The organism is Pantoea cypripedii, from assembly GCF_002095535.1.
In the GTDB taxonomy this organism is placed as follows: Bacteria; Pseudomonadota; Gammaproteobacteria; order Enterobacterales; family Enterobacteriaceae; genus Pantoea; species Pantoea cypripedii.
Genome location: NZ_MLJI01000001.1, coordinates 2820847 through 2878517 on the forward strand (window position 1 = coordinate 2820847; position 57671 = coordinate 2878517).

Annotated in this window: 51 protein-coding genes and 1 pseudogene (2 of these 52 only partly in view); 28 read left to right on the plus strand and 24 right to left on the minus strand. The window is 53.9% G+C overall.

Annotation, left to right across the window (positions count from 1 at the left end):
- The 4 genes from chiP to HA50_RS13015 form a co-directional block, all read left to right on the plus strand.
- Positions 1 to 467: the end of a chitoporin ChiP gene (gene chiP / locus HA50_RS13000; RefSeq protein ID WP_084876031.1), read on the plus strand. It extends 931 nt beyond the left edge of the window; the window shows 467 of its 1398 coding nt (coding positions 932-1398); its start codon lies beyond the left edge, outside the window; it ends in the stop codon at positions 465 to 467.
- Between the two features lie 48 nt (positions 468 to 515).
- On the plus strand, positions 516 to 3179 hold the full coding sequence (locus tag HA50_RS13005; RefSeq protein ID WP_084876032.1) for a beta-N-acetylhexosaminidase: 2664 nt from the start codon (positions 516 to 518) through the stop codon (positions 3177 to 3179).
- Positions 3180 to 3516: 337 nt separating this feature from the next.
- Positions 3517 to 3720, plus strand: a complete 204-nt coding sequence (locus HA50_RS13010) for a hypothetical protein (RefSeq protein WP_084876033.1) — start codon at positions 3517 to 3519, stop codon at positions 3718 to 3720.
- An 86-nt stretch (positions 3721 to 3806) separates the two neighbouring features.
- On the plus strand, positions 3807 to 4766 hold the full coding sequence (locus tag HA50_RS13015) for an AEC family transporter (protein ID WP_084876034.1): 960 nt from the start codon (positions 3807 to 3809) through the stop codon (positions 4764 to 4766).
- A 61-nt stretch (positions 4767 to 4827) separates the two neighbouring features.
- Here HA50_RS13015 and ahpF read toward each other — a convergent pair whose 3' ends face one another.
- Positions 4828 to 6396: an alkyl hydroperoxide reductase subunit F gene (ahpF, locus tag HA50_RS13020; protein WP_084876035.1), complete on the minus strand. Its 1569-nt coding sequence runs from the start codon at positions 6394 to 6396 to the stop codon at positions 4828 to 4830.
- Positions 6397 to 6474: 78 nt separating this feature from the next.
- Positions 6475 to 7038 carry an alkyl hydroperoxide reductase subunit C gene (ahpC, locus tag HA50_RS13025; RefSeq protein ID WP_013509781.1) on the minus strand — a complete coding sequence of 188 codons (564 nt, stop codon included), beginning with the start codon at positions 7036 to 7038 and terminating at the stop codon, positions 6475 to 6477.
- 225 nt (positions 7039 to 7263) lie between these two features.
- On the opposite strand from ahpC, the gene HA50_RS13030 reads away from it, so the two are divergent.
- Positions 7264 to 7704 carry a GNAT family N-acetyltransferase gene (locus tag HA50_RS13030; protein ID WP_084876036.1) on the plus strand — a complete coding sequence of 147 codons (441 nt, stop codon included), beginning with the start codon at positions 7264 to 7266 and terminating at the stop codon, positions 7702 to 7704.
- 8 nt (positions 7705 to 7712) lie between these two features.
- Here the strand turns inward: HA50_RS13030 and apbC are convergent, their stop codons facing one another.
- The gene (apbC, locus tag HA50_RS13035) at positions 7713 to 8825 is read right to left on the minus strand and encodes an iron-sulfur cluster carrier protein ApbC (protein WP_084876037.1); all 1113 of its coding nucleotides are present in this window, start codon (positions 8823 to 8825) and stop codon (positions 7713 to 7715) included.
- 164 nt (positions 8826 to 8989) lie between these two features.
- Here apbC and metG point away from each other — a divergent pair, with 164 nt between their 5' ends.
- The 6 genes from metG (at position 8990) to sanA (ending at position 15974) form a co-directional block, all read left to right on the plus strand.
- Positions 8990 to 11023, plus strand: a complete 2034-nt coding sequence (gene metG / locus HA50_RS13040; protein WP_084876038.1) for a methionine--tRNA ligase — start codon at positions 8990 to 8992, stop codon at positions 11021 to 11023.
- A 145-nt stretch (positions 11024 to 11168) separates the two neighbouring features.
- Entirely contained in the window at positions 11169 to 11561 is a 393-nt protein-coding gene (locus tag HA50_RS13045) for a CidA/LrgA family protein (protein ID WP_084876039.1), read from the plus strand.
- Positions 11554 to 12246, plus strand: a complete 693-nt coding sequence (locus tag HA50_RS13050; protein WP_084876040.1) for a CidB/LrgB family autolysis modulator — start codon at positions 11554 to 11556, stop codon at positions 12244 to 12246. The genes HA50_RS13045 and HA50_RS13050 overlap by 8 nt, the downstream gene beginning before the upstream one ends.
- Positions 12247 to 12364: 118 nt before the next feature.
- Positions 12365 to 13264: a cytidine deaminase gene (gene cdd / locus HA50_RS13055; protein WP_084876041.1), complete on the plus strand. Its 900-nt coding sequence runs from the start codon at positions 12365 to 12367 to the stop codon at positions 13262 to 13264.
- Between the two features lie 157 nt (positions 13265 to 13421).
- On the plus strand, positions 13422 to 15119 hold the full coding sequence (locus tag HA50_RS13060) for an NAD-dependent malic enzyme (protein WP_084876042.1): 1698 nt from the start codon (positions 13422 to 13424) through the stop codon (positions 15117 to 15119).
- A gap of 135 nt (positions 15120 to 15254) precedes the next feature.
- Positions 15255 to 15974: an outer membrane permeability protein SanA gene (gene sanA, locus HA50_RS13065; RefSeq protein WP_084876043.1), complete on the plus strand. Its 720-nt coding sequence runs from the start codon at positions 15255 to 15257 to the stop codon at positions 15972 to 15974.
- Positions 15975 to 16049: 75 nt separating this feature from the next.
- Here sanA and mglC read toward each other — a convergent pair whose 3' ends face one another.
- The 7 genes from mglC to HA50_RS13105 form a co-directional block, all read right to left on the minus strand.
- The gene (mglC, locus tag HA50_RS13070) at positions 16050 to 17060 is read right to left on the minus strand and encodes a galactose/methyl galactoside ABC transporter permease MglC (protein WP_084876044.1); all 1011 of its coding nucleotides are present in this window, start codon (positions 17058 to 17060) and stop codon (positions 16050 to 16052) included.
- Between the two features lie 18 nt (positions 17061 to 17078).
- Entirely contained in the window at positions 17079 to 18599 is a 1521-nt protein-coding gene (gene mglA / locus HA50_RS13075) for a galactose/methyl galactoside ABC transporter ATP-binding protein MglA (RefSeq protein ID WP_084876045.1), read from the minus strand.
- Positions 18600 to 18669: 70 nt separating this feature from the next.
- A complete protein-coding gene (mglB, locus tag HA50_RS13080) occupies positions 18670 to 19665 on the minus strand; it encodes a galactose/glucose ABC transporter substrate-binding protein MglB (RefSeq protein WP_084876046.1) in 996 nt (331 codons plus the stop codon).
- A gap of 307 nt (positions 19666 to 19972) precedes the next feature.
- The gene (galS, locus tag HA50_RS13085; protein ID WP_084876047.1) at positions 19973 to 21013 is read right to left on the minus strand and encodes an HTH-type transcriptional regulator GalS; all 1041 of its coding nucleotides are present in this window, start codon (positions 21011 to 21013) and stop codon (positions 19973 to 19975) included.
- A gap of 146 nt (positions 21014 to 21159) precedes the next feature.
- Positions 21160 to 22314, minus strand: a complete 1155-nt coding sequence (yeiB, locus tag HA50_RS13095) for a DUF418 domain-containing protein YeiB (protein ID WP_084876049.1) — start codon at positions 22312 to 22314, stop codon at positions 21160 to 21162.
- Positions 22315 to 22367: 53 nt separating this feature from the next.
- Positions 22368 to 23033, minus strand: a complete 666-nt coding sequence (gene folE / locus HA50_RS13100; RefSeq protein WP_084876050.1) for a GTP cyclohydrolase I FolE — start codon at positions 23031 to 23033, stop codon at positions 22368 to 22370.
- Positions 23034 to 23157: 124 nt separating this feature from the next.
- Positions 23158 to 24288 carry a YbfB/YjiJ family MFS transporter gene (locus HA50_RS13105; RefSeq protein ID WP_084876051.1) on the minus strand — a complete coding sequence of 377 codons (1131 nt, stop codon included), beginning with the start codon at positions 24286 to 24288 and terminating at the stop codon, positions 23158 to 23160.
- Between the two features lie 102 nt (positions 24289 to 24390).
- On the opposite strand from HA50_RS13105, the gene ptrR reads away from it, so the two are divergent.
- The 3 genes from ptrR to fghA are packed head-to-tail and all read left to right on the plus strand — an operon-like array spanning position 24391 to position 27341.
- Positions 24391 to 25302 carry a putrescine utilization regulator PtrR gene (gene ptrR, locus HA50_RS13110; protein ID WP_084876052.1) on the plus strand — a complete coding sequence of 304 codons (912 nt, stop codon included), beginning with the start codon at positions 24391 to 24393 and terminating at the stop codon, positions 25300 to 25302.
- Between the two features lie 59 nt (positions 25303 to 25361).
- Complete coding sequence (locus tag HA50_RS13115; RefSeq protein WP_084876053.1) at positions 25362 to 26486, plus strand: S-(hydroxymethyl)glutathione dehydrogenase/class III alcohol dehydrogenase; 1125 nt, start codon at positions 25362 to 25364, stop codon at positions 26484 to 26486.
- A 12-nt stretch (positions 26487 to 26498) separates the two neighbouring features.
- Positions 26499 to 27341 carry an S-formylglutathione hydrolase gene (gene fghA / locus HA50_RS13120; protein WP_084876054.1) on the plus strand — a complete coding sequence of 281 codons (843 nt, stop codon included), beginning with the start codon at positions 26499 to 26501 and terminating at the stop codon, positions 27339 to 27341.
- A gap of 42 nt (positions 27342 to 27383) precedes the next feature.
- On the opposite strand, the gene HA50_RS13125 is transcribed toward fghA, so the two are convergent.
- From HA50_RS13125 to HA50_RS13155, 6 genes are all read right to left on the minus strand, one after another.
- Positions 27384 to 28007 carry a hypothetical protein gene (locus tag HA50_RS13125; RefSeq protein WP_084876055.1) on the minus strand — a complete coding sequence of 208 codons (624 nt, stop codon included), beginning with the start codon at positions 28005 to 28007 and terminating at the stop codon, positions 27384 to 27386.
- A gap of 120 nt (positions 28008 to 28127) precedes the next feature.
- Complete coding sequence (locus HA50_RS13130; RefSeq protein ID WP_084876056.1) at positions 28128 to 28916, minus strand: ABC transporter ATP-binding protein; 789 nt, start codon at positions 28914 to 28916, stop codon at positions 28128 to 28130.
- Positions 28916 to 29995, minus strand: a complete 1080-nt coding sequence (locus HA50_RS13135) for a FecCD family ABC transporter permease (RefSeq protein ID WP_084876057.1) — start codon at positions 29993 to 29995, stop codon at positions 28916 to 28918. Before HA50_RS13135 ends, HA50_RS13130 begins: the two co-directional genes overlap by 1 nt.
- A gap of 132 nt (positions 29996 to 30127) precedes the next feature.
- Complete coding sequence (locus HA50_RS13140) at positions 30128 to 31594, minus strand: amino acid permease (protein WP_084876058.1); 1467 nt, start codon at positions 31592 to 31594, stop codon at positions 30128 to 30130.
- Positions 31595 to 31723: 129 nt separating this feature from the next.
- Positions 31724 to 32590, minus strand: coding sequence for a DNA-binding transcriptional regulator YeiE (gene yieE / locus HA50_RS13145; protein ID WP_084876059.1), 867 nt, complete (start codon positions 32588 to 32590; stop codon positions 31724 to 31726).
- Positions 32591 to 32884: 294 nt separating this feature from the next.
- A complete protein-coding gene (locus HA50_RS13155; protein WP_084876061.1) occupies positions 32885 to 33292 on the minus strand; it encodes an S-adenosylmethionine decarboxylase family protein in 408 nt (135 codons plus the stop codon).
- A gap of 486 nt (positions 33293 to 33778) precedes the next feature.
- Here HA50_RS13155 and nfo point away from each other — a divergent pair, with 486 nt between their 5' ends.
- Positions 33779 to 34624, plus strand: coding sequence for a deoxyribonuclease IV (nfo, locus tag HA50_RS13160; protein WP_084876062.1), 846 nt, complete (start codon positions 33779 to 33781; stop codon positions 34622 to 34624).
- Positions 34625 to 34687: 63 nt separating this feature from the next.
- Here nfo and fruA read toward each other — a convergent pair whose 3' ends face one another.
- The 4 genes from fruA to HA50_RS13180 all read right to left on the minus strand — a co-directional run bounded on the left by fruA (position 34688) and on the right by HA50_RS13180 (position 38994).
- Entirely contained in the window at positions 34688 to 36379 is a 1692-nt protein-coding gene (fruA, locus tag HA50_RS13165; protein ID WP_084876063.1) for a PTS fructose transporter subunit IIBC, read from the minus strand.
- A 16-nt stretch (positions 36380 to 36395) separates the two neighbouring features.
- The gene (gene fruK, locus HA50_RS13170) at positions 36396 to 37334 is read right to left on the minus strand and encodes a 1-phosphofructokinase (RefSeq protein WP_084876064.1); all 939 of its coding nucleotides are present in this window, start codon (positions 37332 to 37334) and stop codon (positions 36396 to 36398) included.
- On the minus strand, positions 37331 to 38461 hold the full coding sequence (gene fruB, locus HA50_RS13175) for a fused PTS fructose transporter subunit IIA/HPr protein (protein ID WP_084876065.1): 1131 nt from the start codon (positions 38459 to 38461) through the stop codon (positions 37331 to 37333). The genes fruK and fruB overlap by 4 nt, the downstream gene beginning before the upstream one ends.
- A gap of 278 nt (positions 38462 to 38739) precedes the next feature.
- Positions 38740 to 38994 carry a YkgJ family cysteine cluster protein gene (locus tag HA50_RS13180; RefSeq protein ID WP_084878520.1) on the minus strand — a complete coding sequence of 85 codons (255 nt, stop codon included), beginning with the start codon at positions 38992 to 38994 and terminating at the stop codon, positions 38740 to 38742.
- A gap of 270 nt (positions 38995 to 39264) precedes the next feature.
- Here HA50_RS13180 and yeiP point away from each other — a divergent pair, with 270 nt between their 5' ends.
- From yeiP to yejF, 9 genes are all read left to right on the plus strand, one after another.
- Positions 39265 to 39837, plus strand: coding sequence for an elongation factor P-like protein YeiP (gene yeiP / locus HA50_RS13185; protein ID WP_084876066.1), 573 nt, complete (start codon positions 39265 to 39267; stop codon positions 39835 to 39837).
- Positions 39838 to 39946: 109 nt separating this feature from the next.
- On the plus strand, positions 39947 to 40921 hold the full coding sequence (locus tag HA50_RS13190) for a CobW family GTP-binding protein (protein WP_084878523.1): 975 nt from the start codon (positions 39947 to 39949) through the stop codon (positions 40919 to 40921).
- Positions 40922 to 40963: 42 nt separating this feature from the next.
- The gene (locus HA50_RS13195; protein ID WP_084876067.1) at positions 40964 to 41671 is read left to right on the plus strand and encodes a phosphatase PAP2 family protein; all 708 of its coding nucleotides are present in this window, start codon (positions 40964 to 40966) and stop codon (positions 41669 to 41671) included.
- A 515-nt stretch (positions 41672 to 42186) separates the two neighbouring features.
- The gene (gene mepS / locus HA50_RS13200; RefSeq protein WP_084876068.1) at positions 42187 to 42762 is read left to right on the plus strand and encodes a bifunctional murein DD-endopeptidase/murein LD-carboxypeptidase; all 576 of its coding nucleotides are present in this window, start codon (positions 42187 to 42189) and stop codon (positions 42760 to 42762) included.
- A 298-nt stretch (positions 42763 to 43060) separates the two neighbouring features.
- A complete protein-coding gene (locus HA50_RS13205) occupies positions 43061 to 44632 on the plus strand; it encodes a cyclic di-GMP phosphodiesterase (protein WP_084876069.1) in 1572 nt (523 codons plus the stop codon).
- A 65-nt stretch (positions 44633 to 44697) separates the two neighbouring features.
- Positions 44698 to 46506: an extracellular solute-binding protein gene (locus HA50_RS13210; protein ID WP_084876070.1), complete on the plus strand. Its 1809-nt coding sequence runs from the start codon at positions 44698 to 44700 to the stop codon at positions 46504 to 46506.
- Between the two features lie 10 nt (positions 46507 to 46516).
- The gene (locus HA50_RS13215; protein ID WP_084876071.1) at positions 46517 to 47611 is read left to right on the plus strand and encodes a microcin C ABC transporter permease YejB; all 1095 of its coding nucleotides are present in this window, start codon (positions 46517 to 46519) and stop codon (positions 47609 to 47611) included.
- Positions 47611 to 48633 carry an ABC transporter permease gene (locus HA50_RS13220; protein ID WP_084876072.1) on the plus strand — a complete coding sequence of 341 codons (1023 nt, stop codon included), beginning with the start codon at positions 47611 to 47613 and terminating at the stop codon, positions 48631 to 48633. Before HA50_RS13215 ends, HA50_RS13220 begins: the two co-directional genes overlap by 1 nt.
- Positions 48634 to 50223 carry a microcin C ABC transporter ATP-binding protein YejF gene (gene yejF / locus HA50_RS13225; protein ID WP_084876073.1) on the plus strand — a complete coding sequence of 530 codons (1590 nt, stop codon included), beginning with the start codon at positions 48634 to 48636 and terminating at the stop codon, positions 50221 to 50223.
- Here yejF and HA50_RS13230 read toward each other — a convergent pair.
- The 3 genes from HA50_RS13230 to rsuA all read right to left on the minus strand — a co-directional run bounded on the left by HA50_RS13230 (position 50220) and on the right by rsuA (position 52824).
- The gene (locus HA50_RS13230) at positions 50220 to 50546 is read right to left on the minus strand and encodes a YejG family protein (protein WP_084876074.1); all 327 of its coding nucleotides are present in this window, start codon (positions 50544 to 50546) and stop codon (positions 50220 to 50222) included. The two genes, yejF and HA50_RS13230, sit on opposite strands and share 4 nt — an antisense overlap.
- Before the next feature lie 346 nt (positions 50547 to 50892).
- Positions 50893 to 52089, minus strand: a complete 1197-nt coding sequence (locus tag HA50_RS13235) for a Bcr/CflA family multidrug efflux MFS transporter (protein WP_084878525.1) — start codon at positions 52087 to 52089, stop codon at positions 50893 to 50895.
- Positions 52090 to 52101: 12 nt separating this feature from the next.
- Entirely contained in the window at positions 52102 to 52824 is a 723-nt protein-coding gene (gene rsuA, locus HA50_RS13240) for a 16S rRNA pseudouridine(516) synthase RsuA (protein ID WP_084876075.1), read from the minus strand.
- Between the two features lie 168 nt (positions 52825 to 52992).
- Between rsuA and radD the strand changes: the two genes are divergently transcribed.
- Positions 52993 to 54747 carry a DNA repair helicase RadD gene (gene radD / locus HA50_RS13245; protein WP_084876076.1) on the plus strand — a complete coding sequence of 585 codons (1755 nt, stop codon included), beginning with the start codon at positions 52993 to 52995 and terminating at the stop codon, positions 54745 to 54747.
- 130 nt (positions 54748 to 54877) lie between these two features.
- Positions 54878 to 55162: a 50S ribosomal protein L25 gene (gene rplY / locus HA50_RS13250; protein ID WP_084876077.1), complete on the plus strand. Its 285-nt coding sequence runs from the start codon at positions 54878 to 54880 to the stop codon at positions 55160 to 55162.
- 58 nt (positions 55163 to 55220) lie between these two features.
- On the opposite strand, the gene yejK is transcribed toward rplY, so the two are convergent.
- A complete protein-coding gene (gene yejK / locus HA50_RS13255; RefSeq protein WP_084876078.1) occupies positions 55221 to 56225 on the minus strand; it encodes a nucleoid-associated protein YejK in 1005 nt (334 codons plus the stop codon).
- A 158-nt stretch (positions 56226 to 56383) separates the two neighbouring features.
- Between yejK and HA50_RS13260 the strand changes: the two genes are divergently transcribed.
- A complete protein-coding gene (locus HA50_RS13260) occupies positions 56384 to 56611 on the plus strand; it encodes a YejL family protein (protein ID WP_084876079.1) in 228 nt (75 codons plus the stop codon).
- Positions 56612 to 56633: 22 nt separating this feature from the next.
- A pseudogene (gene yejM, locus HA50_RS13265) lies at positions 56634 to 57671 on the plus strand (LPS biosynthesis-modulating metalloenzyme YejM) (it continues 718 nt past the right edge of the window).

Genomic DNA, 57671 nt, shown 5'->3' on the forward strand with positions numbered 1-57671 from the left:
GCCTCGAAGGAACCTGGGTCAAAGCCGAAGGTAATCAGGGCTTTTTCCTGCAACGTATGACGCCATCCTATGCCAGCTCGAATGGCCGCATGGATGTATGGTGGGATTCACGCTCTGACTGGAACGCCAACGGCGAGAAAGCGGTGTTTGCCGGCGTTATGGTTGATCTTGGCCACTGGCAATTACCCGGCTGGCAGGCGGGTGGATCTTATGCCTATGGCTGGGATGCAAAACCCTCCACGAATCCCATCTACAACCAGCAGCAACGCCTGACGGAATCCGCGTGGAGTCTTGACCTGGTTTATACCCTGCAGGAAACACGCGCCAAAGGCACCCAGTTCAAACTGCATTACACCCAGTATGACAACCACAGCAATCTGCCCAGCTACAGCGGTGGCTACGGCAACATCTTCCAGGACGAGAAAGACATCAAATTTATGGTCATCGCGCCCTTTACCCTCTTTTGACCCTGAGCTGGCTGGAGCCAGAATTCATCCGCGCATAAGGATAACAGCATGAAAAAATTGAAATTAAGCCTTCTGGCATTGAGCGTTATCGCGCTCGGTGCCTGCAAATCGGTACCACAAACCCAGCAAGAGGTGGTGGATCAAATCAGCCAGTTTGGCGTGCAATACCAGGTAACCGATAATCAGGCCGCCAGCCACGGCGTGGATTGCGCCCAACTCGGCGCTGACTGGGCTTCCTGCAATCGCGCCACCATCAGGCTGACCAACCATGGCCCGGCCATCACCAGTAAAAACTGGGCGATTTATATGAGCAACGTGCATGAGACCCTGCGCGTCGATAGCGACCAGTTTAAGATGACCCATGTCGTCGGCGACTTAACCCGCCTGGAACCCACAGACAAATTCACCGGCTTTGCCGCGGGTGCCACTGTCGAGATCCCTATCGTTAACGAATACTGGCAGCTGTTTATCACCGATGTGATGCCGCGCTGGTACGTCACCGCAGAAGGGGCATCGCCAAAAATTATCAGCAGCACCGACACGGAAAATTTAACTGACTTCGTCCAGGCCTTTGGCGACCAGTGGAAGCGTGTGGCTGATGATAAGAATGTGCTGATGCAACCCAACAGCCGTTTCGCCAAAAATGCCGATATCAAATTGCTACCGGCAGCCACCCTGCGTGGGCAAATTACTCCGACGCCACGTTCGGTCCACATCCATGCAGCTGATGTCGATCTGAGCAAGGGCGTGGTATTGCATCTCAATGCTCTGCCAGCGGACCAGGCTAATGCCGTGCAGCAGCGTTTTGCCCTGCTGGGGATCCCGCCAGATCCACAGGGCTATGGCATCGCAACCCACATTGACTCTCGCCGGTTCCACGGCGCAGAAGCGGTATCTGGCGCTTACCAGCTACGCATTACCCCTCGTGGCACCGATATCGTGGGTTATGATGCGGCTGGCGCGTACTACGGCCTGATGTCGCTGCTCTCGCTGGTACCCGCCGAGGGCAAACCGGTTATTGCCACGCTGGAAGCACAGGATGCGCCGCGTTTTGCCTATCGCGGGGCTTTCCTTGATGTGGCACGTAACTTCCACAGCAAACAGGCAGTATTGCGGATGCTGGACCAGATGGCCGCATGGAAGATGAACAAATTCCACTTCCATCTCAGCGACGATGAAGGCTGGCGCATCGAAATCCCCGGTCTGCCGGAACTGACCAATGTCGGGAGCAAGCGCTGTCACGACCTGAGCGAACAACAATGCCTGGTGCCACAGTTGGGTTCCGGCCCGTTTAGCGATAATCATGGCAGTGGGTATTTCAGCCGCGCTGATTACATTGAAATCCTGAAGTATGCTAAAGCACGCAATATTGAAGTGATTCCGGAAATCGATATGCCTGCCCACGCCCGTGCCGCCGTCATCTCGATGGAAGCTCGCTATAACCGACTGATGGCAGCAGGCAAACCGCGCGCGGCGAGCGAATTCCGCCTGGTTGATCCGACGGACACCTCCAATACCACGTCGGTACAGCTGTATGATCGTACCAGCTATCTCAATCCCTGCCTCGACTCCTCACAACGTTTTGTTGACAAAGTGATAGGTGAAATTCAACGCATGCACCGCGAAGCCGGTCAGCCGCTGACGACCTGGCACTTTGGTGGTGACGAAGCGAAAAATATTCGTCTTGGCGCAGGTTACACCGATATAAAAAATCCTGAGGCAGGCAAAGGTATTCTCGATCAAAGCCAACAAGACAAGCCCTGGGCTAAATCACAGGTCTGCCAGGCATTGGTGAAATCCGGCAAAGTGCAGGACCTGGAACATTTGCCAAGCCACTTTGCGCTGGAAGTCAGCCAGTTGGTGAAAGCGCATGGTATTCCGGTGATGCAGGCGTGGCAGGATGGTTTGAAAGATGCCACCAACGCCCATGCGTTCGCCACCTCACGCACCCGCGTTAACTTCTGGGACACCTTGTACTGGGGCGGTTTCGACAGCGCCAATGACTGGACACAAAAAGATTACGATGTGGTGATCTCCAATCCAGATTACGTCTACATGGACTTTCCCTATGAGGTCAACCCGCTGGAACGCGGCTATTACTGGGGGACACGTTTTAGTGATGAGCGCAAAATGTTCAGCTTCGCACCGGATAACCTGCCGCAAAATGCTGAGACCTCAGTCGATCGCGATGGCAATCCTTTCGCCACAACGTCGGACAAGCCGTGGGGTGGCGCATATGGCCTCTCTGCCCAGCTGTGGAGCGAAACCGTGCGCACCGATCAGCAGATGGAATATATGATTTTCCCGCGTCTGTTAGCGGTTGCTGAACGTGGCTGGCATCGCGCCAGTTGGGAGCTGGATTATCAGCAGGGCCGCAGCTTTAAAGGCGGTGAAACCCACCATGTCAACCAGGCACAGCTCACTGGCGACTGGCAGCGTTTTGCCAATCTGCTGGGCCAGCGCGAACTGGGCAAACTGGATAAAGCCGGTATCCATTACCGTCTCCCTGTCCCTGGCGCGCGCATCAATGCTGGCAGGCTGGAAATGAACATCGCCCTGCCGGGTCTGCCGCTGCAATACAGCCTGGATAATGGCAACAGCTGGATTGACTATCACCCACAGGCACAGCCGACCATTGCCACAGGCGATAAGGTGATGGTGCGTAGCCTGAGTCTGGATGGAAAAAGAGTGAGCCGCAGCGAAAGCCTGTAATCGAATAAATTGCGCTGGATCATTTCAGACCACTGACGCACTCAATCGTCATAACTGATTCAGCGCAAATAACATCCCGGATGTTGAATGGCAAAAAAGGAGGTGGCGCAACAAATAACTCAAAATAGTTATTAGCGTTAATATAATAAGACCGGGTAAATCAAATTATATTGCGCGCAGGCTGAGTCCCCTGCGCGCTTTTTTATTTGAAATTAATAAATAAATTCAAAATGAGAGCAACATCACTGTTGCTTGATTAATATCAAACTATGAGCGGGTAAAAAACGGCCTAATTTCATTCCGGACCTGAAGAATATAATTAAATCCGGCAGACACAATGAAATTAAAATTACTCAGTTTTATTCCGCATGCACATAAATGGCGCAATATTCAGATCTCACGTAAAGGCGCAGTTTCCCCCTCTGGTCGTCACTACCATTCCACGCATGTCCAGGCACATTGCAAAGGATGCGGCGAGCGTATTCATCGGGTTTATTACCGTGATATCAGTGATGCGGAAGCACGCCGCTGGTTAGGATAATCAGACAGATATCAGCGGATTGTATGTTGCAGAGATGTTATGGCGTGGTAATCTGCCCCTATTAACCTCTTGCCCATATCACTGCGATGCCTGATCTATTAACCACATTGAGTCACCAGATTTACCTCTCAGCCCCATTATTTATTCTTATTTTTCTCGGTTATTGCCTGACGCGTTTTGGCAAATGGCCCGCCAGTATCAGTGAAGGGATGAACCGTTTTGTGTTCAATGTGGCCCTGCCCTGCATGCTGTTTGATGTGATGAGTGATTTCTACAAAAGCCCGCCGGTGGATTTTCGTCTGCTGCTGGCATTTTTTGGCAGCTGCTTGCTGGTGTTTATTGCCGGACGCGTGATCGCAGCAAAAGTGTTCCGGCTGGAAAGTATTGCTGGATCTGTGTTTGCGCTGGGCGGTATTTTTTCCAACAACGTGATGCTGGGCATTCCGATTGCCACCGTGTTGCTGGGTGAGCAGGCGCTGCCATCGGTGGCGCTGGTGCTGGTGTTTAATAGCCTGATCCTCTGGACCCTGCTGACAGTGTCGGTGGAGTGGTCAAAGCATGGCAGCTTCTCGGTGCAGGGGCTTGGCCGCACGCTGATTAGCGTACTGAAAAACCCGCTGATTATCGGCATCCTGAGTGGTACGGCCTGGAGTTTCCTGCAACGACCGCTGCCGCTGATTGCGGCACACCCCATTGATCTGCTCGGCTCCATTGCTGCACCGCTGTCGCTGGTGACGCTTGGCATGAGCCTGGCGCACTATCGGGTGCGTGATGGTCTGAAGGAGAGTTACAGCATCTGCCTGCTGAAGCTGATTGTGCAGCCGATGTGCATCTGGGCGATCGCCTGGCTGACCGATTTACCGGCGCTGGAAAGTAAAGTGGTGGTGTTGCTGGGATCGATGGCGGTGGGCGTCAATGTCTACCTGATGTCGCAAAAATTTCAGGTGCTGACCGGCCCGGCTGCGGCCAGTATGTTGTTTTCCACGCTGTTTGCGGCGGTAACCACCCCGGTATGGATGATGCTGATGACGCTGGCCGGGTACTGACGTGCAAAAAAAAGCCCTGCAACACAGGTTGCAGGGCGTTTGCGTGGCTATCGCAACAAAATTATTCAGCCAGGTTGGTGCGGATCAAGTAATCAAACGCACTCAGTGAGGCTTTGGCACCTTCACCGCTGGCAATGATGATCTGCTTGTACGGTACCGTGGTGCAGTCACCCGCCGCGAACACGCCTTTCAGGCTGGTTTCGCATTTCGCATCAATGATGATCTCACCCATGCGGTTGCGCTCAACAGCACCTTCCAGCCAGGTGGTATTTGGCAGCAGGCCGATCTGTACAAAGATGCCGCTCAGCGCGATTTCATGGCTATTCTGGTTGGTGCGATCGGTATAAACCAGGCCGGTCACTTTGCTGCCATCGCCTTTCACTTCTGTGGTCTGTGCGTTAAGGATCACATCCACGTTTTTCAGGCTACGCAATTTGTCCTGCAATACCTTGTCAGCACGCATTTCGCTGGCGAATTCCAGCAGGGTGACGTGCTCAACGATACCCGCCAGGTCGATGGCCGCTTCAACACCCGAGTTACCGCCACCGATAACTGCCGTGCGCTTACCTTTAAACAGCGGACCGTCACAGTGCGGGCAATAGGTGACGCCTTTGGTGCGATACTCTTCTTCACCCGGCACACCCATATTGCGCCAGCGAGCTCCGGTCGCCAGGATGATGCTGCGTGATTTCAGCACCGCGCCAGAAGCGGTTTCAATCGCATGCAGACCGCCCTCTTTGGCTGCCGGGATCAGTTTGATCGCGCTCTGGGTATCAATCACATCAACATCGTAATCATCAACGTGGGCACGCAGTGAGCCAGCCAGCTTCGCACCTTCGGTTTTCGGTACGGAGATGTAGTTTTCAATGTCCACGGTATCCAGTACCTGGCCACCAAAACGCTCACCCATCAGACCGGTACGAATACCTTTACGTGCCGAGTAAATCGCTGCAGCTGCACCCGCCGGGCCGCTACCGACGATCAGCACTTCGTATGCATCACGTTTATTCAGTTCTTCCGCCGCACGTTTGTCCGCGTTGGTGTCCACTTTACCGACGATTTCCGCCAGGCTCATACGGCCCTGACCAAACTCTTTGCCGTTCAGATAGACCGCCGGAACGCCCATCACGTTACGTTCGGTAATTTCGTTCTGGAACATGCCACCGTCAATCGCCGTATGGCTGACGTTTGGATTGAGGATGGCCATCAGGTTCAACGCCTGAACCACATCCGGACAGTTGTGGCATGACAGAGAATAATAAGTTTCGAAATGGAACTCGCCTTCAAGCTGAGCCACTTGCTCCAGCAGGCTTTGCGCTTCTTTCGAAGGGTGTCCACCGGTCTGCAACAGTGCCAGTACCAGTGAAGTAAATTCATGGCCCATTGGCGAACCGGCAAAACGCGGGCCGCTGTGGCTGCCAGGGTTGGTAATCAGAAATGAAGGCTTACGCACCGGACGATCATTCTCTTCGCGGAAGCTGACTTTGTCAGACAGAGTCGCGATATCAGCCAGCAGGGTCCGAATCTCTGCGGATTTGGCGCCATCATCCAGTGTGGCAATTAACTCAACCGGTTTCGTTAATTTCTCAAGGTAAGCCTTGAGTTGGGTTTTTAAGTTGGTGTCGAGCATAATGAGTTCCTGTTGCTGGTCGAAAAATCGGGTGCCGTAGCACCCGATTGGAGAAACATCGAAGGGCTGCGTGGTGGCTTAGATTTTGCCAACCAGGTCCAGTGATGGAGCCAGAGTCGCGTCGCCTTCCTGCCATTTAGCCGGGCAAACTTCACCTGGGTGAGAAGCAACGTACTGAGCCGCTTTCACTTTACGCAGCAGGTCAGAGGCGTCACGGCCAATGCCTTCAGCAGTGATTTCGATAGCCTGGATGATACCTTCCGGGTCAACGATGAAAGTACCACGATCGGCCAGGCCTTCAGCTTCACGCATGATTTCAAAGTTACGGGTCAGTGCACCAGTCGGGTCGCCGATCATCGCATATTTGATTTTAGCGATGGTTTCAGAAGAACCGTGCCAAGCTTTGTGGGTAAAGTGGGTGTCAGTAGAAACAGAGTAGATATCTACGCCCAGTTTCTGGAATTCTTCGTGATGATCAGCCACGTCGCCCAGTTCGGTAGGGCATACGAAGGTAAAGTCAGCTGGGTAGAAGAAGAAAACACTCCATTTACCCTCAACGTCTTTCTCGGTTACGTCGATAAATTCGCCGTTTTTGAATGCTGCGTTTTTGAACGGTTTAATTTTGGTATTAATGATAGACATCGGGTGACCTCCGTTAAAAGATGTGATGCAGGTTACATAATTTTCGGGCCAACATCTAATATGCAGCCGTTATCAATTAGATAAACAAAAGCTATCAAACGCGACAAGGCCCGATTGCTGCGGCCTGCCGCGGCATTCTACACAGAAACTACCCTGATTTAACGTGGTTTATCTTTTTGCGCCGGAACTGCTACTTTTGAGTGAACCGACTGCTGGAGTTCATCAGTGCATATTCGATTGTTTCAGGAAGCTGACCGACCTTTTCTGCGTACGCTGTTCCTTGCGGCGCGACGCACCAACTGGACCTGGCTCGACAGTGATGACTGGCAACTGGAGGATTTTGATCGGGTGATCATCGGTGAGACCGTGCTGGTGGCGGAGATTGACGGCCATCGCGTCGGGTTTGCCGGTGTGCTCGATAATGATAATTTCCTGCACAGCCTGTATGTCGCCCCCGATTTTCAGGGCCAGGGAGTGGGCAGTGCGCTACTGGATGCGGTACAGGCGCGGTTTACCAGCACCGGAGCGTTGAAATGCCTGTTGCTCAACCAACCTGCGCAAACCTTTTATCTCAAGCACGGCTGGCAAAAGGTGGCGCAGGGTGAAAGCGATCAGGGGAAATACCTGTTGATGCACTATCCGCTGACGGCGCGCGCCAGCGGATAATCAGTCGGTTAAACCGCGCGGAAGGCGATATCGTCGGGGATCACTTCCCCATGCCAGTAAAGCTGCGACGCCACGCGCCCGGCCAGCTCACGATACATCACGGTGAATTCACTGTCAGGCCGACGAATCACCGTTGGCTCACCATCATCCAGATCTTCGCGCAGATTAATATGCAGCGGCAGCTGTGCCAGCAGACGGGTGTTATAATCTTCCGCCAGTTTCTGCGCCCCACCGGTACCAAAGATCGGCTCATGATGACCACATTCGCTACAGATGTGGATGCTCATATTTTCCACCACACCCAGCACCGGTACGTTGACCTTCTCGAACATAACGATACCTTTACGCGCATCAATCAACGCGATGTCCTGCGGCGTCGTCACCACCAGCGCGCCGGTCACCGGGATATTTTGCGCCAGCGTCAGCTGGATATCACCGGTGCCGGGCGGCATATCCAGCACCAGATAATCCAGGTCCGGCCACATGGTTTCATTGAGTAGCTGCATCAGGGCCTTGCTGGCCATAGGGCCACGCCACACCATCGCGTTATCGTCAGTCACCAGATAACCAATGGAGTTGGTCGCCAGCCCGTGCGCCATAATCGGGGCCATATGGGTGCCATCCGGCGAAGTGGGACGCTGATTTTCCGTACCGAGCATGTTGGGAATCGACGGTCCATAGATGTCAGCGTCGAGAATCCCGACGCGCGCCCCTTCCGCCACCAGCGCCAGCGCCATATTCACCGCGGTACTGGATTTGCCCACGCCCCCTTTACCGGAACTGACTGCAATGATGTTTTTCACACCATTGACGCCAGGATGGTTTTTCACCCGCTTCAGGGTGGCGATATCGTGGCGCAACCGCCAGTCAATGGCACGCGCCTGCGTCAGACGCAGCAGCTCGCTGCTGGTTTGTGCTTTCAATTCTTCAAACGCACTGGCCCAGGCGAAGGGCATCACCAGTTCCAGATGCAGTTTGTCATCCAGCAACGCGACATGGCGCAAGGCTTTCAGTGTCGTAAGATTGTGCTTCAGTGTCGGATGTTCAAAGCCACTCAGCACGCCTATCACCACGGCGCGCAAGGCTTCGGGTGAATGTTGTTCCCGGGATTGTGAAGTCATCCCCGCTCCTTACTCTTTATTCTGACGCTGAATTTCAGCGGTGTGTTTTCAATAATATCAGATAGGGCATAAAGTGACGTGGCTGTCAGGTTGTGTTTACGCCAGAGAGTGCTTCGGTTACCATCTTAAGCCCGATTTTTCATTTACAGAAAGCTACGCAAACTATGACTCAAGTCGCTAAAAAAATTCTGGTAACGTGCGCGCTGCCTTACGCGAACGGTTCAATCCATCTCGGCCACATGCTCGAGCATATCCAGGCAGACATTTGGGTGCGTTACCAGCGAATGCGTGGCAATCAGGTTTACTTCATCTGCGCCGACGACGCGCACGGCACACCGATCATGCTGAAAGCGCAGCAACTCGGCATTGCGCCTGAGCAGATGATTGCTGAGATGAAGCAGGAGCACGAGACTGATTTCGCGGGCTTCGACATCAGCTATGACAACTACCACTCGACGCACGGCGACGAAAACCGCCAGCTGTCGGAGCTGATTTATGGCCGTCTGAAAGAGAACGGTTTCATTAAAAATCGCACCATTTCTCAGCTGTACGATCCGGAAAAAGGCATGTTCCTGCCCGATCGCTTCGTTAAAGGTACCTGCCCGAAATGTAAATCTCCGGATCAATATGGCGACAACTGTGAAGTCTGTGGTGCCACTTACAGCCCGACCGAGTTGATCGAACCGAAATCCGTGGTTTCTGGCGCGACGCCTGTAATGCGTGATTCCGAGCACTTCTTCTTCGATCTGCCTTCCTTCAGTGAAATGCTGCAGGCGTGGACGCGTTCTGGTGCGTTGCAGGAACAGGTGGCGAACAAGATGCAGGAGTGGTTCGAATCCGGCCTGCAACAGTGGGATATCTCACGTGATGCGCCCTACTTCGGCTTCGAAATTCCGGGTGCGCCGGGCAAATACTTCTACGTGTGGCTGGATGCGCCAATCGGCTACATGGGTTCGTTTAAAAACTTGTGTGACAAGCGCGGCAATATCGATTTCGACGAGTTCTGGAAGAAAGATTCCACCACCGAGCTGTATCACTTTATCGGTAAAGACATCGTCTATTTCCACAGCCTGTTCTGGCCAGCCATGCTGGAAGGTAGCCAGTTCCGTAAGCCGACCAATCTGTTTGTGCACGGTTATGTGACGGTTAATGGCGCGAAGATGTCGAAATCACGCGGCACCTTTATCAAAGCCAGCACCTGGTTGCAGCATCTGGATGCCGACAGCCTGCGTTATTACTACGCGGCGAAACTCTCTTCACGTATCGATGATATCGACCTGAACCTGGAAGATTTCGTGCAGCGCGTGAATGCGGACATCGTCAACAAAGTGGTCAACCTGGCGTCGCGTAACGCTGGCTTCCTGACCAAACGCTTTGACGGCAAACTGTCGTCCGAGCTGGCCGATCCGGCGCTGTATCAGACCTTTGTCGATGCCTCGGAGAAGATCGGTGAAGCCTGGGCCAGCCGTGAATACAACCGTGCCATCCGTGAAATCATGGCGCTGGCGGATCTCGCCAACCGTTATGTGGATGAACAGGCACCGTGGGTGGTGGCGAAACAGGAAGGCCGTGATGCCGACCTGCAAGCCATCTGCTCAATGGGTATCAACCTGTTCCGCGTACTGATGACCTGGCTGAAGCCGGTATTACCGTCCCTGAGCGCTCGCGCTGAAGCTTTCCTGCAAAGCGAACTGAGCTGGGATGCTATCCAGCAGCCGCTGCTGGATCATAGCGTTGCGCCGTTCAAAGCATTGTATGGCCGCATTGAGATGACCAAAGTGGACGCGCTGGTTGAGGCATCGAAAGAAGATGCTGCCGCCGCTAACAAGCCTGCGGCGACCGGCCCTCTGGCTGACGCACCGATTGGCGACGCCATCACCATCGATGATTTTGCCAAAGTCGATATGCGCGTGGCGCTGATCGAAAAAGCGGAGCTGGTGGAAGGCTCAGACAAGCTGCTGCGCCTGGAGCTGGATTTGGGCGGCGAGAAGCGCCAGATCTTCTCTGGCATTCGTGCGGCCTATCCGGATCCGTCAGTGCTGGTCGGCAAGATGACTATCATTGTCGCGAACCTGGCACCGCGTAAAATGCGCTTCGGGGTATCGGAAGGCATGGTGCTGTCAGCGGGTCCTGGCGGCAAAGACCTGTTTGTGCTGTCCGTGGATAGCGGTGCACAGCCTGGGATGCCGGTGAAATAAGCAACCGGGTCAACAAGAACCAGCGGCGCGATTTATCGCGCCGTTTTCAATGGTGCCCCAGCCGCGACATCCCACAATAACGTGACCGCTAGCACGCTAAGCGCTTAATGCGTATGATGAAGCCCTATGAAAACAGGAGCCTGTCATGCCCACCGTGCTGTCTGTAAGCTGGCGCTATTTGCGCGCCTTTGTCATCATTTACGCTGCTCTTTATGCCGGAATCGGCATTTCTACCCTGCTTCCTATTAACATTCCCGGTAGCATCATCGGCATGCTGCTGTTGTTTATGCTGCTGGCGCTGCAAATCCTGCCCGTGGACTGGGTCAAACCCGGCTGTCATTTGCTGATTCGCTATATGGCGCTGCTATTTGTGCCGATCAGCGTCGGAGTAATGAGTTATACCGATATCCTGACCGCGCAATTCGGTCCTATCGTGGTTTCCTGCCTGATCAGTACCTTCCTGGTGCTGGTGGTGGTTGGGCTGAGCGCCAAGCGGATGCAGCGCCCTGGCGTGCCAAAGGAGCCAGGAAATGAGTGATATCTGGTGGTCCCTGCCACTGACGCTGCTGGCCTATTTCCTCGCCCGTAAGTTTGCAGCAAAAATCAAAATTTCCATCGTTAACCCGTTACTGGTGGCGATGGCGATTGTCATCCCGATTTTGCTGCTGACGCACATGCCCTATGCCCGCTATTTTGCTGGCAGCGCGCTGCTCAATCAGCTACTGCAACCTGCCGTGGTGGCGCTGGCGCTGCCGCTGTATGAGCAGATGCATCAAATCCGCGCCCGCTGGAAAACCATTATCAGCGTCTGTTTTATTGGCAGCATCACGGCGATGATTTCCGGCACGGCCATCGCCTTATGGCTGGGTGCAACCCCTGAGATTGCCGCCACCATCATGCCGAAGTCGGTCACGACGCCGATTGCCATGGCGGTTTCGGCCTCAATGCACGGTATCCCGGCAATCAGCGCCATTTGTGTGCTGATTGCGGGTGTACTGGGTGCGGTATTCGGCCATATGCTGCTCAATCTGTTGCAGATAAAAAGCAAAGCATCACGCGGATTAGCGATTGGTAATGCCTCGCATGCGCTGGGCACCGCGCGCGCCGCAGAGATTGATTATCAGGAAGGGGCGTTCAGTTCTCTGGCGCTGGTGATTTGCGGCATTATTACCTCGCTACTGGCACCGTTTCTCTACCCGGTTCTCATGCACTGGTTCGGGTAAACTTGCGAGAGATCTCGCAAAGTTGAAACAAGCAAGACGGCTTACATTGTCAGAGCGATACAGATCACATATAACCCTTCAGGCGGCGCACCGCCGCTGACGTGTTAACGAGGCCATCATGCATCCAAGATTCACTTCCGCTTTCTCTGCCCTGCCGGTCAATCTGCAACAGGCGTTGCAACCCATTATGGATGCCGCCGATTTTCATGGTGTCCTGCAGGCCAATGAAGTGACGCAGTTACAGCAGGCTACCGCGCTGGAAGCTGATGCCCTCGCCCTCGCCTTGCTGCCACTGGCTGCGTCTTGTGCCGTCGCGCCGGTTTCAAATTTTAACGTCGGTGCCATTGCGCGTGGCAGCAGCGGCAACTGGTATTTCGGTGCCAATATGGAATTCCGCGGTGCACCTTTACAGCAGACGGTGCACGCGGAACAAAGCGCGATCACCCACGCCTGGCTGCGGGGTGAAACGCAGCTGGAGACTATCACCGTCAATTACACGCCGTGCGGTCACTGCCGCCAGTTTATGAACGAGCTGAACAGCGGCACCGCCATTCGCATCAGCCTGCCAGGCCGTGCTGTCAGCACGCTGGGCGATTATCTGCCGGATGCCTTCGGTCCGGCGGATTTGAATATTGCTGAACGGCTGCTGACCCCGGTCAATCATGGCTTTAGCTCGCAGGGAGATACCCTGCAACAGGCTGCCATTGAGGCTGCCAATCACAGCCATGCCCCCTACAGCCACAGCTACAGCGGAGTGGCACTGCGCAGCCGTAGCGGGCAGATTTTTACCGGGCGCTATGCGGAAAATGCCGCATTCAACCCCAGCCTGCCCCCACTACAGGCAGCCTTGATTCTGCTGAATATGCACAACGAAGCGCTGGATAGCGTGCAGCAGGCGGTGCTGGCGGAATGTCAGGGGGCCACGCTCAGCCAGCATGACGCCACCCGTGCCACCCTGGCGGCGCTGGGATGTGCTGATTTGACCGCTGTCACCTTGTCAGTTTGCACAGTTAAGTGATCCTTTTACCGCTTTTGTGACCTTTTATTAACAAAAGCTGTACATCTGTAGGAAATTTCATAGGATCTGGCGGCAGAAATCACTTCACAATAAGAAAGGCTGGCGTTACCTTTCCCGGCGACACGCCAGAAAACACTGCAACCGGAGCAAAAACTGCATGGAACTCGAGTACGAAAGTAAACGTCCGCTGTATATTCCTTATGCCGGTCCGATCCTGCTGGAATTTCCGCTGTTGAATAAAGGCAGCGCCTTCTCCCTCGAAGAACGTAATGAGTTCAATCTCAATGGCCTGCTACCCGAAGCAGTTGAAACCATTGAAGAACAGGCCGAACGTGCGTGGCGTCAATTCCAGGATTTCAAGAACAATAACGACAAGCACGTTTACCTGCGTAATATCCAGGACACCAACGAAACCCTGTTCTACCGTCTGCTGGACAATCATCTGGAAGAGATGATGCCGATTATCTATACCCCGACGGTCGGCGCCGCCTGTGAACACTTTTCTGAGATCTACCGTCGTGCGCGTGGCGTCTTTATTTCCTATAACAACCGCGATCGCATCGAAGACATGCTGCAAAACGCCACCAAACAGAACGTGAAGGTGATTGTGGTAACCGACGGTGAGCGCATCCTCGGTCTTGGCGACCTGGGTATCGGCGGTATGGGGATTCCGATCGGTAAACTGTCGCTGTATACCGCCTGTGGTGGTATCAGCCCGGCTTACACCCTGCCCGTGGTGCTGGATGTGGGTACTAACAACCAGCAACTGCTGAATGACCCGCTGTACATGGGCTGGCGCCATCCGCGTATCTCGGGTGAAGAGTACGAGGAATTCGTTAACGAATTTATCCAGGCGGTGAAACGTCGCTGGCCGCAAGTGCTGCTGCAATTTGAAGACTTCGCGCAGAAAAATGCCATGCCGTTGCTGGAACGCTATCGCGATGAAATCTGCTGTTTTAACGATGACATCCAGGGCACCGCGGCCGTGACCGTTGGTACGCTGATTGCCGCCAGCCGTGCTGCGGGCAGCCGCCTGTGCGAGCAAAAAGTGGTGTTCCTCGGTGCCGGTTCTGCCGGTTGCGGTATCGCCGAGCAGATTATCGCGCAGATGAAATCTGAAGGCCTGAGCGATGATGAAGCGCGTGCCCGCGTGTTGATGGTGGATCGCTTTGGTCTGCTGACCGATAAGCTGCCGAACCTGCTCGATTTCCAGAGCCGTCTGGTGCAGAAGAGCGACAACCTGAAAGCGTGGGATATCACCAGTGATTCCATTTCCCTGCTGGATGTGGTGCGCAACGCTAAACCGGACATCCTGATCGGTGTTTCAGGTCAGCCGGGCCTGTTCACAGAAGAGATCATCCGCGAGATGAACAAACACTGTAAACGCCCGATTGTGATGCCGCTGTCAAACCCCACCTCACGCGTGGAAGCCACCCCGGCAGATATTATTGCCTGGACCGACGGTGCCGCACTGGTGGCAACCGGTAGCCCGTTTGCACCGGTTAGCTGGAAAGGCAAAATCTATCCAATTGCCCAGTGCAACAACTCCTACATTTTCCCTGGCATCGGTTTGGGTGTGATCGCTTCTGGCGCGTCACGCGTGACCGATACCATGCTGATGACCGCCAGCCGTGCTTTAGCCGATTGTTCACCGCTGGTGAATGACGGCGAAGGCCCGGTGCTGCCGGAAATCAAGGATATCCAGGGCGTCTCCAAAGTGATCGCCATGGAAGTGGGTAAAGCCGCACAGCTGGCTGGTGTTGCCGTGGTCACCTCAGAAGATGTGCTGTCCAGAGCCATCAATAACAACTTCTGGCTACCGCAGTATCGTCACTACCGCCGTACCTCAATCTGATTGAGGTTAATTGCCGGGCAAATCCGCCCGGCAATGCGCAAAAAAACGCCAGCTGACTGGCGTTAACTTGCTTCCCGCAGAGGCCTCAAGTAGCCTTGAACCATTCCTTTTTCCGCCAACCGAGTGCCTGCGCGCATGATTAAACGCGTTTTCTTTGGTCTGCTTTTCATCATCTTACTGATGGTGGCGACCGCACTTGGCCTCGATCGCTGGATCAGCTGGAAAACCGCCCCCTTCATCTATGAAAATGTCGCCGCATTACCGCATCGCCAGGTGGGTGTGGTGTTAGGCACGGCCAAATATTATCGTACCGGCGTGATTAACCAGTATTACCTGTATCGCATTCAGGGTGCTCTCAACGCTTACAACAGCGGCAAGGTGAATTACCTGCTGCTGAGCGGCGACAATGCGCAGCAAAACTACAACGAACCGATGACGATGCGTCGCGATTTGATCAAAGCAGGTGTCGATCCGGCCGATATCGTGCTCGACTATGCCGGGTTCCGCACGCTGGATTCTATCGTTCGTACCCGCAAAGTTTTCGATACCAATGATTTCATCATCATCACTCAGCGATTCCACTGTGAACGCGCGTTATTTATCGCCCTGCATCTGGGGATTCAGGCGCAGTGCTATGCCGTGCCTTCACCAAAAAATATGCTGACGGTGCGTTTCCGCGAAGTGGGCGCACGCTTAGGCGCGTTGGCAGATTTGTACCTGATGAAACGCGAACCGCGTTTTCTCGGTCCGCTGGTGCCGATTCCGGCGGTGCATGAAGTGCCAGAGGATGCACAGAGTTACCCGGCGGTGACGCCAGAACAGTTGCTGGAGCTGGAACAGAAGCTAAAAAAATAAAAAGGTCGGGATAAATCCCGACCCTGTAAAACGGTAGGGTCACCATTGATGGTGACCCATGCACAGATACTAACGTTACTTTTTACGGGCGTATTTCAGCGAGTCCAGCGCCACCGCGAAGATGATGATGCCGCCCTTGATGATGTACTGCCAGTAAGGGTTCACGCCGATATAAGTCAAACCGTAGTTGATGACGGTGAAGATGATCACACCGGTCACCACACCTGCGACCGTACCCACACCACCGGCGAAGGAGACACCGCCGACCACGCAGGCCGCAATCGCATCCAGTTCATACATAAAGCCGAGGTTGTTGGTCGCACTGCCGATACGCCCCGCTTCCAGCATCCCACCGAAGGCATAGAACACCCCGGACAGCGCATATACCAGAATCAGGTTCAGCGGCACGTTAACACCGGAGACTTTCGCGGCTTCCGGATTACCCCCGATAGCAAAGATGTTTTTACCGAAGCGCGTTTTGTTCCACAGGATCCAGACGAAGATGATGGCGATAATCGCGTAGAAGGTGATGTACGACAGTTTGAAATCACCAAAGCGGAAGAAGCCCTGGGCAAATTTCGAGAAGCCGGCATCAAAACCCGCAATCGGCGATGCGCCGACGAAGTCGTAGTACAGCGAGTTAATACCGTAAACGATAATCATGGTGCCCAGGGTGGTGATAAATGGCGTCACTTTCAGGTAAGCAATGATCACGCCGTTCACCAGCCCGATGATGCCACCAATGATGCACACCGTCACAATCACCAGCGGAATCGGCACGGTATCCAGATGCGGGAAGACTTTGTTGGCGTTATCCATGGCCTGCAACAAGGTTGCCGCCACCACCGCCGCCAGACCCACCTGACGCCCCGCCGACAGGTCAGTACCCTGGGTGACAATCAACCCGGCCACGCCCAGCGCGATAATAATACGCACTGATGACTGGGTCAGAATATTACTCAGGTTCATTAAACTTAAAAATGTCGGATCCTGGAAAATAATAATAGCCAGCAGTACCAACAGGACAACATAAATGCCGCCCTCTTTTAACCAGGTTAGCGCATTCTTTTTAGTAGTCGCTTTCATGTTAAAGCCCTTGCTTCATTAAAGGTGTAATGACGCTAAACGCAGGATTTCATTCTGCGAGGTCGTTTTAGTATCAACAATGCCCGCTACCAGTCCATTACTCATCACCAGAATGCGATCGGTAATGCCTAACAGTTCTGGCATTTCAGAAGAGATAATGATGATGCCTTTTTCTTTCTTCGCCAGCTCTGCAATCAGCTGGTAAATCTCGAATTTTGCCCCGACGTCAATACCACGAGTCGGTTCATCCAGCATCAGAATTTCCGGCTGAGTTAATAACCAGCGGCCAATAATCACCTTTTGCTGGTTACCGCCAGAGAGCGATCCAATTTGCGTATGATGACCCGGCGTTTTCACCCGCATGGCATCAATCACCCATTGGGTGTCGCTTTTCATCCGTTTATTGTCCAGCAATCCCATATTGTTTTTATACTTTCTGATATTGGAAATAAGTGAGTTAAAACCAATATCGAGGTAAGCATAAATACCGGTGGAACGCCGTTCTTCCGTTACCAGCGCAAAGCCGTGATTAATGGCTTCATTAGCACTGTGGTTATTAATCGCTTTGCCATGCAGCTTAATGGTGCCACCTGATTTCTCGCGAATCCCAAACAGGGTCTCGACGATATCAGTACGCTTAGCACCCACCAGCCCGGCAATGCCAAGAATTTCACCTTTATGCAGATCAAACGAGATATCGCGAATCGACGGCTGACGCAGCGACGTCAGATTACGCACTTCCAGAATCACTTCACCCGGCACGTTAATTTTGTCCGGGAAGCGCTGGTTCAGTGAGCGGCCAACCATCATGGCGATGATCTTATCCATATCCAGCCCTTCCAGTGGCTGGGTGGCAATCCATTGTCCGTCGCGCAGGATGGTTATTTCATCACACAGCTGGAAAATTTCTTCCATCTTATGCGAGATATACACAATACCGCAGCCACGATCTTTCAATTTACGAATGATAGTGAAAAGGTGATTAACCTCTTTCTCCGTCAGCGACGACGTTGGCTCATCCATAATAACGATTTTGGCGTCATAGGAAAAAGCTTTGGCGATTTCAATCATCTGCATCTGCGAAACAGAAAGATTGGCCACTTTATCGCGCGGATCAATATCGATATCCAGTTCTTCAAAGATCGCTTTGGTATCACGATACATTTTGTCCTGATCGACAAAAACACCTTTGCGTGGATAACGGCCAAGCCACATGTTATCCATTACGCTGCGTTGCAGAACCAGGTTTAATTCCTGATGCACCATTGATACGCCATTTTCCAGCGCTTCTTTGGAGCTTTTGTAATCAATTTCTTCACCCTGAAACAGGATGCTCCCCGTATCCTTTTTATAAATCCCAAACAGACATTTTAATAATGTGGATTTGCCGGCACCGTTTTCACCCATTAATGCGTGAACGGAGTGAGGCCGCACTTTTAAATTCACATTATCTAAGGCTTTAACCCCTGGAAATGATTTCGAGACATTCGTCATCTCCAGCAGATATTCACGCTGTGTGGTCGGATTATCACTGGCCATAATTTACCTGGCTAAAAAAAGCGTTGGTCAGATGCAATAAGGCGCGGCGAAATGCCGCGCCCGGGACGGATTACTTCACAAACTGAGACAGATTTTCTTTATCTACCGGTACATAAGGAACGCGAACGATTTTATCAACCATCTTGAAGTTGGTACCTTCGGTCGCAGGCTTACCATCAGCCAGGTTTTTCGCCATATCCAGCGTCGCTTTCGCCTGGTTTTCCGCATCGTTCAACACGGTACCGGCCAGTGCGCCAGATTTGATCAGCGCCAGCGCCTCTGGCAGGGCATCCACACCGAATACCGGGATAGAGGTCATGTTGTGCGCTTTCAGCGCTTCAACTGCACCCATTGCCATGGCGTCGTTGTTGGCGATAACCACTTCGATTTTCTTGGCATTCGGGCCTGACAGCCAGGCGTCCATTTTGTCTTTCGCCTGTGCGGTATCCCACATCGCGGTATCCATCGCTAACTGCTGCGTTTTAATGCCGTCTTTGTTCAGGGTATCGATAACGTATTTAGTACGCGCTTCGGCATCCGGATGGCCCGGCTCGCCTTTCAGCAGCACGAACTGAATTTCGCCATCTTTGTTCAGATCCCATGCCGGGGTCGCTTTCCAGTGTTTCTCAATCAGTTTGCCCTGGATTACGCCAGACTCTTTGGAGTCAGTACCCACGTAGTAGGCTTTGTCATAGCTGGCCAGCACTTTGGCGTTCGGTTCTTTGTTGAAGAACACCACCGGCACATCATTGGCTTTCGCTTTATCAATCACCACTGCGGCCGCAGCCGGGTCTACCAGGTTGATCGCCAGCGCTTTCACGCCTTTAGCCATCAGCACGTCAATCTGATCGTTCTGTTTTGACTGGTCATTCTGCGAGTCATTCATCAGCAGCTGTACGCCACCAATTTTCTTCGCTTCACTCTCAATGTCCTTACGCACCATGGACATAAAGTTGTCGTCATATTTGTAAATGGTGACGCCAATGCGTGCATCTGCGGCGTGAGCAGTCGCACCAAACATCATGCTGGCAACCAGTGCTGTGAGCGTGAAAACCTTCTTATTCATGGTATCTCCGGTTTTTTTATGCAGGGTATTTCATCGCGCCATGCTGCTCTTTGGCAGACAGCGCAGTCGGTTGAAACTCTCTGGTGGGGCGGATGCAGCAAGCTCAAAGCCAAACCACCACCGTTTTCCTGACTTCCCTGTGCGTAACCGCTTCCTGAATAATGTTGTGAACCATTTCAATCGGCTGCTGAAACCATACCGGGGAAGGAAAACCCGGCGTTACATAATGTTTCAGTCCGGTAAGACGCTGCCATCATAGTGATCGGCATGTTAATTAACTGTGAATACAATCACAGATTGAAAACGGTTACACAGCCCCATCGCCTGAATTAGTGACAGACTCCACATTTTGCCGCTGGGCCACCGAATGGCGGCGAACCAGCGTCGGCATAAAGCAATGGGTAGCATGCGGATCCAGTTCCCCGGCGGCACCTTTCAGCGCCAGCTCGGTAGCCAGTTTCGCCATGGAAACAATGGGATAACGCACAGTCGTTAGCTGTGGATCGGTATAACGTGAGATGGGAATGTCATCAAAACCGATGACGGAGAAATGCTGTGGCACCTGAATGCCATTGTCTTTCAGCGCAGTGAGCGCGCCTGCGGCCATGCCATCGTTGTAGGAAAATACCGCGGTTAAATGTTGGTTACGTCCCAGCAACTCAACCATCGCCGCTTCGCCGCCCTGCATATCCGGTTCGGCCTGCGCGATCCAGCTTTCCGGTGGGCGGATCCCCTGCTCTGCCAGGGCCTGCAACCAGCCTTCACGTCGCTGGGCGACATCTTCAATCGGGTGGCTGGAGCTGAGAAAACCAATGCGTTGATGCCCCTGTTGTAACAGCATGCGCGTAGCAACCAGCGCACCGGTCACGTTATCGAGGCAGACGCAGCGGTGTTCAAAACCCGGAATAGTACGGTTTATCAGTACCATACCAGGAACCTGTTCGAGGAAATGCGCCAGTTCGGCGTCTGAAAGCGTTTTCGCGTGCACCACCAGCGCGTTGCAACGCTGGCGGATCAGCACCTCAATGGCATGGCGTTCTTTCTCTTCCAGATGCCAGGAGTTGCTGATCAACACGTGTTTTTGCATGCGCTGGGCCACGGTATCTACCGATTTCACCAGCGCACCAAAAAAGGGGTCAGAGACATCCATGACGACGACGCCAATGGTGTCACTGACCTGAGTGGCCAGTGCCTGAGCATTGGCATTAGGCCGGTAACCCAGCGTATCTACCGCCTGGAGTACGGCTTCGCGGGTATCCGCGGTAACGGCACTGCTGTTATTGAGCACACGCGAGACGGTGGCTACCGACACGCCGGCCTGACGGGCGACATCACGAATCGTTATCATGCAGCTGTTCCACAGAGGAGAAAATGCGCCTGGTGCGCGTAACGGCGCTATTCTGTCAGGGCCTCTGGGGATGCAGCGTGAATTACGTCACACGAATGAAAACGGTTACATACAATTCTGCAACCTTTGTGATGGCCGTCATTATCTTACCGGATCGCGTTACGCGATTTACCCGCCGCCAATGCCGTCAGTTTGCGCCATAACCACTCCATCGGCCCCTGGCGGAACCGGCGCAGCCACAGCACGGAAAACAGGATATTAACCAGCCAGATAGGTGGGACAAAAGCCAGCAATTGCAGGCGGTCATACTTCATAAACAGGCCGAAACGATAAAACAGCGTGGTGCAGATCAGCGTCTGCAGCAGGTAGTTACTTAACGCCATCCGTCCGACGCACTGAATGGCGAAACTGATACGCGTTGCGGCGATCTGTGGCCAAAAACCGAGACAAAGCGCGGCATAACCGAGGCTGAGAAACGGGCTGGCGACATCGCGCGGTACCTGCAAATAAAATCCGCTCCAGATGAAATCCCAGCCAAGATGCCATTGCCCGATGATGCCCGGAATGGCAATCAGCCAGCCCACGCTCAGTAATATCGCGGCTGCGCGGCGATAATGCTGCACGCTGAATTGCCCGCTTAACCAGCCGGTGCGCATCAGCGCAGCACCAATCAGCATCAGGCCCGCCAGCTGCCAGCCATATTGCGAGGCCAGTGCCATCAGGCTGGAAGAAAGATGATCGAGGCGGTTCTGTACCGCTTCCCAGCCACCTAACAGCTTCCAGTAGCGTTCATACTGGAGATCGGCTACCCCCGGCAACCAGGAACGGCTCGGTTGCGGCGAAGAAATCGTGCCAAACACCAGTAACACGCCGCACCCCACCAGATACAGCAGCGCGCCGGTTTGTAATAATGCGCGGTTCGAAGGCACTTCACGCAACATGCGCCAGATAACCAGCCCAATCAGGCCGTAATCCAGCAGGATATCCCCTTCCCAGAAAAACAGCGCATGGATCAAACCCAGCAGCACCAGCAACGATAAGCGCGCCGAAATCCAGCGGCTGCCGCGCGGAATCTGCATATGCAGCCCGGCACCAAACAGCAACGCGAATAGCGTCAGGAATTTGAGTTGTGCGAGGCCGTCCATCACCGCCCAGGTCCAGGCGTCAGACAGTGAGATATCACCCTGCCACGCCGGATTCAGGTATGCCGCAGCGGGCAAGCCGAAGCCAACGATGTTTAACAGCAAAATGCCGAGAATGGCGCAACCACGAATGAAATCCAGCGCGAGATAGCGTTGCATCGGGTGTCCTGAGGGAAAAATGAAAACGGGCGGCAAACGCCGCCCAAACAGTCTTAGTTATGACGTACCGCGCGCAGAAACTCCTGACGGGTATTCTGGCTGGATTTAAACAGGCCACCTAACGAGGTGGTGGTGGTGGCGCTGGTGGCATCTTTCACACCGCGCGCTTTGACACAGTAATGCACCGCATCAATCGACACCGCCACGTTATTGGTGCCAAGCAGCGTCTGTAACGCGATCAGCACCTGCTGGGTCAAACGCTCCTGCACCTGCGGACGCTGGGCAAAGAACTGCACGATACGGTTGATTTTCGACAGGCCAATCACTTTGTCTTTCGGAATGTAAGCCACCGTCGCTTTACCATCGATGATCACGAAGTGATGTTCGCAGGTGCTGGTCAGCGTGATATCACGTACCGTCACCATTTCATCAACCTTCATCTTGTTTTCGATAACGGTGATTTTGGGGAAATTGGCGTAGTCGAGACCTGAAAAAATTTCATCCACATACATCTTAGCGATGCGATGAGGGGTCTCCATCAGGCTGTCATCTTCCAGGTCAAGATTCAGCAGCTGCATGATTTCGGTCATGTGACCGGCGATCTGACGCTTGCGGGTTTCATCGTCCATTTCACGCACCGGGGCGCGTAACGGCGTTTCCAGGCCACGCGCCAGCAGCGCTTCATGAACCAGGGCGGCTTCCTGACTTAAGGTGCTCATCGTAATCTTCTCCGGCAGGTGATGCGCCCGCAGGTCGGTGCCTGCGGGGGAATTTCTGAGCGCGTATTGTGAAACACTCCGCGCCCTTAATCCAGCAATCAATCTGATTGGAGATGAAAGCTTTTCATGGAGCGCTACGACGCAACACCAGCGCGCCCGCCAGCAGTAAACCGGCTCCGGCAACCCATAAGGCCGGTTCCAGCTGATGCCACAGCAGAGAAGAGACCCACGACAGCAATGGCCCGCCGAGTTGTCCGACGGCATAGCCCGTGGTCAGCAGCCCGGCCAGATAACGCGTATGCTGCGGAGCCAGCTCACGGCCATATTGCAACGTCAGCTGTACCACGCACAGAAAACCACCACCGACCAGCACAGCCCCGATCATCAAACCATCCAGCCCCGGCAGCACGCTGGCGGCGATCACGCCCAGCGCCTGCGCCCACAACACCAGCGCCAACCGGACATGACTGCTGCCCCAGTGGCGGGTGATGATGCCAAGGAGGATGCCGATGACCGCCGCACCGCCAAACACCGGCCAGACAAACTGGGCGAAGGCGCTATGCGGGAAACGGGCTGCCGCCATTTGCGACAGAAAGGTTGCGGGTAGAATGTAACCAAACCCGGCCAGGCTGTAACTCAGTACCAATCGCTTGAGGTTACCATTCAACACCAGCGGCGCGGGGGCCTGATCGGGCCGATGCAGCTGGCCCTGGCGCGGCAGAAAACGGGCGATGGCCGCAATCAGCAGCAACGCCAGTAAACCATACGCGCCCCACGCCAGCGCGGCACTGGCTCCGGTGGCATGCAACAGCACTGCCAGCATCCCGCTGAGGAAGATCCCGGTGCCCGGTCCGGCAAACACCGCCGCTGACAATCCCGGGCGTCCATGATGCAGCAGTTGTTCATTACTCCATGCCGCCACCAGCACCATCGCCCAGCCGCTGGCACAACCGATAAGAAAACGAATCAGACCATGCAACCATGGGCCGGAGACACAGGCAGAGAGCAACGTCAGCAGCACCGCGCCCCATACTCCCAGCTGCAAGCGCCATTCGACGCGCGTGCGTGCCCGCATGGCATCAAAGGAACCACACAAATACCCCAGATAATTCAGTGCCGCCACCAGGCTGGCACTGGTCAGCGTCAACTGATGGTCCTGAATCATTAATGGGACCTGTGGCGTAAAAGCAAACCGCCCAATCCCCATCGCAACCACTAAACTTAAGAATGCACTGAGCGCGACGCGAAACGCCATAACTAACCCCTGATATTGTTTTATCACTTGCTTCAAGCATGCGCGATGTTTAAACTCACGAAAAGTGAATAATATTAACGAAGTTGTTTACGAGAAGAGAATATGGATCTGGTCCAACTACGCATGTTCTGTTCTGTGGCTGAAACCGGTTCTCTGGTTCGGGCGGCGGAACAGCTGCATCGGGTTCCCTCGAACCTCACCACCCGTCTGCGCCAGCTGGAAGAAGAGTTGGGCGTGGATCTGTTTATCCGCGAAAAGCAGCGTATCCGCCTGTCACCGATGGGTCATAACTTTCTCAACTACGCCCAGCGCATTCTGGCGTTGAGCGATGAAGCGCTGAGTATGGCACGCGCCGGTGAACCCGGTGGTAACTTTGCGCTCGGTTCAATGGAAAGCACCGCAGCCACGCGCCTGCCGGGCTTGCTGGCGGCATATCACCAGCGTTTTCCCTCGGTAGCGCTGTCGCTGATCACCGGCACCTCGGGCGAGATCATCGATAAAGTGCGCGAAGGCACGCTGGCGGCCGCGCTGGTTGATGGCCCGGTGACCCATGATGATCTCAACGGCTGCATCGCTTTTCGTGAAGAGATGGTGTTAATCACCAGCCTTGAACACAAGCCGATCATCAATGCGCGTGATACGCAGGGCGATACGTTGTTCGCCTTTCGTAACAGCTGCTCGTATCGCGTCAAACTGGAATCCTGGTATCGCGATAGCCAGACCGCGCCGGATAACGTGATGGAAATCCAGTCTTATCACGCCATGATGGCCTGCGTTGCAGGCGGTGCGGGTGTGGCGATGATCCCGGCATCGGTGCTGAACCAACTGCCCGGAAAAGTTCGGGTGCAGGAACATGCGCTACCCCCGGCGTATCGCGACACCGCAACCTGGCTGATGTGGCGTCGGGATGCGTTCACCCCCAATGTCGAAGCATTGAAGTATTTGATTATTGAATTATTTGATGACCGGCCGCTCAACGATGAGCTGATGCATCCGCTGCATGCGACCGAGTAAATTTAACCGTTATAAAGACCAACGGGCCGTTGGCCCGCATCTACAGAAAGAGGAATTGCATGAACATGATTAAAACCCGTGCCGCCGTTGCCTGGGCAGCTGGCGAACCACTGAAAATCGAAGAAGTGGATCTGATGCCACCACAGAAAGGCGAAGTGCTGGTACGCATCGTGGCGACCGGTGTATGCCATACCGATGCGTATACCCTGTCGGGTGCCGATCCGGAAGGCGTGTTCCCGGCGATTCTTGGTCATGAAGGTGGCGGCATCGTGGAAGCGGTGGGTGAAGGCGTAACCAGCGTGGAAGTCGGCGATCACGTGATCCCGTTATATACCCCGGAATGCGGCAAATGTAAGTTCTGTCTGTCAGGCAAAACCAACCTGTGTCAGGCGATCCGCGCCACCCAGGGTAAAGGGTTGATGCCGGATGGCACCACGCGTTTCTTCAAAGACGGCCAGCCGATTTTCCACTATATGGGCACCTCGACGTTCTCTGAATACACCGTGGTTCCGGAAATTTCACTGGCAAAAATCAGCAAAGAAGCCCCGCTGGAAGAAGTCTGCCTGCTGGGTTGTGGCGTCACCACCGGCATGGGCGCGGTGATGAACACCGCTAAAGTGAAAGAAGGCGATACCGTGGCGATTTTTGGTCTCGGTGGCATCGGCCTGTCGGCGATTATCGGCGCGAAAATGGCGAAGGCGGGTCGCATTATCGGTATCGACCTCAACACCAGTAAATTCGACCTGGCGCGCAAATTGGGCGCAACCGACCTGATTAATCCAAAAGATTATGACAAGCCGATTCAGGACGTGATCGTTGAGCTGACTGATGGCGGCGTGGATTACTCGTTTGAATGTATCGGTAACGTTAACGTGATGCGTTCCGCGCTGGAGTGCTGCCATAAGGGTTGGGGTGAGTCGGTGATTATTGGCGTCGCCGGTGCCGGTCAGGAAATCTCCACCCGTCCGTTCCAGCTGGTTACCGGTCGCGTGTGGCGTGGCTCTGCATTTGGCGGCGTAAAAGGCCGTTCACAGCTGCCGGGCATTGTGCAGGATTACCTCGACGGTAAATTCGCGCTCAATGATTTCATTACCCATACCATGCCGCTGGAAGATATCAACGAAGCGTTTGAGTTGATGCACGAAGGGAAATCTATCCGTTCCGTGGTGCATTTCAACAAATAACCAGGAGGCGTTATGGCATCCACTCTGGAATTGCTTGAAGAGCATCGCATGTTTGGCGGCTGGCAACAGCGCTGGCGGCATGCTTCATCGGTACTCAATTGCCCGATGACTTTCAGCATTTTTCTGCCACCGCCCAGGGACGACACACCACCGCCGGTGGTGTGGTTCTTCGCCGGGCTGACCTGCACCGACGAGAACTTCACCACCAAAGCGGGAGCACAACGTGTTGCCGCAGAACTGGGCCTGGTGCTGATTATGCCAGACACCAGCCCGCGAGGTGACGAGGTGGCGAACGACAGCGGCTACGATCTCGGTCAGGGCGCCGGGTTCTACCTCAACGCCACCCAGCAACCGTGGGCGGCACACTATCGCATGTTTGATTATGTCAGCCATGAGTTACCGGCGCTGGTCGCTGCTAACTTCAAGCTGAGCGAACGACATGCGGTGATGGGCCATTCAATGGGCGGCCACGGCGCGTTGCTGCTGGCGCTGCGTCTTGGCGGGCGTTTTTCTTCGGCTTCGGCCTTTGCACCAATCGTCAATCCCACTGAAGTGCCGTGGGGCCAGAAAGCGTTTAGCGCCTATCTCGGTGACGATCGCGCCAGCTGGCGTGAATACGATAGCTGCCTGCTGATGCGTGAGGTGGAGCATCGTCTGCCAATCCTGATTGACCAGGGCGACAGCGATCAATTCCTTGCCGATCAGCTGCATCCGGAACGTCTGGAAGCGGTGGCGCGTGAGCAAGGTTTTCCGCTGGAATTACGCATTCAGCCGGGATACGACCATAGCTACTTCTTTATCGCCAGTTTTGTGGAAGACCATCTGCGTTTTCACGCGAAACATTTGCTGGTGTAGGGCAAATAAACACAAGCCGCGAAGATTCGCGGCTTTTTTTGCTTATAAAAAGCGTGGTGTGAAGCTGTGGGGAGTATCAAAATCATGTTTCAAGGTGAAACTTCCCTCTTCATTCTCAACATTAAAGACTTTATTGGTGGTGATGCTCATCGCTTTTAATGATTTAATCACAATGGTGTCGGCAGAGAAATGCGCGGCTTTATCTGCAAGTAAAGTGTCATAATTCACTATCGGTCGATAAAAATAACAAAAGTCCATCGATTCGCGCTCAGGTATATTATTTGCCACCATCACACGACAACGCACCTCTCCCTCCGGTGCCATGCGCTCTGTGGCGCTGACATAGTAATTCGGCGCGACAATCAGCGTTTTCGTCTCTACCTGTTTTATTTTCTTACGGCCAAACAATATTTTTACTGCATCAAGAATATCCTGCCTGACCGCGCGTACCGAACTAATGGGGTTATCGCGGCTGATCAGCATCGCACCCGCTGGGTCAAATATAAGATTTTGACAAACGATATCGTTCGCTCTGACTTGCTCAAATAAAGCGACCGGAGAATTTTTAATTTGTTCGATCATAGCCGTACATTGAAAAATCACGTCCGGCTGGGTTGCAGGGCGCTCTGTCCAAACGGATAGCGTCGCACGGGGAATCTTCATCATTTTTTCTCCTTAAAAAATGTGTCCCGTGGTTCTATCCTGGATTGGCCCGGCGATCAGTGATGGGTACGACAAAATATCATTAAGAAAGCGGCGCGATATATCGCGCCGTTATAAAAGAGGCTAAATAATCGACTCGGCGACCAGGCCATCGATCATCACCTGCGGCATTCCCTGCGAGCAACATTCGATGCGGCCACGCACACCGTAAACCTGCGCCAGCGTATCCGGGGTGATGACCTGAGCCGGTGCGCCATCGGCCAGCAAAGTCCCGTTCTTCAGCATCAGGGCGTGGTCAGCATGACGCAGGGCGATGTTAATATCATGCACCACCACCACGGTAACGATATTACGCAGCCGCGTTTCACGGCGTACCAGATCCATCACGTGGAACTGGTAATTGAGATCCAGCGCGCTAAGTGGCTCATCCAGCAGCAACAGCTCGGGACGACGAATCAGGGACTGGGCCAGACCCACCAGCTGCTTCTGTCCACCGGACAGCTGATCAAGGTAGCGCATCGCCAGATGAGCAATACCGAGTTGCTCCAGCAGATGCATGATCTCCGTCTCGCTGGCGGCGCTATGCAAACCGCCTGAGGCACGCTGAGCCACGATGATTGATTCCAGCACGTGCAGATGCACCCCGGCAGGCAGCGTTTGCGGCAGGTACACCACACGCTGCGCACGACGGGCAAACGGCTGAGTCATTAACTCTTCACCGTTCAGCCACAGCTCGCCCTGCCCTTTGCTTAAACCTGCCAGCGCGCGCAACAACGTCGATTTACCACAACCGTTCGGACCCAGCAGCACGGTGATCTTGCCACGCGGCAGCTGTGGAACGTTGAGGTCCTCGATGACTTTACGCTTCGGATAGCCTGCATAAAAATGGCTAAGGCTTAATCCCTGTTCCATTACACATTCCCCCGATGACGCAGAATAATGCTCAGGAAGAACGGCACGCCAACCAGTGAGGTGACAATGCCGACCGGAATGATGACGCCAGGAATGAGGTTTTTCGATGCCACCGACGCCAGCGACAGCACCAGCGCACCGGTCAGCGCACTGGCTGGCAGATAATAACGATGGTCTTCACCAAACATCATACGGGCAATATGCGGGGCCACCAGGCCAATAAAACCAATCGGCCCGACGAAGGCCACCGCCAGCGCCGAGAGAATACTGATGCGTAATAATGTGGCGAGACGCAGGCGACGCACATCGATACCAAAGCTGATCGCGCGATCTTCGCCAAGGCGCAGCGCCGTCAGTTTCCAGCTGCTGAGCATGGAGAACGGGATCAGGATGGCAAAGGCTGCCGTCAGCACGCCAAGTTTCTCCCATGAGGCGCGCGCCAGGCTGCCCATGGTCCAGAACACCAGTCCCTGCAGGGTATCTTCACTGGCGATAAACTGCATCATGGAGACCAGCGCATTAAAGGTAAACACCAGCGCGATACCAAACAGCACCACGCCCGAGGTAGAAACCCGTGTCCAGCGTGTCACACCATCCAGCATCAGCGCGGCAAACAGCGCAAAGATAAAGGCGTTGGCCGAGATAAACCACTGATCCGGCACACCCGGAATACCAATGCCGAGAATAATCGCCAGTGCCGCACCAAAGGCCGCAGCGGAAGAGACACCGAGGGTAAAGGGACTTGCCAGCGGGTTATTCAGGATGGTTTGCATCTCTGCCCCGGCGAGGCCAAGGGAGAAGCCCACCACAATCGCCATCAGCGCATAAGGCAGGCGGATGTCCCAGACGATGACCCGCGTACCCGCGTCAACACTGTCGGGCTGTGTCAGGGTCTGCCACAGGGTATGCAAAGATAGCCCGGCCGGGCCGAGCGTGAAATCAAGAACTAACGATGCCAGTATTGCCAGCACCAGAACACCGATCAGCAACATCCGCTGACGCAGCACCTGGTGATAGTGCGTCATGGTATCGACATCGTTGCCGTTTTCCGCCACCAGCGCGGCTTCCGAGGTACGCATTGTTTTACCTGTTTCTCGTCACAATCATAACGGCAGTCACAATAGAGCAGGTGATAATAATTATCAATTTTATCTGTGTTACAAAACGCCAAAAAAAGCGCGAACATTGCCGCGCCTTTCAATATGTTGCGATCACTCTTTAAACGTCGGGAATTCCATTTCGCTGTATTTCACAAAGCGGGAACCCCGTACCAGTTTGTAACCCAACCAAATCACCAAAAATAGCGGAATACCAATATAGGTTGCCGCTACGCCGTACCAGTCGATACGGTCAGCAAGGAAGGCCTGGTAATTCTGACCGAGGGTGATAATCAGACACAATACAAAGGCGAAAATCGGTCCGATGGGGAAGAAGCCTGAGCGATAAGGTAAATCTGCCAGATCGCGCCCCTGCGCCGTGTAACCACGACGGAAACGGTAGTGGCTGATGGCAATCCCCAGCCAGGCGATAAAACCGGTCATACCTGACGTATTCAGCAGCCACAGATACACTTCCTGGTTGCCAAATTTGGAGGTCAGGAAGCACAGGCCAGCCACCACGGTAGTGGCAATCAACGCATTGCGCGGAACGCCGCCTTTCGACAGTTTGGCGAAAATACGCGGCGCTTTGCCTTCACTTGCCAGGTTAAACAACATACGGGTGGAAGCATACATACCGGAGTTGCCGGCTGACAGCACCGCCGTCAGGATAACCGCGTTCATAACTGCTGCGGCAGACAGCAGACCGGCATTCTGGAATACCAGGGTGAACGGGCTGATGCTGATATCTTTGATATCGTTGTGCAGCAGCTTTGGATCGGTGTAAGGCAGAATCAGGCTGATAATCAGAATGGCAAAGACATAAAACAGCAGGATACGCCAGAACACCTGGCGCACCGCGCGTGGAATGTTCTTCGCCGGATCTTCCGATTCCCCGGCAGCGATACCGATCAGCTCAGTCCCCTGAAACGAGAAACCGACAATCATCGCCACACCAATCATCGCCGCAAAGCCACCGGCGAAAGGCGCATCGCCCACCGTCCAGTTGTGCCAGCCTGCGTTTTCCGCGCCGCGCATGATGCCAACGATCATCAGCACGCCAACCACAATAAAGATGATGACGGTAGCGACCTTGATCAGGGAGAACCAGTATTCCGCTTCACCGAAACCTTTTACGGAAATGTAGTTGAGCAGGAACATCAGGCCGAGGAACAGCGCGCTCCAAATCCAGCCTGGGGTATCGGGGAACCAGTAGTTCATCACCAGTTGGGAGGCAACGAGGTCAACAGCAATGGTGACTGCCCAGTTGTACCAGTAGTTCCAGCCGAGGGCGAAACCGAAGCCTTCCTCAACATATTTTGCGCCGTAAGTCGCGAAGGAGCCGGACACCGGCATAAATGCGGCCAGCTCGCCGAGGCTGGTCATCAGGAAGTAAACCATCAGGCCAATCAGCGCGTAAGACAGCAGCGCACCGCCTGGGCCTGCCTGTGAAATCGTTGCGCCCGAGGCGACAAACAGGCCTGTCCCGATCGATCCGCCAATGGCGATCATCGTCAGATGACGCGCCTTTAATTCGCGTCGTAACGCAGGTTGTTGTGTTGTTTTTGAGTCATTATGCATGTGTAAACGCTATGCCGGATAAAAATAAGGCGCGATTGTAGCAGCTGAACCTGCTCTGTATAGCATTCACGTCGGGTTATTAGTTACCTTCATAATCGCCGCAAAATTATTAGCCGCGTGCGTTTATACTCACTCGCGGCAATAAGTTAAAAACCGGTTAAGTGCCTTGGAGAGATGTTTCTGGCGATGATGGATGCGATACAAAGTGCGCGTCAGACGCGGCAGCGGCACCGCCACTTCCACCAGCGTACCCGCCTCCAGCAAATCAGCGATCACCCGTCGTGACAGGCAACTAATGCCCATGCCGTGGCGCACCGCATGTTTGATCGCTTCCGAGTTGCCCAGCTCCATACCCAGTTGAAACTGCGGCAGGTGGGACAACAGCAAATAATCGACGATTTCACGCGTACCGGAGCCACGTTCACGCAGGATCCACGGCGCAGCGGCCAGACTCTCCAGAGTGACGGGCTGTTGCAGAATAGCGGCATCCGGTGCGGCAAACACCACCAGCTCATCCTCCAGCCAGGGTTCGCTGATCAGTTCCGGCACATGGCACGGCCCTTCAATCAGACCAATATCCACCCGGAAATCCGCCACCGCATTAATGGCATCCTGACTGTTGCCGACGCTCAGCTCCAGCGGCAGTGTGGGAAAATCGCGTCGATAAGCAGCGATCATCCCCGGCAGCAGATAGTTGCCGATGGTGCTGCTGGCAAACAGACGAATGGCGCCATTGTCCTCTTTAAACAATTGCTCGATTTCACCCGCCTGTTCCAGTAATCCCACCGCACGTGGATAGAGTAAGCGCCCATGTTCGTTCAATACCAGCCGTTTGCCGACGCGGTCGAACAGTTGCACGCCAAGCTGGCTCTCAAGGTCCGCCAGCGCAGCACTCACCGCCGACTGGGACAGAGCCAGCACCTGTGAAGCCTGAGTCGTGGAACCACTCTTCAGCACTTCAGTAAAAACTTCGATCTGACGCAGCGTAATGTGCACGCGCCCTCCTCACATTGCTTACCACTTATCTTGGTTAATTATTAATATATTATCAATTTTAGTTTTATACCAGTGACGCTAGTCATTATAGGGGGAATCCTGCTCAGGAATAGCGTTTATCCCCGGCTGACAACGCAATGTGACAGGAGCATGTTGATTGATGGACTGACGATGGCGGGATGCGGAATATGCGGGTATGGCGTAGACGCATTGATTGAGGTGAGAGTTTCTGCCTGGATATAAATAACCGGCGAGCCATCGTTGCTGACAATATCATGACCTTCTGAATCCGGATCAATGTGCACTGTCTGGTTCCGGAATGATATACACACTGGTATTTTTATATCCCGCAATATTGCTGCCGCGTTCTATACAACGAACCAGGAGTTTTGTGGCGGAATTCAGGCGCAATTTGATTTCACGCAAGGCCGACAAACTTCTGCTTCCACATGTATAGAGATCGATGCTGATGTAGTGACTTTTAGGGTAAGTATGATAGGAAAGATGAGATTCACTGAGTAAAAACAAACCTGTTACCCCCTCACCTTCCGCAATGAACTTTTGTGAGAGGTAACCAATAACGTTAAGTTCCGTTACGCTCAGGATTTCTGAGAAAAACTTTTGCAGCCGCTCTTCATCCTGCAGAAAATTGACATCGTTGATAACAATATCCAGCACGTAATGACAGACCTTATCTTCCATAATAAAACTCCATTGACCTTCAACTTTATAAATTAATGAATTTCAAATCATAAAAATTGATAACTGAAAATATACTAACCAATTTAATTAAGTTAAGATCGCCAAATACTTATATCTGTGATCGGAATCATGAAAAACATTAACTTCACTTGAGAAATGATTTTTATTAACCTTTCAAACCTAAAGTGCCAACTTACACTTATAATCATAAGCTGCCCCCACATTATCTGCTCATTTTTTCCTGCTTAAGAAAATACCCGCATCCTATTCTGACGCTGTAATAATAAGACCTTCCAATGCCAGCTATTATCTTTTTCTCAGGATTAGCGTTTTAACGCCCCAGCTCACCTATGGCGATACCGAGGCTTTGCACACTCAAGATATATCTGAGATACTTATTAATATTGCGTTGATTTTAAACTTATTTAAACAACAGAAAAACAGGCATGCCGCAGTACATTCAGCGGTTAATAGCAGGAGAATGTCATGAAATATATCGGCGCACATGTCAGTGCATCAGGCGGCGTAGACCAGGCAGTGATCCGTGCCCATGAACTGGAAGCCACGGCGTTCGCGCTGTTCACTAAAAATCAGCGCCAGTGGAAGGCCGCGCCACTCTCAGGTGAAGTGATTGATGCGTTTAAAACCGCCTGCGAAACCTATAAATTTACGCCGGGCCAGATTTTACCGCACGACAGCTACCTGATTAATCTCGGCCATCCGGTGATGGAAGCGCTGGAGAAATCCCGCGATGCGTTTATTGATGAAATGCAACGTGCCGAACAGCTCGGGCTGACGTTGCTGAATTTCCATCCGGGTAGCCATTTACAACAAATTGATGAACAGGCGTGCCTGAAGCGTATCGCAGAATCCATCAATATTGCGCTGGATAAGACGCACAATGTCACCGCTGTGATCGAAAACACCGCGGGCCAGGGAAGCAACCTCGGTTTTCGCTTCGAACATCTCGCCACCATTATTGAGCATGTGGAAGATAAATCACGCGTCGGTGTTTGTATTGATACCTGTCATGCCTTTGCCGGGGGTTATGACCTGCGCACAGAAGATGCCTGTGTCGCGACCTTTAATGAATTTGAACGCATTGTCGGATTTCAATATCTGCGCGGTATGCATCTGAATGATGCCAAGAGCACGCTTGGCAGCCGTGTTGACCGTCACCATAGCCTCGGCGAAGGCAATATCGGCAAGACGGTATTTAGCTGGCTGATGAAAGATGCGCGCTTCGAGGGTATTCCTATGATTCTGGAAACCATCAATCCGGATATCTGGAAAGACGAGATTGCGTGGTTGAAGTCGGAGCAACAGGGATAAAAAAAGGGGCGGCCTTGCGGACCGCCCCTTTGCTATGCCTGGTGTTGGCGTCGATAAACGTTATCAGGCGGCTTTAGCCAGCTCTTCTTCCGGACGTTTCAGGATAGCGTAGCCCAGGCCCGCCACCGCCGTACCAATCACGATGGCCATCAGGTAACCAAGCACCGGCGTAATTGCGCCCGGAATCAGCAGCACGAACAGACCACCGTGCGGTGCCATCAGTTTGGCACCAATCGCCATTGAGATCGCGCCTGTCACCGCACCACCGATGATACAGCATGGCAGTACACGCATCGGGTCACGGGCGGCAAACGGAATCGCACCTTCAGAAATGAAGCACAGGCCCAGCACCAGCGCTGCCTTACCACCTTCCTGCTGACCTTTGTTGAACTTACGACGAGCCACGATAGTCGCCAGGCCCATGGCGAGCGGCGGAACCATACCGGCGGCCATAATAGCAGCCATCGGCGCGTAGGTCTGCGAACTCAACAGGCCAACACCAAACGCATAAGCCACTTTGTTCACCGGACCGCCCATATCGGTACACATCATGCCACCGAGGATAGCACCCAGCAGAACCGCGTTAGCCGTACCCATGTTTGCCAGCCAGTGAGTCAGGCCGCTCATGATGCCCGCCACCGGTTTACCCACCACATAAATCATCAGCAGGCCGGTAATCAGGCTGGCAACCAGCGGAATGATCAGTATCGGCTTCAATGCCTCCATACTCTGCGGCAGCTTCACTTTGCTGCTGAGCATCTTCGCGGCGTAACCGGCAATGAAACCAGCGATAATCCCGCCAAGGAAACCGGCGTTAATACTGGTCGCGATCATGCCGCCAATCAGGCCAGGGGTCAGACCGGGACGGTCTGCAATGGAGAAGGCGATAAAACCCGCCAGCACCGGCACCATCAGGGCGAACGCGCTGCCGCCACCAATCTGCATCAATGCTGCCGCCAGGGTACCCGGCTCTTTAAACGCGGTGATACCAAACGCAAACGACAGTGCGATGCTCAGACCACCCGCTACCACCATCGGCAGCATGTAAGACACACCGGTCAGCAGGTGACGATACGCACCCGCTTTCTCTTGTTTGTCTTCCTGACCACCTGAAGCGCGCGCGCCACTCGGCTGGTAAGGTTTGGCTTCAGTCTGCGCTTTATCCAGCTCCTGGGCGGTTTTCTTCAGCGCCAGGCTGGTTGAAGTGCGATACATCGGCTTACCGGCGAATTTCGCCAGATCCACATCGATATCTGCCGCCACCACCACCAGATCAGCCGCCGCCACTTCTTCCGGGGTGATGGCGTTGCCAGCACCCACTGAGCCGCGGGTTTCCACTTTCACCCACCAGCCACGTTTTTTGGCTTCGGCTTCAATCGCTTCAGCGGCCATAAAGGTATGGGCAACGCCGGTCGGGCAGGCTGTCACCGCCACGATGCGTTTCTGACCGCTGCTCTGCGCCGCAGCCGGTGCGGCAACGGCTACGTTCTGCACCGGCTGAGCATTGGCTTTTGCCTGGTTGATCGTTGCCAGGGGATCGCGCAGCAGCTGCTGCACATCGACCAGCGCCAGTGATTTTCCTGCCAGCTGCGCATCGTTTGGTGCGTTGTGACCTGCCACCAGCACCAGATCGGCGTCAGCGGCGTTTTCGGTAAGGGTAAGACCAGCCTGCGCCGCGACAGCACGCAGACTTTCCATCGCTAAATGTCCTGAGGCGAGGCCCAGGGAAGAATCTTTAATCAGCAGCGTTTTCATTATACCTCTCCTGCTGTTAGTTAACGGGTTGTAAGTCAACACGCGCCATCATCGCGGCCAACTGGGTACGATCGGTAACCCCTACGTTGCTCTGGCTGACGGCCATTGCCGCCACCGCCGTTGCAAGGCGCAGGGTATGTTCACTGGACTCACGCATCAGCAGGCCATAAATCAACCCGCCAACCATGGAATCCCCGGCACCTACGGTGCTGACCACTTCACACGCAGGTGGTTTGGCAATCCATTCGCCTGAAGCATTCACCCACAGCGCCCCTTCTGCTCCGAGTGAAATCACTACATGGGCTATGCCCTGTTCGCGCAGTTGATGCGCGGCGTCAATCACATCCTTCAGCGTCGGCAGCTTGCGCCCGGCCCAGATTTCCAGCTCGCGACGGTTGGGTTTCACCAACCATGGCGCGGCTTTCAGGCCCGCGACCAGCGCCTCACGGCTGCTGTCGAAAATAATGCAGGGGCACTGGCTACGCAGATCGCTCATCCATTTTGTGAACGCTTCCGGTGCCACACCCGCAGGCAGGCTGCCGCTGACACATACCATGTCGAACTGACCCAGCCAGGTCAGAGAATCGGCGGTGAAGCGATCCCAGTCCTGGGCGGTGACGTCAAAACCCGAGAAATTCAGGTCGGTCACTTCGCCGTCTTTTTCCGTCAGTTTGACGTTAATACGGGTACGGCCCTGCACCACCTGAAAACGGTTGGCGATGCCGAGTTCGCTGAACAGTTGCTGGAAACCATCCTGGTTCTCTTTACCCAGGAAACCGCCCACGGTGACATCAATACCTAAGTCCTTCAGTACTTTAGCGACATTGATGCCCTTACCTGCGGCATGCAAACCCGTGGTTTTTACCAGGTTCACTTCCCCACGTTCGATCTCCGGCGTAAAGCCAACCAGATCGTACGCCGGGTTCAGAGTGATGGTGGCTACGCGACGACTCATGCTACCCCCTCGCCCAGGCCGCTATTAATGGCCTCTTCAATGGCACTCAGTGCCTGTTGTGCATCTTCGCCGCTGGCAGTAAAGCGCAGGCGGTGACCTTTTTTGACGCCAAGCGCCACCACTTTCATCAGGCTGCGCCCATTGGCGGGTTTACCGCTGCCATCGAGGTTAGTGACGGTGATATCGCTGTTGAACTGCTTGATGACGCTGACCAGCGCCGTGCCCGGACGAGCATGCAGGCCATGTTCATTACGAATGGTGAACTCTGCGGTCAGTACATCAGCCTGCTCATCCACTTCACTGGTCAGCAACGCCAGAATCCCGGCAGCATCCGCTTTCAGCAAACGTTCAACTTTGTTGGCGTGCAGCAGGCTGCTGAGATAACCCAGCACTTCCAGCGGACGATTGTCGCTGGCAGCAACCGTTATCAGCAGCGCGACGCTGGCACCGGCATGGTCAAATGGCGTGGCTGCACGGCTGACTGCGACGCCACTGTTCAGGTTGCCGACCGGGCTGTCGCTCAGCCAGACACCCTGCCCCAGGCTCAGTGGTGCGTTAGACACGACGTTAGCCACGAAACTGGCATCGACGGCACCAGCTGCCTGCAGGCGACCGGCATTCAGTGCCTGCAGCGTCATCAGATCGCTGGCGGCCACATCAATGGCGATCAGTGAGGTATCAAACTGGAACTCCGCCGCCTGTTTCTCACCCATCAGCAACGCGCGCAGATCTTCCGCCGAGGCAGTTTTCAGTTGTTCAGCAATGCTGTCGTCGCTGAGCACATGGGTCAGCTGGCGCAACAGCGCGAGATGTTCGTCGGATTTTGCAGCGATACCGATCGCGACATAGGCCGTCTGCCCGTCGCCCCATGCCACACCCTGCGGAAACTGGAAAACCTGCACGCCAGTTTTCAGCACTAAATCACGGGTATCCGTGGTGCCGTGTGGGATGGCGATGCCGTTACCCAGGAAAGTGGTGGTTTGCTGTTCGCGTGCCAGCATGCCGTTAACGTAGCCTTCAGCTACATTGCCCGCAGCGGTTAATGCCGCCGCAACCTGACGAATGGCCTCTTCTTTATTCTGTGCACTGGCACCGGTATGAATGGCCTGAACTTCGAGCTGGAACATATTTCTCCTCGCTTGCTGAATTGAATCGTTTCAGCTTGATGGCGAAAAAATACGCTGTACGACATCGGCTTAGCCGGGACGACAACGCTGAAACGTTTCAGGGAATATGGTACAGCTGTGCCAGGCAGGCAAGAAAATGCGTAAATGACGTAGCAGATTTTTGAAGCGACGCACACTTCAGAGGTGATTTAGGATTTTAGCCAGAGACAGCGCTGACGTTTTTGCTGTAACGCCAGCGTCATTTAAGGCAAATACTTCAGCAAAGTGTCAGCAACGATTCAGGGAGCGGTATCGGCTTCTAATTTAAGCAGAAAAGTCATGGCATCAGCACGGCTGTTGCCGCACATTTCAGCACTGGGCTGCAGGCCGCCACACACCGCCGGGCGCAACGGCGAACCGAATATTTTACAACGCAGCTGCGCATCAAGCTGAATGCAAGGGGTATTCGCCGGTTTGCCGTTGGGCATACCTGGAATCGGGGAAGAGATGGAAGCAGCAATGCAGCAAGCACCGCAATGGTCACGACACAACATCACGCGCTCCTGCACGGGGATTTCGCCGCGACAATAGCAAGCCGCCTCCGCGAATGCTATCCCGTTTTCCCTAAATAGTTCAGATTGCAGGAAGGCGGCAAGTGCGTGAGTCCAGGGAGCTTACTCAGGTAAGTGACCTGGATGAATGTACGCCGCCAACGCACCTGTAACCTGAAATATGACGGGAAAATTTGCGCTGGCCCGCTTGCCTGTTTCCCCCGTCGCGAGTAACTTGGCGCGATCTATTTCTACTTCGCGAGTTACACGACGATGCCAAAGGCAAACGAGATTAAAAAAGGAATGGCGCTCACCTGGAACGGCAAACTGCTGCTGGTGAAAGATATCGACATTCAAAGCCCCAGCGCACGCGGTGCGGCTACCCTGTATAAGATGCGTTTCACTGACGTGCGTACTGGCATGAAAGTCGAAGAGCGCTTTAAAGGCGATGACATTCTGGAAGCCATCACCCTGACCCGTCGCTTCGTCTCCTTCTCTTATATAGATGGCGATGAGTACGTGTTTATGGATGATGAAGATTTCACTCCCTACACCTTCAAAAAAGATCAGATTGAAGAAGAGTTGCTGTTTATTCCTGAAGGCGGCATGCCGGGCATGCAGGTCCTGACGATGGATGGCCAGCTGCTGGCACTGGAACTGCCGCAAACCGTTGACCTGGAGATTGTGGATACTTCACCTGGCATCAAAGGGGCTTCCGCCAGTGCGCGCACGAAACCTGCTGGCATGAGCACCGGTCTGGTTATCCAGGTGCCGGAATATCTCAGCAACGGCGACCGTATTCGTATTCATATCGCCGAACGTCGCTATATGGGACGCTCTGACTAAGTAAACCGCTCTGTCCGGCGCGCAGCAAATGTTATAGTATAACAATCTGTTGTGCGCGCCGGACCCGGCATTTCCTGCGCGCGTTGTTCTCGTTTACTGAGGCATGATTGTGACGCACGTAAATGTTATTACCGGATTTCTCGGTAGCGGTAAAACCACCGCTCTGCTGCATCTGTTAGCCAGTAAGCCTGCCGATGAAAACTGGGCGGTACTGGTCAATGAGTTTGGCGAAATTGGCATTGATGGCGCATTGCTCGCCGATCGGGGTGCCACGCTGAAAGAGATCCCTGGTGGCTGTATGTGCTGCGTTAATGGCCTGCCGTTGCAGGTGGGTCTGAATATGCTGCTGAAGCAAACCAAACCCGATCGCCTGCTGATTGAACCCACCGGCCTTGGACATCCCAAACAGTTACTGAATATGCTGCGTGCTGCGGTGTATCAGCCGTGGCTACAGGTTGATGCCACGCTGACATTACTCGATCCCCGCCATCTGGCTGACCCGCGCATTGTGCAGAATGAAAATTTCCAGGATCAGCTCACCGCCGCCGATATCGTCATTGCCACCAAAAGCGATCGCTGGAGTGACGAGGATCGTCAGTTGCTCACGGACTGGCGTCAGCAGCAACTCGGTGATCGTCAGTGGGTGGAAGCGGCCTGGGGAGCGATCGATCCCGCCCTGCTCAGCCAGCGGGGATTAGCCGATCGTGCGGTTCCGGATGCGTTGCATCATCACGCTGAATCACGTCCGCAAGGGCTGGCGGCACTCAAACTTGACGGCCAGGCACGCTGGCGGCGAGCGCTCAATGAAGGCCAGGGTTATGCCGCCTGTGGCTGGATTTTTGATGGTGATACGGTTTTTGATACCATCAAAATCCTTGAGTGGGCGCGGCTTGCGCCGGTAGACCGGGTAAAAGGGGTGCTACGCACGACGGAAGGTTTAGTCACCATTAATCGTCAGGGCGAGGACTTGTTTATCGAGACGCGCCCGACGACGCCACCCGACAGCCGTATTGAATTGATCCACCATCAACCCGCGGACTGGAACCTGTTACAGACCGGGCTGTTGAAGATTCGTTTAAAATAGATGCGGTACGTTTTGCCGTTATTTTCTTTTTTGAGTTGGACTATGCGCGCTTCACGTTTATTCACCATCCTGCTCCTCAATGTGCTGGGTGTGGTGATTTTCTTTTCCTGGTATCTGCCGCCTGAGCACGGTTTCTGGTTTGGTCTCGACAAAGCCATTTTCTTCGGTTTCAACGATCAGATGGTCGTGCATCACGGTTTTGCCGTGCTGGTGGCTATCACTAATTTCCGTGGTTTTGACCTGGTTTCACTGCTGGCAATGGGTTCACTTTATATGTGGTTCTGGCGGCGCGAAACGCCACAAGGCCGTCGCCGTATGCTGGCGATTGGCATTACCATGCTGCTGACCGCCGTCATTCTCAACCAACTGGGGCATTTAATCCCGGTGCAGCACGCCAGCCCGACGCTGTTTTTTGCACACGTTCATCGCGTGAGTGAACTCACCGGTATTCCGGCGAAAGATGCCTCAAGCGACAGCTTCCCAGGTGACCACGGCATGATGCTGATGATCTTCGCCTGCTTTATGTGGCGCTATTTCGGTTGCCGCGCTTTCCTGATGGGTTTACTGATTGTGGTGGTATTTGGCCTGCCTCGCGTGATGGCGGGTGCACACTGGTTTACTGATATCGCCGTGGGTTCGCTGTCGGTGGTGTTGGTGGGCCTGAGCTGGTGGTTATTAACGCCAGCAAGTGACAAATTAGTTAACTGGCTGTATCGCTCTTTACCGGGCAAACATAAGCCGCAGGCATAATTGTTTAGCGCGAGTGATCAAAGCGTAAAATAGCGATCGCTCGCGCTTAATGAAACCGAAAATAGATTATTAGCCTGCTAATGAGTTTTTATAAAAAGAAAAGATTATGATGGAATCTGCCGCACAATAGCCTTTTTCCTAAGCTGTCCAGTCAGAACCCTCTTAAAATCGGCCTTAACGCCAGAATTAGCCCCTGATCCCACCGCTATTTCCCTGTTTAAACGCTGCCAGTTGTCGATAAAGTAGCCATTGTGTTACGGATTGATTTCACATCGAAAAAACCTATAAAAATTTATATAAAAGCACTCGCCACGGGGTCTGTAATCGGTTAACCTCAAACGCAATTAGTAGGTGAACAGCATAAAATGTGGTTCCGAAGGCAGCAAAAATGTGTTCTTAAACACATTTTAGTAATTAAGGAATTGTCTTAGCTGGTCGCTCTTATTAATCTCGACTCGTTTTGTCATCTGGCTGGCGACATTTTGTCGTAAGGATTTCGAAGGAAAACACCCATAATGGTCAAGTCTCAACCAATTCTGAGATACCTCAGGCGGATTATTCCCGCGGTAGCTTTAGCAACACTTTTATCAGCATGTAGCAGTACCCATAATGGTCAGAACGCGAATAACGAGAATCATGAAGTTAACAACCAGAATGGTTTTTTACTTCAGGCGTCTCAGGACGAATTCGAACAGATGGTGCGGAACGTGGATATCAAATCCCGCATCATGGACCAATACGATGACTGGAAAGGCGTGCGTTACCGTTTAGGCGGTGACACCAAGCGCGGCATCGATTGTTCTGCTTTTGTTCAGCGCACCTTTCGCGAACAGTTTGGTTTAGATCTTCCGCGTTCCACCTATGAACAGGAAGATACAGGTAAGCAGGTTTCACGCACGAAACTGCGTCCGGGTGATTTAGTGCTGTTCCGCGCCGGTTCCACCGGTCGCCATGTTGGCATCTATCTGGGCAATGACAATTTCGTGCACGCATCCACCAGCAGTGGTGTGATGATTTCCAGCCTTAACGACAGTTACTGGAAAACACGTTACCGTGAAGCACGGCGTGTTTTGGGTCGAAATCCCAGCTAATGAATTCCTTTTGAAGATCCTCTCAGCCAGAGAATCAGAAAACGCTGCCCCGGCAGCGTTTTTTTTCGTCTGTCATTTTTTTTCCAACCAAAATTGATAAAAAGTTTTTGAGAATCAGAAATATAACAAGACTTTTCGCGCGCTCTCGTTATATTCTCGTTTACTTACTTACCCCAACTAATTCGGGTCAGATGCTGGCGTTAAACGCCGTGATGACCGGGTTAATGACGGGGCTACACCAGAGAGTAGTAGTGCGCAGTTAACATAATAAAATGGCAAGACAAGGGGAATTCACTCCATGCCACTGTCGGGGACGTTTAAACGTCATGCAACCTATTCGCGCCGAATCGCCTGGAGCAGCGTGATTGTCGGCGTTGTGTTCTTTCTGTTGTTTGTCACTGTGATGTTGACACTGGCCTGGCAAAAAAGAGTACAGCAGCATGCGCTGTTACTGTCACACAGTCGGGACGATTTACAGCAGGTGATGACAACCCTGGTCGGCACCCTTTATCCACTGCAGCAATATACTCAGCTGGAGTGTAGCAACGTTGGTCGCGAACTCACCTCACGCGCGGCCTTTGCCGGTAACATTCGCGCCATTTTGCTGGTACGCGATGGTGATGCTTATTGTTCTTCTGCCACCGGTGCCTTCAGGTTACCGGTGACTGATATCTCCCCCGAATCTGAACTTGAACGCGATCGCGATGTGCGTTTGCTGGGGGGCACACCGCTGCAACCCGCCAAACCGGCGCTGGCGCTGTGGCTGAAAACCCCCGGCAAAGCGGAAACCGGCATCCTCACCACCATGAATCTCAGCCTGACGCCTTATCAGTTGCTGGCTTCCTACCATCCGGAAATCACCGGGATGGCGCTGATCGTGGGTGATCGGGCCATTATGAGTGGGAGTAATCAGGTGGTGCGCGTCAGTGATTTGCCACCTGCACTGGCTTCCATGTCGCTGAATCATGATGCGATGCGCTTTGTCCTGTTCGGTTCCATCCTCGCCTTACGTGATTATCATCTGATTCTGCTGAGCGGCATTCTGTTTGCACTGGTGGTGGGAGGAACCTGCTGGCTGCTGCTGACGCTGCACCAACGTCCTGGCAAAGAGATTATGCAGGGGATCAAACGCGGCCAGTTCCATGTGGAATATCAGCCGCTGGTGACAGCCCACGATGGCCGACCCTATGGTGTCGAAGCCCTGCTCCGCTGGACCCACCCCAGCGAAGGGTTGATCCCACCCGATGCCTTTATCAGTTATGCCGAAGCACAGAATCTGATCATCCCCCTCACCCGCCATCTGTTTAAATTAGTCGCTCGCGATGCGCATGCCATGTGTGACCATCTGCCGCGCGGTACCCGGATGGGGCTGAATTTGTCACCGTTGCACCTGGCCTCAGACAGCTTCCGCAGCGATGTACAAAACTGGATCGCCGATATGCCAGCCAATCACTTCAACTACGTGTTCGAGATAACTGAACGCACCATGGTGAAGGAAAAAAACGCCGGTGAAATTTTTGCCTGGCTGCATGATAACGATATCAAGATTGCCATTGATGACTTTGGTACCGGGCACAGCGCGCTGATTTATCTGGAAAGATATCCCTTCGATTATCTCAAGATCGACCGTGGCTTTGTGCAAAGCATCGGCACCGAAACCGTCACCTCGCCGGTACTGGATGCCGTGCTGCAACTGGCGAAAAAGCTCAACCTGAAAACCGTGGCCGAAGGCGTGGAAACCGGTGATCAGGCTGCCTGGCTGATCAATCGTGGCGTCACCCATTTACAGGGATATCTGTTTAGCCGCCCCTTGAAACCGGAAAATCTGGTGGACTATTATCAGCAGCAGCAACTGGTTGCTGCCGGTTAACGTCACGCAAACGTCATGAAACTGCTACCATAAGGTGCGGATAACGAAAGGAGAGCGTCCCTCTTATGCTGCTTCGTTTAGTCACAGCGTTGCTGCTTGGCTGTGTAATGTCGCCATTGCATGCGGAAACCATCAACGAAAGCTATGCCTTTGCCAAACTGGGTGAGCCAAAGTATGTGGTGAACTTTACCCATTATGACTATGCCAATCCGGCCGCACCAAAAGGCGGCAAGCTGACCCTGGCCGTCATTGGCACTTACGATAACTTCAACCGTTATGCCTCGCGCGGCAATCCCGGCGCCGCGACCGATACCTTGTATGACGGCCTGTTCACGACCTCGGACGATGAGCCAGCCAGTTACTATCCCCTGATTGCCGAGTCGGCGCGTTATCCCAGCGATTTTCATTGGATGGAAGTCTCGATTAATCCCCATGCCCAATTTCAGGATGGCACACCGATTACCGCCCAGGATGTGGCTTTCACTTTCAACAAGTTTATGACCGAAGGGGTTCCCCAGTTCCGCGTGGCGTTTCGCGGCGTGGAAGTGAAAGCCCTGAATCGTCTGACGGTGCGCATCAATCTACCAAAGCCGGATAAAGATCTGGCGCTGAGCTGGCTGACGTTACCGGTGCTGCCAGAGAAGTTCTGGCAGAACAAAAAATTCAATGAACCGATTGGCTATCCGCCGCTGGCCAGCGGGCCTTACCGCGTCACCTCTTACAAACCTGGGCAATTTATCCAGTACAGCCGGGTGAAAAATTACTGGGCAGCCAATCTGCCGGTCAATCGCGGACGTTTTAACTTCGACACCATCCGCTATGACTACTACCTCGACGATAACGTGGCGTTTGAGGCGTTCAAAGCCGGGGCCTTCGATCTGCGTATAGAAGGCTCCGCAAAAAAATGGGCCACCCAATATCGGGGGCGCAACTTTGACAGCCACGCCATCGTCAAACAGGCAACGCCTAATGATGTCTCCACCAACACCAGTTGGCTGGCGTTCAACAATGAGAAGCCACTGTTTAGTGATATCAGGGTTCGTCAGGCGCTCAGCCTGGCCTTTGATTTTGAATGGATGAATAAAGCGCTGTTCTACGCCGCTTATAAGCGTACCAGCAGCTATTTTCAGAACACAGCGTATGCCGCAGCAGGCTACCCTGATGCCGCACAGCTGATTTTACTGGCACCGTACAAGGCCCAGTTACCCGCGGAAGTGTTTAACAACGAATACGCCCCTCCGCATTCTGACGGCAGTGGTTTTGATCGCGGCAATTTGCTTAAGGCAATGAATCTGCTGAAAGAAGCCGGCTGGGAGATTAAGAACCAGCAACTGGTCAATGTTAAAACCGGCCAGCCGTTTCGTTTTGAACTGTTGCTGAACAGCGGCTCCTCCAATGACTGGACGCTACCGTTCCAGCACAGCCTCGCACGGCTGGGTATTCAGGTTTCGCTGCGTCAGGTGGATAGCTCGCAATATCTGCGCCGCCTGCGCCACGGCGATTATGATATGACGCCATCGGTGTATTACGCCATGCCGTGGCCATCGACCGATCTGCAAACCATCTGGCAATCGGAGTACATCGATTCAACATGGAATACTGCGCGGGTGAAAGATCCGGTTGTTGATCACTTCGTGCAGCAGATTGTCGCGGACCAGGGGAATGAGAAAGCGTTGCTGCCGCTGGGCCAGGCACTGGATCGTATCCTGCTGTGGCGTGCCTATATGATCCCGATGTGGTTCAATGCCGAACAGCGGCTGGCTTACTGGGATAAATTCTCGCACCCCGAAATTAAGCCAGCCTTCGCCCCCGGTCTGGAAAACTGGTGGTACGATGTGAACAAAGCCGCGCGTTTGCCGGCGGATCGACGCTGAGGAGTGCGGTTTGGGTGCTTATTTCCTGCGCAGGTTACTGCTAATTATCCCCACCCTGTGGGCCATCATCACCCTCAACTTTTTTATTGTGCAGATAGCACCGGGGGGGCCGGTGGATCAGGCGCTGGCGAATATTCAGTTCGGTCACAGCAGCATCATTCCTGGTGCTGGCGATAGTGGTGGTGGCGGCACACGCGGTGCGCTGAGTCGGGAAAATCCCGGTGATAGCCAGTATCGTGGCGCACGCGGCCTGGACCCGGAAGTGATTGCCGAAATCAAAAAACGCTATGGCTTCGATAAACCCATGTGGCAGCGCTACGTGGAAATGCTGTGGAATTATGTCCGCTTTGATTTTGGCGATAGCCTGTTCCGCAGCGCTTCGGTATTACAGCTGATTAAAGAGAGTTTGCCGGTCTCCATCAGCCTGGGGTTGTGGAGCACGCTGATTATTTATCTGGTGTCGATTCCGCTCGGTATCAAAAAAGCGGTACGTAACGGCAGCGCCTTTGATATCTGGAGCAGTAGCTTCATTATCATCGGCTATTCCATTCCGGCCTTTCTGTTCGGCGTGATGCTGATCGTGTTATTTGCCGGAGGCAGTTATCTCGACTGGTTCCCGTTACGCGGCCTGACCTCACCCCAGTTTGATTCCCTGCCGTGGTACGGCAAAATCACCGACTACCTCTGGCATATCACCCTGCCAGTGCTGGCAACGGTGATTGGCGGTTTTGCCACCCTGACCATGCTGACCAAAAACTCGTTCCTGGATGAGATCCGCAAACAATATGTGGTGACAGCACGCGCCAAAGGGCTGGATGAAAAACGCATCCTCTATGGCCACGTCTTTCGCAACGCCATGCTGCTGGTGATTGCCGGTTTTCCGGCCACCTTTATCAGCATGTTTTTCACCAGTTCGGTGCTGATTGAAGTGATGTTTTCCCTCAATGGTCTCGGCCTGCTGGGCTACGATGCCACCATTCAACGCGACTATCCGGTGATGTTTGGCACGCTGTACATTTTCACGCTGATCGGCCTGCTGATGAATATTCTCAGCGATTTGACCTACACCCTGGTCGATCCACGCATTGATTTTGAGGGTCGCTGATGCGCTTGTCTCCACTGAACCAGCAGCGCTGGCAACGCTTTCGCCATAACCGCCGGGGTTACTGGTCGTTATGGATATTTCTGGTCATTTTCCTGTTATCGCTGGGAGCGGAGCTACTGGCGAACGATAAGCCACTGCTGGTGCATTATCAGCAGCGCTGGTATGTCCCGCTGCTGTTTAACTACAGCGAAAGCGACTACGGCGGGGATTTTTCCACCCCGGCAGATTATCAGGATCCGTGGCTGAAGCAGCGTATTGATCAACAGGGATGGGCCATCTGGGCACCAATTCGCTTTAGCGACAGCACCATCAACTTTGCCACTCAGGTGCCCTTCCCTTCTCCGCCTTCCATGCAGAACTGGCTCGGCACCGATGCCAACGGCGGCGATGTCCTGGCCCGCTTACTTTATGGCACGCGAATTTCTCTGCTGTTTGGCCTGCTGCTGACGCTGTTCTCCAGCGTTATCGGCATCGTGGTGGGTGCGGTTCAGGGCTACTTTGGTGGACGCGTCGATTTGGTGGGGCAACGCCTGATTGAAGTGTGGTCCGGTATGCCGTCGCTGTTTTTGCTGATTCTGCTTTCCAGCGTGATTCAGCCCGGTTTCTGGTGGCTGCTGCTGGTCACCGTGGTGTTTGGCTGGATGAGTCTGGTCAGCGTGGTGCGCGCAGAATTTCTGCGCGCGCGTAATTTCGACTATATCCGCGCCGCGCGCGCCCTTGGCGTCAGCGACAGCCGCATTATGCTGCGCCATATGTTGCCCAACGCCATGGTCGCCACCCTGACCTTTCTGCCGTTTATTCTGTGCGGATCCATCACCACGTTGACCTCACTGGATTTTCTCGGCTTTGGTCTGCCGGTCGGATCGCCTTCGCTGGGTGAACTGCTGTTGCAGGGAAAAAATAATTTGCAGGCACCGTGGCTTGGGCTGTCGGGCTTTTTTGCGCTGGCGATTTTGCTATCGCTGCTGATTTTTATTGGTGAAGCGGTGCGCGACGCCTTCGATCCAAGCCGGGGAAGCTGAATGAGCAATTTACTGACCGTCAATCATCTCGCCGTCGCCTTTCAGCAACGTACCGTAGTGGAAGACATTTCGCTGCGGGTAGATGCGGGTGAAACCCTGGCGCTGGTCGGAGAATCCGGTTCCGGTAAAAGCGTCACCGCGTTATCGATTATGCAGTTATTGCCTCAGCCGCCCGTCACCTACCCGCAAGGCGAAATCCTGTTTAACGGGCAGAACCTGCTGCAAGCCAGTGAGCGTTCGTTGCGCGGTTTACGCGGTAACCAGATGGCGATGATTTTTCAGGAACCGATGGTGTCGCTGAATCCGCTGCATAGCGTAGAGAAGCAATTGTACGAAGTGCTGTCGCTGCACCGCGGTATGCGGCGTGAAGCGGCGCGGGCGGAAATTCTCAGCTGCCTCGATCGCGTCGGCATCCGCCAGGCGGCGACACGATTGCAGGATTTCCCGCATCAGCTCTCCGGTGGCGAGCGTCAGCGCGTGATGATCGCCATGGCGTTACTGACACAACCTAAGCTGTTAATTGCCGATGAACCGACCACCGCACTTGATGTCACGGTACAGGCGCAAATTCTGCAATTGCTGCGTGAATTACAACGCGAACTGAATATGGGCATGTTGTTTATCACCCATAACCTCAGCATTGTGCGTCAGCTGGCGCATAACGTGACGGTGATGCGCAATGGCCGTGAAGTGGAACATAACCGCTGCGCCACCCTGTTCAGCCAGCCGCAACATGCTTATACCCGCGAGTTACTCGCCGCCGAGCCAGATGGCCGCCCGGCGCCTCTCAGCGACAGTACGCCATTGTTGCAGGTGAAGAATCTGCATGTCGGATTTCCCATTCGGCGCGGCCTGCTGAAACGCACCATTGCCGAAAAGATGGCGGTGCAGGATCTGAGCTTTACCCTGCGACGCGGCGAGAGTCTGGGTCTGGTGGGGGAGTCCGGCTCTGGCAAAAGCACCACCGGGCTGGCGCTACTGCGTTTGATCGCCGCTCGTGGGGAAATCTGGTTCGACAATCAACCGCTGCATCAGCTGTCGTCTAAACAGTTGCTGCCGCTGCGGGAAAAAATTCAGGTGGTGTTTCAGGATCCCAATTCCTCGCTCAATCCACGCATGACGGTGCAACAGATCATTGCTGAAGGGCTGGCGGTTCATCGCCCGACACTGACCGCAGTTGAACAGGAAGCGAAAGTGATTGCGGTGATGCAGGAGGTGGGGCTGGATGCTGAAACCCGGTCACGCTATCCGGCAGAGTTTTCGGGAGGACAACGCCAGCGTATCGCTATCGCCCGCGCCTTGATCCTCGAACCACAACTGATGGTGCTGGATGAACCCACCTCGTCGCTGGACCGTTCGGTACAAAAACAGATCCTCAGCCTGCTACGCCGTTTACAGCAGCAGCATCAACTGGCTTATCTATTTATCAGTCACGATTTGCAGGTGGTACGCGCCCTGTGCCATCAGCTGATTGTGCTGCGCCAGGGGGAAGTGGTGGAACAGGGAGAATGTGATGCGCTATTCAATGCCCCGACGCAGGAATACACCCGTCAGTTGCTGGCTTCGGCCCAGGGAGAAAGCCTGATTTAATGGCCGTCAAAGGTTTCGGCGATAGCCACACCCTGATTTTTCAGGCAGCAATTGGTGGCGCTTTCGTCACCGCGCTGAATCAGCAAGCAGGGCTGTCCTTCACAATGGGCGATTTTGCATTCCACCTGAATCTGCGCCAGCGTATCCTGCAACTGGCGCAGGATTTCCATCGCCGGATGGCCATCGTGGCTAAGCAGGCGTAGTGCGACCAGATCCTGGTCATTTTCAGCATCGGCAGATTCCTGTCGCTCAATCTCACCAGCATGATCAACCGACCAGCGATAATGTTGCGGCAGACGATGCACAACCGAAAGTTGCAGCATAGATACGTAATCCCCAGAGACGTTAACTTCATTCACGACGAATAGCGCACACGCAGTGAATCCCTTTCCTGGTTAACTCAGAATACGGACGTCAAGGCTCGCCTTCTCGTTTTAAGCACAAAACATATAGCAGATTTATTATTTGCGAGAGTGCTCGCATTTATCGCTATATTTACCCTGTTCAGCGGCAGTTAACAATCATTTTAGACGCAATGTGGTTACTTTTTTACTTATTAATTTTCACAATATGGAAACATCACGCACGGGAAAGGGTTTGAGAATGGATGAAAAGTGCCCGTAACGGCGCGATAAATCGCGCCGTTAGTGACGAAACCGCAGAGAGGATTCAGGCGATATTATGACGAGGTCGTGCCGCGTAGCTGAACAACACAATGGAAACGGTCGCGCATAACGCAATAGTTGCGACCATCGGCCAGGCGCTGCTGACGTTGATCATCGAAAGCAACGCCCCCACCAGCGCACCGACGCCGAAACGCAGCGTACCGGCCAGCGACGATGCGGTCCCCGCCATATGCGGAAACTCATCAAGAATCACTGCCATCGCGTTGGAGGAAACCGTCGAGACACAACCGATAAACATCGCCACGCCCAGCACCAGCGGCAGGAAACCCAGGTTAAGTGCGCTCGCCACCAGCAGCCAGACGCCCATACAGAACTGAATGACCAACCCGATACGGAACATCGCCAGCGGACCAAAACGACGCACCGCGCGGCTATTAATCAACGTCATCACAAACAGGAAAACCACGTTGAGGCCAAAGTAATAACCAAAGTTCTGTGGCGAAACGTGGTTCACCTCGATGTACACGAAAGGCCCGGCATTAAGAAAAGCAAACAACCCGGCAAACGAGAAACCACTTGCCAGCATGTAACTGAAGGCACGTTTATGCCGTACCAGCGCAACAAAATTCCCCATCGTGGTACGCAGATGAAAACGCTGACGCTGCTCAGGTTTGAGCGTCTCGCGGATCTGGGTCACCACCAGCACCGTAGTAACAATCGCGGCAATCGACAACGTCCAGAAAATGGCGTGCCAGCTCCACAACAGCAGCAACCAGCCACCGATAATCGGTGCCAGCAACGGTGCAATGGTCGTTATCAACATCACGAACGACATCATGCGTGAGAATTCCTCTTTCGAGTAGCTGTCACGCATCAGGGCGTTAATCACCACGCTGGCCGCCGCGGCCGACAGGCCGTGCAGAAAACGCATGAAGATCAGTTGATCGATGGATTGCGATAACGCACACGCCGCTGCCGCACAGGCAAAAATCAGCGTACCAAGGGCAATCACCGGTTTGCGGCCATAGCTATCCGCCAGCGGTCCATACACCAGCTGACCAATGGCAAAGCCGAGAATATAAAGGTTCAGCGTCATCTGCACGCTGCCGGATGAAACGGCAAACTGACGTGCAATTTGTGGCATTGCTGGCAGATACATATCGATGGAGAGCGGCATCAACATCGCCAGCAATCCGAGGATAACCACTAACCCGACCGGTGAGTTCTTGTCCTTTGGCACCACGTGCTCCCGCTATTTCTGTTGTTTTAATTCGTCAGGTAAACCAATGCTCGCGACCTCTTCCCCGGTCAATTCACGGTACTCCCCTGCTTCAAGATCGGCGTCAAGCGCGATAGCGCCGATACGTTCGCGATGCAGGGTCACCACATGATTACCCACCGCCGCAAACATGCGTTTCACCTGGTGATAACGCCCTTCGCTAATGGTCAGCAAGGCTTCCTGCGGGCCGATAATTTCCAGCGTCGCCGGTTTGGTCAGATCTTTTTCGTTGTGCAGCTGAATACCGGCGGCAAAGGTGTCCACCAGCGCCGGGTCGATCGGCGATTCAACCCCGACACGGTAGGTTTTTTCACAATGGTGACGCGGCGAAGTAATACGATGCGACCACTGCCCGTCATCAGTCAGCAATACCAGCCCGGTGGTATCAATATCCAGACGCCCTGCGGCGTGCAGCTTCCACGCCATCGGTTCTTCCATAAAGAACAGGATGGTCGGATGATCCGGATCATCAGTGGAGCAGACATAACCCTGCGGTTTGTTCAGCATGAAATAGCGCGGACCATGCTGCTGTACCAGTGGATTACCGTCGTATTCCACCTCGTCATCCGGCAGCACTTTATAGGAGGTGTCACGCACCGTTTCACCATTAATGGTGATTTTTTTTGCACGTATTTCGCGTGCGGCAATGGCACGGCTGATTTCCAGTTGCTGAGATATGAATTTGTCGAGTCGCATGAATTCGCTTTGCCTGTTACTGCGGAGGGAAACTGAAACGGTGTTTTTATCCGTTGAAAATGTGAGGGCAGTATAGCCTGAACCTTCGGCGGCTAACAGAGCTGATCCTGCGTTTCAGGCGCTTTCATGGCATAATGCGCGTCCGTTTCAGAAAAAAGTTTTGGCCCGATGTCTTTCACCCTGCGCCCCTACCAGCAAGAAGCGGTTAACGCGACCGTTGCTCACTTCCGCCAGCATGCGACACCCGCAGTGATTGTGCTGCCCACCGGGGCAGGAAAAAGCCTGGTGATTGCCGAACTGGCCCGGCTGGCGCGTGGGCGCGTGCTGGTGCTGGCGCATGTCAAAGAACTGGTGGAGCAGAACCACAGCAAATATCAGGCGTACGGACTGGAAGCCGATATCTTCGCCGCGGGATTACAAAGAAAACAAAGCGAACGCAAAGTGGTGTTTGGCAGCGTGCAGTCGGTGGCACGTAACCTCGATCGTTTCGACAGTGCCTTTTCGCTGGTGATCGTTGATGAATGCCACCGCATCAGTGACCAAAGCGAAAGCCAGTATCAGCAACTTTTCAGCCATCTGCGCCAGCATAATCCACAATTGCGGCTGCTGGGACTGACGGCGACCCCTTTCCGCCTGGGCAAAGGTTGGATCTATCAGTTTCATTATCATGGAATGGTGCGCGGCGATGAAAAGGCGCTGTTTCGTGATTGCATCTATGAATTGCCGCTGCGCTATATGATCAAGCATGGCTTTCTGGTACCGCCAGAGCGGCTGGATATGCCGGTGGTGCAATACGATTTCAGCCGCCTGACCCCGCAAAACAACGGCCTGTTCAGCGAAGCCGACCTGAATCGCGAACTGAAACAGCAGCAGCGTGTTACGCCGCACATTATCAGCCAGATCGTGGAGTTTGCCGACGATCGCCGTGGCGTGATGATTTTTGCCGCCACCGTCGAGCACGCGCGTGAGGTATTAACGCTGTTGCCGGAAAATAGCGCCCTGGTTTCGGCTGAAACGGTGGTGAAAGAGCGCGACCGTGTCATTAACGCCTTTAAAGCACAGCAACTGAAGTTTCTGGTGAACGTTGCGGTGCTGACCACCGGTTTCGACGCTCCCCATGTCGATTTGATCGCCATTCTGCGCCCCACCGAATCGGTCAGCCTGTATCAACAAATTGTCGGACGTGGCCTGCGCCTTTCCCCCGGCAAAACCGACTGCCTGATCCTCGATTACGCCGGTAACCCGCACGATCTCTTCACGCCGGAAGTGGGGGCGCCCAAAGGAGCCAGCGACAATCAGCCAGTGCAGGTTTTTTGTCCCGCCTGCGGCTTCGCCAACACCTTCTGGGGCAAAGCCACGACCGATGGCCATGTGATTGAGCATTTTGGCCGCCGTTGTCAGGGGGTGCTGGAAGACGACGACGGGCAGCGTGAGCAATGTGATTATCGCTTCCGCTTCAAAAGCTGCCCGGATTGCGGTGCCGAAAACGATATCGCGGCGCGCCGTTGTCACCAGTGCGACAAGGTGCTGGTGGACCCGGATGATATGCTGAAGGCCGCGCTGAAACTCAAAGATGCCCGTGTGCTACGCTGCGGCGGCATGACGCTGACGCAGGGACGTGATGAGAAAGGCGAATGGCTGAAGGCGACGTATTATGATGAGGATGGGCTGGACGTCAGCGAACGTTTTCGCCTGCACACGCCCGCGCAACGTAAGGCATTTGAACAACTGTTTATGCGCCCCCATCAGCGCGCACCGGGTGTGCCACTCGGATGGCAGACCGCCAGCGATGTGGTGGCCCTGCAACCGTTATTGCGCCATCCCGATTTTGTCGTAGCGCGTGCGAAGGGCCATTTCTGGCAAGTCCGCGAAAAGATATTTGATTATCAGGGCCGTTTTCGCCGGGCCAATGAGCTGCGTTGACCCACGGAATCATTTGCCCGTGCGGCGCTTAGCGGCTATAATGCCGCCCGCTTTTGCATTCGCAATGGCGTTTGAATAATCGTTCTGTTGCTGGGTCGCCTGTAACAGGAATCAACGAAGAGATATTAAGATGTTTACTATCAACGCAGAAGTACGTAAAGAGCAGGGTAAGGGTGCGAGCCGCCGCCTGCGCCACGCTAACAAGTTCCCGGCCATCGTTTATGGCGGAACTGAAGCACCGGTTTCTATCGAACTGGATCACGACTCAGTCATGAACATGCAGGCTAAAGAAGGTTTTTATACTGACGTTCTGACCATCGTTGCTGACGGTAAAGAAATCAAAGTTAAAGTTCAGGCTGTACAGCGTCACCCGTTCAAGCCGAAACTGCACCACATCGACTTCGTTCGCGCTTAATCGCCTGACGAGTTGAAGAAAAAACGCCGCATCTGCGGCGTTTTTTTATGGGCGGAAATCAGTTGCCGCCGGTGCGACGTTGCAGCTGGTCGCGCAGATTAGGCGGCGTGCCTTTGATAGTCAGCGTATCTGTCGTCGGATCCCAGAAAATGCGCTCGCCCAGCAGCATGGCATCGAAGTTCAGGGTTAACCCACCCCCGCTGCCAGCAAATTTAGTCAGCTGACGTAAGGTGCTGCGATCGGCAGGAAAATGCTCTTCCAGCTCGTAGCCTTGCTCCTGGGTAAACGCCTGAAAAGTCTTTTCACCCAGTGGCGGCAGTTCACTGGAAAGGTCTTCCAGTGCAATTTCCTCACCGGCCTGCAATTGATCGTTACAGTAACTGTAAACCTGCTGACGGTAATTCTGGCGTTCATTTTTATCCAGATTCGATTCCGCACAATAATCATCCACCGCCTGCAATAAGCCGCGGTTTTGTGCTTTGGTATCGAGGCCCACGCTGGCACCGAGGAAATCCATAAAGAAGTCAGCGACCTTACGCCCTACCCGTCCGCGCAAAAACGTCAGATAACGGGTCGATTCCGGATTCGTTTCCCATTCGGTGAGGTCAATGCGCGCGACGATATCGGCATGATTAATATCGAGATAGTGGGTGCTGCTGATATCCAGTTCTTCGTTAACTCGCATGCTGGACAGGCTATTCAGCACCGCAACCAGCAGGTATTCAACCGCCAGATAACGATAATGGATAAACAGCACGATACCGCCTTCAGCAAAGGAATATTTGCCGAGTTCATCACGCAGACGCCCAGTAGCCGCCCGGCTAAAGGCGAGAAAGTCATCTTCCCCTTTGCGGCAATTACGCAGCGCAGCGGCCAGTTCGCTCTCCTCATCGAACAACCCATAGGCTTTGTTCTTGGCGCTGTACACCCGATGCAACTCTTCTGCCATCTCCTCTACCGCTTTGGTGGCAGGCAGCAGGGTATCACGCAGCACCAGCTCAAGCTGGTTCTCATCACGTTTCACTAACTGATGCAGGGCAATCTGGTCGATATCCAGACTCATGATAGACTCTCCTTTAAGCTCAGGCGCGTATTCAAACACCGCACGCCGCTGCTTTCAACTCCATACACAACACGAACGTTTCGCGTTTGATAAAATTGCGGAAAAAATCGCGTTGTTACGGTAATATACCGCCTTTTGATACTTGATTAGTCGACGATATGCCACAATCATCCCGTTACAGTGACGAACGCGTGGAGAAACTCCTCGCGCAAATGGCGCAGATTCTTGAAAAAGACAAAGCGCCAACCGACCTTTCCCTGATGGTACTGGGGAATATGGTAACCAATTTGATCAACACCAGCGTGTCTCCGGCACAGCGCCGCAGCCTGGCACGATCTTTTGCCGATGCGTTGCAAGCGTCGGTTCGCGATGACAACGCCCATTAATTTGCAGATTTGACCTTATAATATGGTAACCAACCGGCAGCGCTACCGTGACAAAGTCTCCCAGATGATCAGCTGGGGGCATTGGTTTGCCCTGTTTAATATTCTGTTCGCGTTAGTTTTAGGCAGCCGCTACCTGTTAGTTTCCGACTGGCCAGCGTCGCTGGCTGGTCGTATCTATGCCTATACCAGCTGGATTGGCCACTTTAGCTTTCTGGTGTTTTCCGTTTATCTGCTGGTGATCTTCCCGCTCACCTTTGTGGTGATGTCACAGCGATTGCTCAGGTTCCTTTCAGCGATCATCGCCACCGCAGGGCTGACGCTGATTATGGTCGACAGTGCGGTATTCAACCGCTTCCATCTCCATCTCAACCCGGTGGTGTGGGAGCTGGTGATAAACCCCGACCAAAGTGAGATGGCGCGCGACTGGCAGCTGATGTTTATCAGTGTGCCGGTTGATTTTTCTGGTTCAGATGCTGTTTGCCACCTGGAGCTGGCAGAAGCTGCGCAGCCTCAACCGTCGTTCGTTTGGCAAACCGCTGGCAGCGCTGTTTATCTGTGCGTTCTTCGCCAGCCATCTGCTGTATATCTGGGCTGATGCCAACTTCTATCGCCCGATCACGATGCAGCGCGCTAACCTGCCACTTTCCTATCCGATGACGGCGCGACGTTTCCTTGAGCGTCACGGTCTGCTGGACGCGCAGGCGTATCAGCAGCGTCTGGTGCAGCAAGGCGATCCGGAAGCGTTATCGGTACAATATCCGTTAAGCGATATCACCTTCCGCGATGGTGGTACACGTCATAATTTGCTGGTGCTGACGGTGGATGGCCTGAATAACGCCAACGTGGAAAAAGCGTTACCGTCGCTGAATCAGTTCGCCACTGACAACGTGCGCTTCACCCAGCACTACAGCGCCGGAAACCAGCCTGAAAAAGGCTTGTTTGGTCTGTTCTACGGCATCTCATCAAGCTATATGGATGGGGTGCTGGCAGCACGTACGCCTTCCACGTTACTCAGCGCGCTGAACAGCCAGGGTTATCAGTTCGGGTTGTTCTCCTCCGA

Coding starts and splice junctions, on each gene's coding strand:
- mepS (WP_084876068.1), top strand. CDS start 42,187: ATGGTCAAGTCTCAACCAATTCTGAGATACCTCAGGCGGATTATTCCC.
- ahpC (WP_013509781.1), bottom strand. CDS start 7,038: ATGTCTATCATTAATACCAAAATTAAACCGTTCAAAAACGCAGCATTC.
- galS (WP_084876047.1), bottom strand. CDS start 21,013: ATGATAACGATTCGTGATGTCGCCCGTCAGGCCGGCGTGTCGGTAGCC.
- rsuA (WP_084876075.1), bottom strand. CDS start 52,824: ATGCGACTCGACAAATTCATATCTCAGCAACTGGAAATCAGCCGTGCC.
- fruB (WP_084876065.1), bottom strand. CDS start 38,461: ATGTTCCAGCTCGAAGTTCAGGCCATTCATACCGGTGCCAGTGCACAG.
- mglA (WP_084876045.1), bottom strand. CDS start 18,599: ATGGCCAGTGATAATCCGACCACACAGCGTGAATATCTGCTGGAGATG.
- metG (WP_084876038.1), top strand. CDS start 8,990: ATGACTCAAGTCGCTAAAAAAATTCTGGTAACGTGCGCGCTGCCTTAC.
- HA50_RS13010 (WP_084876033.1), top strand. CDS start 3,517: ATGAAATTAAAATTACTCAGTTTTATTCCGCATGCACATAAATGGCGC.
- yejF (WP_084876073.1), top strand. CDS start 48,634: ATGAGCAATTTACTGACCGTCAATCATCTCGCCGTCGCCTTTCAGCAA.
- fruK (WP_084876064.1), bottom strand. CDS start 37,334: ATGAGTCGTCGCGTAGCCACCATCACTCTGAACCCGGCGTACGATCTG.
- HA50_RS13220 (WP_084876072.1), top strand. CDS start 47,611: ATGCGCTTGTCTCCACTGAACCAGCAGCGCTGGCAACGCTTTCGCCAT.
- yeiP (WP_084876066.1), top strand. CDS start 39,265: ATGCCAAAGGCAAACGAGATTAAAAAAGGAATGGCGCTCACCTGGAAC.
- mglC (WP_084876044.1), bottom strand. CDS start 17,060: ATGAAAGCGACTACTAAAAAGAATGCGCTAACCTGGTTAAAAGAGGGC.
- yeiB (WP_084876049.1), bottom strand. CDS start 22,314: ATGCAACGCTATCTCGCGCTGGATTTCATTCGTGGTTGCGCCATTCTC.
- rplY (WP_084876077.1), top strand. CDS start 54,878: ATGTTTACTATCAACGCAGAAGTACGTAAAGAGCAGGGTAAGGGTGCG.
- HA50_RS13125 (WP_084876055.1), bottom strand. CDS start 28,007: ATGATGAAGATTCCCCGTGCGACGCTATCCGTTTGGACAGAGCGCCCT.
- HA50_RS13005 (WP_084876032.1), top strand. CDS start 516: ATGAAAAAATTGAAATTAAGCCTTCTGGCATTGAGCGTTATCGCGCTC.
- HA50_RS13230 (WP_084876074.1), bottom strand. CDS start 50,546: ATGCTGCAACTTTCGGTTGTGCATCGTCTGCCGCAACATTATCGCTGG.
- HA50_RS13015 (WP_084876034.1), top strand. CDS start 3,807: ATGCCTGATCTATTAACCACATTGAGTCACCAGATTTACCTCTCAGCC.
- HA50_RS13210 (WP_084876070.1), top strand. CDS start 44,698: ATGCTGCTTCGTTTAGTCACAGCGTTGCTGCTTGGCTGTGTAATGTCG.
- HA50_RS13115 (WP_084876053.1), top strand. CDS start 25,362: ATGAACATGATTAAAACCCGTGCCGCCGTTGCCTGGGCAGCTGGCGAA.
- cdd (WP_084876041.1), top strand. CDS start 12,365: ATGCATCCAAGATTCACTTCCGCTTTCTCTGCCCTGCCGGTCAATCTG.
- HA50_RS13195 (WP_084876067.1), top strand. CDS start 40,964: ATGCGCGCTTCACGTTTATTCACCATCCTGCTCCTCAATGTGCTGGGT.
- HA50_RS13050 (WP_084876040.1), top strand. CDS start 11,554: ATGAGTGATATCTGGTGGTCCCTGCCACTGACGCTGCTGGCCTATTTC.
- fruA (WP_084876063.1), bottom strand. CDS start 36,379: ATGAAAACGCTGCTGATTAAAGATTCTTCCCTGGGCCTCGCCTCAGGA.
- HA50_RS13060 (WP_084876042.1), top strand. CDS start 13,422: ATGGAACTCGAGTACGAAAGTAAACGTCCGCTGTATATTCCTTATGCC.
- apbC (WP_084876037.1), bottom strand. CDS start 8,825: ATGACTTCACAATCCCGGGAACAACATTCACCCGAAGCCTTGCGCGCC.
- HA50_RS13045 (WP_084876039.1), top strand. CDS start 11,169: ATGCCCACCGTGCTGTCTGTAAGCTGGCGCTATTTGCGCGCCTTTGTC.
- HA50_RS13155 (WP_084876061.1), bottom strand. CDS start 33,292: ATGGAAGATAAGGTCTGTCATTACGTGCTGGATATTGTTATCAACGAT.
- HA50_RS13140 (WP_084876058.1), bottom strand. CDS start 31,594: ATGCATAATGACTCAAAAACAACACAACAACCTGCGTTACGACGCGAA.
- fghA (WP_084876054.1), top strand. CDS start 26,499: ATGGCATCCACTCTGGAATTGCTTGAAGAGCATCGCATGTTTGGCGGC.
- HA50_RS13205 (WP_084876069.1), top strand. CDS start 43,061: ATGCCACTGTCGGGGACGTTTAAACGTCATGCAACCTATTCGCGCCGA.
- HA50_RS13260 (WP_084876079.1), top strand. CDS start 56,384: ATGCCACAATCATCCCGTTACAGTGACGAACGCGTGGAGAAACTCCTC.
- yejK (WP_084876078.1), bottom strand. CDS start 56,225: ATGAGTCTGGATATCGACCAGATTGCCCTGCATCAGTTAGTGAAACGT.
- folE (WP_084876050.1), bottom strand. CDS start 23,033: ATGAGCACCTTAAGTCAGGAAGCCGCCCTGGTTCATGAAGCGCTGCTG.
- ahpF (WP_084876035.1), bottom strand. CDS start 6,396: ATGCTCGACACCAACTTAAAAACCCAACTCAAGGCTTACCTTGAGAAA.
- HA50_RS13180 (WP_084878520.1), bottom strand. CDS start 38,994: ATGTTGTGTCGTGACCATTGCGGTGCTTGCTGCATTGCTGCTTCCATC.
- ptrR (WP_084876052.1), top strand. CDS start 24,391: ATGGATCTGGTCCAACTACGCATGTTCTGTTCTGTGGCTGAAACCGGT.
- nfo (WP_084876062.1), top strand. CDS start 33,779: ATGAAATATATCGGCGCACATGTCAGTGCATCAGGCGGCGTAGACCAG.
- sanA (WP_084876043.1), top strand. CDS start 15,255: ATGATTAAACGCGTTTTCTTTGGTCTGCTTTTCATCATCTTACTGATG.
- radD (WP_084876076.1), top strand. CDS start 52,993: ATGTCTTTCACCCTGCGCCCCTACCAGCAAGAAGCGGTTAACGCGACC.
- mglB (WP_084876046.1), bottom strand. CDS start 19,665: ATGAATAAGAAGGTTTTCACGCTCACAGCACTGGTTGCCAGCATGATG.
- HA50_RS13135 (WP_084876057.1), bottom strand. CDS start 29,995: ATGCGTACCTCGGAAGCCGCGCTGGTGGCGGAAAACGGCAACGATGTC.
- HA50_RS13130 (WP_084876056.1), bottom strand. CDS start 28,916: ATGGAACAGGGATTAAGCCTTAGCCATTTTTATGCAGGCTATCCGAAG.
- HA50_RS13105 (WP_084876051.1), bottom strand. CDS start 24,288: ATGGCGTTTCGCGTCGCGCTCAGTGCATTCTTAAGTTTAGTGGTTGCG.